The following is a 57,671-nucleotide window of genomic DNA, read 5'->3' on the forward strand; positions in this document are numbered from 1 at the left end:
CTCCCCCCGGGCACCTCCAACCCGACCGGCAACAGGGCGCTGGGCAAGCAGATGCTGGAGTCCAGGGGCTGGGCGGGCGAGTGGGGCTGCCTGGAGAAGCTCTGGATGAAGGAGAGCGGCTGGAACGAGCGCGCCATGAACACCTCCAGCGGCGCCTACGGCATCCCGCAGTCCCTCCCCGGCCACAAGATGGCCAGCGCCGGAGGCGACTGGCAGACCAACGCGGCCACCCAGATCGAGTGGGGGCTCGGCTACATCAAGGGCCGCTACGGCTCGCCCTGCGGCGCCTGGGCCCATTCCCAGGCCAAGGGCTGGTACTGAGAGACCAGGAGTCGGCAAGTCTGATCCTCTCCCGGCGCCGGGCGCCGCACCCTTGGCCGCATGGACGTGAAGGTCAGCGTGGTGGTGCCGGTGCACAACCCCGGTGATGGCGCCGACGACTGCATCCGGTCGGTGCTGGAGCAGTCGATGGCCTCCGAGGACTACGAGGTCATCTTCGCCGACGACGGCTCCGACGACGGGATCCAGCAGCGCCTCGACACCCTGGCGACGGTACGGCCGAACGTCAGGGTGCTCCACCTGGAGCGGACCGGCTCGCCGATGCGCGGCCGCAACGTCGCCCTCATGGTCGCCCGGGGCGAGTACGTCTACCTGCTGGACCAGAACGACCGCCTGGAGCGGGACGCCCTGGAGCGGATGCACCTGCGCGCCGTGGAGACCGGGGCCGACATCCTCCTCGGGCGGCTGATCAGCGACCAGCGGCCGCCCTCCACGATCTTCGACGCCGACCGCGAGCACGTTGACATCGTCAAAGACCGGCTGCTCACGCTGCTCACCCCGCACAAGCTCTTCCGCAGGGCCTTCCTCGACGCCGAGGCGCTGAACTTCCCCGACCCCGGCGGATGCCTGGCCGAGCAGTCCTTCGTGCTCCGCGCCTACCTGCGGGCCAGGAGCGTCGTCGTGATGGCCGGCCCGGTCTGCTGCCACGTCACCGAGCGGCCCGACCCGCCGGAGGACCCCTACGTCTGGGCGGCGGAACTGCGCGAGCTGCTCGACATCATCGACGACGAGGTGCCCGAGGGCCGCCGGCGCGACCGGATGTACGCCCAGTGGTTCCGCACCGCGGTGCTGCGACGGCTCGGCGGCGCCAGGTTCGCCACCTCCTCGGCGGGCCGGGCGGCCACCTTCACCACCCTGCGAGAGCTGGTCGTCCAGCGCTTCCCCCCGCGCCTCGACCTCATGCTGCCCGTCCCGCTGCGGGCCCGCGCCGCGCTGCTCCGCGCGGGCAGGCTCGACCAGCTCGTCGTCCTGGCCGGGGCCATGCGCGGCGTCCGCCTCCAGGCCGACCTCGACGAGCTCACCTGGGACGACGGCGCGCTCACCGTCGGGCTCACCGTGGAGATCATGCAGGCCGACGGCACCCCGATGCGCTTCGCCCCGTACGGGGACGACGGCCTGCTCTGGCAGCCCCCGGTGCCCCTCGACGGGCTCCGCCTGCCGCCCGAGATGGCCGACGTCAGCCAGGCCGCAGCCAGGGCGCGGTTCGAGGTCTACGTCAGGCACGAGGACACCGGGGCCGTCCACTTCCTGCCCTCGGAGTGCTCGATGATCCGCAGCCGCCACCGCGACGGCGTCAGGCTCCAGGTCACCGGCGCGGCCCGGCTGGACGTCGACTCGGCGGCCGTGGGCGGCCCGCTGCCCCCGGGACTCTGGGAGATGCACGTGCGCATGTACGGAGGGGCGCAGCAGGCACGCACCCGGGTGACCGGGTCGCCGCTGAACTGCACCGGGATGGTCGCCGACTGCTCCAGGCGGCTGATCATCCCCTGGTGGTCCGACCGGGGGGAGCTGGGGATCTGCGTGGAGCCGCGCTCGTTCCCCGAGTCGATCGTCCTGGTCTCGCCGGGGACGACGGTCATCAGGCAGCGCAAGCACGTCTTCGTCGTCGTGCCCGTGCCGTACGTGCCGCCGAGCGGGGGGCCGCCCGCGGAGCTGGTGTTCCGCCAGACCGCGGGCAGGGACCGCGAGGTCGCCGCCCCGGCGCTGGTCGAGCCCGGGGTCCCCGGGGAGCTGGCCGGGCGGCTGATCGCCAAGATCCCGATCCGGCTGGCGTACCGGGAGGGGTTTCTCGCGCCGGGCGTCTGGGCGCCGTTCCTGCGGGTGGACGGCAAGGAGACCGGGCTGCGCTTCAAGGTGGAGATGAACCGCGGCGGCCGGGTGGAGATCCACAGGTCCGCCGCCTCCAGGCCCTCCGAACCCTGGTACCCGCTGCTGAAGCGGGTCGCGCTGCGGATACCGCTGGTCAGGAACGCGGTCCGGGTGACCAGGACCGTCCAGCGGCGCTACATGCTCAACTGACGGCCGCCCGGTGCCACACGGCCCGTCGGGGGGCGGTGCGGCACCGGGCGGCGGTGTCCAGAGGTGTCAGCCGTGTGGCGCCCTGTGGCTGTGTCAGAGGTGTCAGCCGTGTGGCGCCGTGTGGCTGTGTCTCAGGCGCCCAGGTGGCACTCGTTGGGCAGGTCGCCGCTCGCGGGCCTCGGCAGGGTCGCGCTCGGCGGCGGGCTCTGCCTGCGCTCCACCCAGCCCTCCAGGGTCTCGAACGCGCTGCGGAAGCACGGCAGCAGCGGGCGCAGCTTGTCGGGGTAGGAGGCGTAGAGGCTGTCCACGTGGGTGCCGTCGGTGATCCGGTAGTAGCGGAACGGCCGGTGCTTGCCGACCATGTCCGCGTAGACGTCGCTGGAGCGGGAGATCGGCAGCAGCGTGTCCAGCGTGCCGTGGATCGTGATCAGCGGTTTGCCGATCCGGCCGGTGAGCCCGATCTTCTTCACCGCCGCGTACGGCTTGCGCGCGTCGTAGTCGTAGTCGGCGTCGCAGGCCGGGGTGCCCGAGGCGCAGAAGGGGGTGCCCGCCTCGACGTCGCCGTCGAAGGAGGGGTCGAGCTCCTCACGGTAGAGGCGCTGGGTCAGGTCCCAGTAGTACTGGTAGTGGAACGGCCACAGGAACTCCGAGCCCCGGGCGAATCCCGCGTCGTACATCGCCTGGGTGTCGCCGGCCGGGTAGGCCCGCAGCGCCGGGGGCAGGTAGTTGACGAGGTTGTCGCCCTTGACCCGCCAGAGCGTGCCCTCCCAGTCGATCCCGCCGTCGTACAGCCAGGCCCGGTTCTCCAGCTGCCAGCGGACCAGGTACCCGCCGTTGGAGATGCCCGCCGCGTAGGTCCGCTTGGGAAGCCTGCCGTAGCGCTGGGCGACGACGGCCTTGGCCGCGATCGCGACCTGCGTGACCCGGTCGTTCCACTCGGCGACCGCGTCACCGGGCCTGCGGCCGTCCTTGTAGAAGTTGACGCCGACGTTGCCCTTGTCCGTCACCGCGTAGGCGTAGCCCTTGGCCAGGGCCCAGTCGGAGACGGTGAAGTCGTTGGCGTACTGCTCCCGGTTGCCGGGGGTGCCGGTGACGACCAGCCCGCCGTTCCAGTTGTCGGGCAGCCGCAGGACGAACTGCGAGTCGTGGTTCCAGCCGTGCGTCGTGTTGGAGGTCGAGGTGTCGGGGAAGTAGCCGTCGACCTGGATGCCGGGCACGCCCTTGGGGTTGACCGCCCCCGCCGGGTGCAGGCCCGCCCAGTCGGCCGGGTCGGTGTGCCCGGAGACGGCCGTGCCCGCCGTCGTGAGGTCGTCCAGGCAGGCCTTCACCTGGTGCTCGGCACCCGGCACCGCCACCCGGTCCAGCCGGGCGCAGTGCGCCGGTGAGGTCCCCGCGCTCGCCACGGGCGCCCCGGCCAGGACCGTCAGGACGGCGAACCCGACAGCGGCGAATCCCGCGGCCGTTTTGGTACTGCGCCGTGAGGCCGCGCCGGGGACTGGACTGAGGAGCGAAGGAGCGGAGCGGATGAGTGACGAGGGAAGGAGCCGGGTAAGAGCGGCCGAACCGCGACGCGAAGCGTCGCCATTGATACTGTGCATTTCAGCTCCGCTTCAGGTGGTCGGAGAGGGCGGCGCGGAACTCGGCGGGCCGCTCGATGTGCGGGCTGTGGCCGGCGTCCAGGACGACCTCGGTGTACGGGCCGTACAGCTCCAGCGCGGCGCGGGTCTGGGTGACCATCGGCTGCGCGGGGGTGCCGGGCGAGCCGGGGACGGCCCCCAGTGCGCCCAGGTGGGCCAGGTCGAACAGCGAGGTGTCGGAGACGATCACGTCGGCCTCACCCCTGATCCACAGGACCGGCGGCTTCGGGTCGATCGTGTGCAGGTCGTCGATCCGGAAGTGCGTCGGGGCGAACGAGTTGAGCACGCCCCGCGTGCCGGGACGGACCCCCGGCCACTCCTCCGACGTCGCCGCGTCACCCGGGTAGTGGTCCTCGCCGACCTTCGTGGACAGCATCGACGCGACCAGGGCGTCCTCGTCCTCGATCACCGTGCCGGGCTTCACGTACGTGGTCCGCATCACGTTCCTCGGCGAGGCCGGGGAGCTGTCGGAGGTGTCGCCCGCCGCGAGCAGCTTCACGAAGTCGGCGTTGGCCGCCCCCGCCCCGCCGCCCGTGCCGTCGGGGTGGTTCAGCGCGCCGTCGGCGCCGTGCGTGCCGCCGAAGCCGTACGGGGAGATCGGGTTGACCAGGGTCACGCTCCGCACGGCGGAGGGCCGGTCGCGCAGCGCCTGCAGCACGACCCCGCCGCCCATGCTCCAGCCGACCAGGTGCACGCCGTCCAGCCCGAGGGCCTCGACGAGGGCGAGCACGTCGTCGGAGTAGTCGCGCAGGCCACGGGTGGCGTCGACCGGGGCGGGCTCGGTGTCGCCGAAGCCCCGCAGGTCCACGGCGAGGGGCCGGTGGCCCTGCTCCGCCAGGGCGAGCATCGTGCCCCGCCAGAAGGCGGAGCTCGACACGTTCCCGTGCACGAACAGCACGGTCTCGCCGCCCTCCGAGGCGTTTCCCGCCACCGACAGGACGTTCTGGGTGATCCGGCCGGTGGGTACCGGCCGGTTCTCGATGCGCATCAGATGTATCTCCGTACGGTTCAGCGAGGGGTCTTGACCTCGTCGTGGGTGCCGATGGTGACGAGGTCACGGCCACGGGTCTCACGCGAGACGTACACGGTGATCAGGGTGAGCACGGCGGCTCCGGCCACGTACAGCATGATGGGGAACGACGACTTGTAGGTGTCCAGCAGGGCGACCGCGATCAGCGGGGCCAGGGCGCCCGCGACGATCGAGGCGAGCTGCGAGCCGATCGAGACGCCCGAGTAGCGCATCCTCGTGGCGAACAGCTCGGAGAAGAACGCGGCCTGCGGGCCGTACATCGCGCCGTGCAGGATGAGGCCGACGGTCACCGCCAGGGTGACGGCGAGGAAGTTCTTCGTGTCGATCAGCGGGAAGAACGCGAAGGACCACAGGCCCACCCCGGCGGCGCCGAGCAGGTAGACGGGCCGGCGGCCGAGCCGGTCGGAGAGCGCCCCCCACATCGGGATCGAGACGAAGTGGATGGCCGACCCGATCAGCACCGCGTTGAGCACGAGGGGCTTGGGCAGTCCCGCCTGCTGCGTCGCGTAGACCAGCACGAACGCGGTGATCACGTAGTAGGAGACGTTCTCGGCGAAGCGGGCGCCGATCGCGATGAGGACGTCCCGCCAGTGGTACCTGAAGACCTCCACGATCGGCAGGGACGCCGAGGGCTTGGCGTTCGCGACCGCCTGCTGGAAGACCGGCGACTCGCTGATGGAGAGCCGGATCCACAGGCCGACCAGCACCAGCACGCCGGACAGCAGGAACGGCACCCGCCAGCCCCAGCTCAGGAACGCCTCGTCCGTCTGGACCGCGGCCAGCACCGCCAGCACGGCGGTGGCCAGCAGGTTGCCGCCGGGGGCGCCCGCCTGCGGCCAGGAGGCCCAGAAGCCCCGGCGCTCGGGGTCGCCGTGCTCGGAGACGATCAGCACCGCGCCGCCCCACTCGCCGCCGAGGGCGAAGCCCTGGACGAGCCGCAGCAGGGTCAGCAGCAGCGGCGCCGCCATGCCGATCGCCGCGTGGGTCGGCAGGCAGCCGATCAGGAAGGTCGCCCCGCCCATCATCAGCAGACTGACCACCAGCAGCTTCTTGCGGCCCAGCCGGTCGCCGAAGTGCCCGAAGACCAGCGCGCCCAGCGGGCGGGCCACGAAGCCCACCGCGTAGGTCAGGAACGCCAGCAGGGTGCCGGTCAGCGGCTCCGACTGGGGGAAGAACAGCTGCGGGAAGACCAGCGCGGCGGCGGAGCCGTACAGGAAGAAGTCATACCACTCGATCGTGGTGCCGACGAGGCTGGCACCCACGATCTTTCCGATGGGGGTACGGGTTTTCTCTGCCATCTCACTCACCAAGGGGAATCGCTGTTGGGGGGGATTCCGGCTACCGTACGTAGTGACCGGCGTCACTCCTATGGGTACGACCGCCATAGCCAACAGGCGCCCTATGTGGATGTGTGAGACCGCCCCGCCGCGAGGCCTTCCGGTGGCCTTCCGACGGTCGTCCGACGGCCTTCCGGTGGCCTTCCGGCGGCCGGATCAGCCGCTGAGGCGGTGCAGGCGCAGGGCGAGCTGGATCTCCAGGGCCCGCTCCGGGGCCTGCCAGTCGTCGCCGAGCAACTGGCCGATCCGGTCCAGACGCTGGGTGACCGTGTTGACGTGGATGTGCAGGGTCTCGCTCGTCCGCGACAGCGAGCCGCCCGTGCCGAAGTACGCGGTGAGCGTCTGGACCAGCGCGGTGCCCCTGCGGGCGTCGTAGTCGATCACCGGGCCGAGCGCCGAGGCGAGGAAGGCCCCGATGTCGCGCCCCTCGCCGACCAGCAGGCCGACGAAGCCCAGCTCCCTGGCCCCGGCACCCTCCCCGGCCCTCCCCAGGGCCACCAGGGCGTCGGCGCAGCGCTGCGCCTCCCGGTGCGCGGCGGCCACCTCCGCGGCGCCGCGCACGGGCCCTCCCGCGCCCGCGGTGGCCGGGTGGCCGAGCGAGGCGCTCAGCTCGGCCGCCACCCGCTTGGCCAGCGGGCCGGGCCGGTCGCCGGGAAGCAGCAGGACCACCTCGTCGCCGCGCTGCGCGGCGAGACCGTGGTGCAGCGTCGCCTGGGAGGACGCCCAGAACGCGGCCCGCTCCCGCCCGCCGCCGTGGCGGACCACGACCACCACGTGGTCGAGGTCGAGGTTCACCCCCACCCGCCGGGCGCGGTCGGCCAGGCCGTCGAGGGCGGGCCGCGAGATCAGGTCGTCGAGGAGCTCGCCCCTGACCCGGCCCTCCGCCTCGGCCACCGTACGCCTGAACAGGAGGAGCAGCGCGGTCACCAGCGCGGCCCGCTCCAGGATGCGCTGGTCGGCGTCCGACACCTGACCGCCGCCGCCGCCGCCGTTGCGCAGCACCAGCGTGCACAGCGGCTCCGCGCCCACGTCCACCGACGCGACCAGCAGGTGCCCCTGCCGCACGGTGCGCCCCAGCGCCCTCGACGACCGCGCGGCGTCCGCGATCACCTCCGCGGCCTTGCGCGTCTTCTGCCTGGCGCCGGGCTTCGAGCCCGGCCTCCGGCTCGCCGCGGGTCCCGTCGGCGGCTGGTCGGACGCCGCCTCGCCCGGCGCGTCCTCCTCCAGCACGCCCGCGTCCCCGGCGATCGGGCGCCCGGCGTCGTCGAGCACCGTCAGCGAGCCGCCGAGCACCTCAGTCACCACCGCCGCCACGTCCTCCACCCCGCCGCCGCGCAGCACCAGGCCGGTCATCCGGTCGTGCGCGAGCGCGGCGCGCTCCACGGCCTGGCTGTGCGCGTTCACCTGCCGGTTGGCCTCGCTGAGCTCCTCCAGCGCGTTCCTGGTCTCCTGCAGCAGGCGGGCGTTGTCGATCGCCACCGCCGCGTGCGCCGCCAGCGAGCCCAGCAGGACCACCTCGTCCTGGGTGAAGGGCCGCACGCTCCGGTTGGCGGCGAACAGCACCCCGATCACCCGCGCGCCCAGCTTGAGCGGTACGCCGAGGATGGCGACCAGTCCCTCTTCGAGCACCGCGTCGTCGATGTCGGTCTTGTGGCGGAAGCGCTCGTCGGCGAAGTAGTCGGCGGTGGAGTACGGGGTGGCGGTCTGGGCGACCAGGCCGCCGAGGCCCGCGCCCATGGCCAGCCGCAGCGCCCGGAACTTCGCCGACACCGAGCCGTCGGTCACCCGCATCCAGGTGTCGCCCCGCTCGGGGTCGTGCAGCGTCATGTAGGCGGCGTCGGTGCCGAGCAGCTGCCTGGCCCGGTGCACGATGGCCTCCAGGACGGCGTCCAGGTCCCGCAGCCCGGCCAGGTCGCCCGCCGTGTCGAACAGCGCCGACAGCTCCGCCTCGCGCTTCGCCCTGCGCCGCAGCAGCGCCCGCACCTTCAGCGCGGCGAGCTTGGCCTCCTCCAGCTCCGCCAGCGCCTCCGCGCCGGCCCCGCCGGTCCTCGCCGCGAGAACGGGCCCCTCGAACTCGACCGCCGAAGCCTCCCTGGCCAGCAGTTCGAGAAAGACCCGTGTGCTCATAGCGACCATTCTCCGATGCTTGCGACGCCGCTCAGGTCCGGCTCCTTCCTCCGTCGCCCATCCGCCGCGTCGGCGGCGGCGCCGCGCGTCCTCCCGGGTTCAGCGGGCTGTCCAGCCGCCGTCTATGGGGAGGGAGGTGCCGGTCATGAAGGAGCCGTGCGGGCCGCAGAGGTAGGCGACGAGTTCGGCGACCTCCTCGGGCTCGATCAGCCGCTTGACGGCGGCGGGGGCGAGCATGATCTGCTCGACCACCTCGTCCCTGCCGATGCCGTGGGTGCCGGCCTGGGCGCCGATCTGGTTCTCGACCAGGGGGGTGCGGACGTAGGCGGGGCTCACGCAGTTGGAGGTGACGCCGTGCGGGGCGCCCTCCAGGGCGATCGTCTTGGACAGCCCTTCGAGGGCGTGCTTGGCGGTGACGTACGCCGACTTGTAGGGCGAGGCGCGGAGCCCGTGGACCGAGGAGATGTTCACGATCCGGCCCCAGCCGCGTTCGTACATGCCGGGCAGGACCTCCCTGACGAGCAGGAAGGGCGCCTCGACCATCACTTTGAGGATCTTGGAGAACACCTCCGGCGGGAACTCCTCGATCGGGGCGACGTGCTGGAACCCGGCGTTGTTCACCACGATGTCCACGCCGGGCGGGATCGCCCGGACGAAGTCCGGTTCCGACAGGTCCGCGACGACGGGTGTCCCCGAGATCTCCGCGGCGACCTTCGCCGCCGCCTCGGCGTCGATGTCGACCACCAGCACGTGTGCCCCGGCCGCGGCCAGCCGGTGCGCGCAGGCGCGCCCGATCCCGCTACCCGCCCCGGTCACCACGGCTCGCCGACCCGCTAGGTCAATCATGCTGCCGAATCTAGGCAATGACCCGAATCCCGGCCCATGTCGCCCACCCCCACACTCCACCGTACGTTTATGTGGCGGGTATCCGTCCCGGGCCGGCTTCGTTCCGCCTTCGGAGGGCCTCGACGGCTGGAGGCGTGAAGGGGGTCAGCGTCCCGGAAGCCATCGCGTGAGAAGCGACCGTCTCGCGTATTTCCTCCAGTGAGCGAGGTGGACGCGGACGTTCACCGTGTCCGGATGTTCCGGACCCAGGGCCCGTTCGATCACCGGCACCAGCGCCGCGAACTGGTCCCGGGCGTCGGCCGCGTTCCCCGTCTCTCCTGCCAGGGAGGCCAGGTAGAAGCGGACGGCCAGCGTGGTCGAGTGTTCGGGGCCCAGGACCCGCTCGGTCACCGGCACCAGCGCCGCCAGCTGATCCATCCCGCCGGGAGCGTCCCCCGCCTCGCTCATCCACAGGGCGAGCCAGACGCGGGCGTTCAACGTGCTCGGGTGTTCCAGGCCCAGTACCCGCCTGAGCGTCGAAACCAGCATCGTGAACTGGTAGCGAGCTCCGGCCGCGTCTCCCGCTTCCGCCGTCCAGTGGGCGAGGCCCTCGCGAATGATCAAGGTGGTGGGGTGTTCGGGGCCCAGCGCGCGTTCGGCGAGGGGTACCAGGGGTGTGAGGTGGTCGCGGGCGCCTGCCGGGTCTCCGGCTTCACCGGTCCAGCGGGCGAGGCTGGCCGCCGTTTCGATCGTGATGAGATGTTCGGGGCCCAGTGCGCGTTCGGTGAGAGGGAGCAGGGTTGTGAACCGCTCCAGAGCGCCGGCCGGGTCTCCTGCCTCCCCTGTCCAGCGGGCGAGACCGAACCGGCCACCCAGCGTTTGCGGGTGCTCGGGGCCCAGCGCCTGTTCGATGACCGGCACCAGTGCCGCGAACTGGTCTCGGGCGTCGGCCGGGTCTCCTGCCTCTCCTGTCCAGCGGGCGAGACTGACCTGGGTGCCGACCGTGGTGGGGTGGGCGGGACCCAGGGCGGCCTTGGCCGCCGCTGCCAGCGCTGTGAAGCGGTCCAGGGCGCCGGTCGCGTCTCCTGCCTCTCCTGTCCAGCGGGCGAGGCCGAAGCGGGCACCTAAGGCGTACAGATGCTCGGGGCCCAGCGCCTGCTCGATTCGCGGAGCCAGCGTCGCGTACCTGTCTCTGGCGCCGGTCGCGTCTCCTGCCTCTCCTGTCCAGCGGGCGAGGCTGGTCCGCACGCTCAGCGTCTCCAGGTGTTCGGCGCCCAGGACTCGTTCGATCAGCGGTGCCAGCGCCGCCAACAGGTCCCGGGCGCCGGCCGCGTCTCCCGTCTCTCCCGTCCAGTAGGCGAGGTTGGCGCGGGCGTCGAGTGTGGTGGGGTGTTCGGGGCCCAGGACGCGTTCGGTCAGCGGTACCAGCACCGTGCACTGCTCCAGGGCTTCGGCCACGTCCCCCATCTCTCCCGCCAGGGTGGCGAGATCGACGCGGGCGGCCAGCGTGTCCGCGTGTTCCGGGCCCAGGGTGTCGTGCGTGACGGCGTGGCGCCGGTGCAGCAGGGTGCGGGCGGTGCGGTAGTCATCGCTGGCGTGCAGGTAGTCGACGACGGAGCTCACGGCGGGGGACTCGGGTGGCAGGACGGCGTGGGCGTGGGGCAGCAGCCGGGCGTACGCGGGCCAGGAGGAGGGGTGCCAGGGCTCCGCGGGCAGCGCGGCCTGGAGCAGGGCGGCGGCGGTGGCCCTGTCGGCGGCGTGCTCGTCCTCGGTCAGGCCGTCCACGACGACTGCCTGGACCTGATGGTGCACGCTCACTCGTCGGCCGTCCGGCGACCGGTCGGCCACGCCGTAGGAGGACAGCACCTCCAGCGCGTCGTCGAGCGCGGTCTCCCCGGCCTCCCCGGCGTCCTCCAGCCCGTTAAGCACCGTGCGGGGCAGGTCGTCGGGTGCGTAGCAGGCCAGCACCCGCAGCACGCGGATCGCCAGTGGGTCGGCGTGCTCGATCCGCGGGCGCGTCAGCGCCCAGGCGCGGGCCACCGCCCGGTCGGCGTCGGATCGCGGGCGCGATCCGGAGTCCGGGGTGTCCTCGGGGACGGTACGCAGCAGGTGCAGATAGCCGGACAGGTCCACGCCGGGCGTGCGGGCGATGTAGGCACCGGCCTGCCGGATCGCCGGGTGCGACCACTCCAGTTCCGCGGCCAGCTCCTCGGCCCGGGCACGGTCGGCATCGGTCGCGGCGCCGACCGTGGTCAGCAGGGACTTCACGGCGTCCGCGGGGGACAGAGGAGTCGGCATCCCTCAACCCTGTCGTCTGAGGGGGATACCTCACCACGATGTCGCAAATCCGTTATTTTGCTACATCGTTCACTTCAGCCCCGGAGCGCACGGCCTCCCGGCGCGGATCCGTACCCGACGGCGACGGAGGCCGCGCGGCGGTCAGATGGTGACCGGGTACATGAGCGTGAGTTCGTCGCCGGGGAGGCCGCGGATGCCCCAGTTGACCTTGGGGGACTCCATGATCACGATTTCCAGGTCCTCGGCGGGAAGGTCGAACGCCTCCCCGACCCTGGCGAACAGGGTGCGGATCAGCGAGCGCTTGGCCTCGTCCGACCGGCCGCCGAAGCAGACGATCTCCACGATGAGATACCGCTCGCTCCGCTGCGGGCAGATCATGTCCTCGGCGTCCAGCAGCAGGAACCGGTGGAACCGCTTGTCCTCGGGGAGTTTCCACACGTCCACCAGGCAGCCGTGGACGGTGTCGGAGATCTCCCGGCGCCGGTCGGCCCACACGTCCTCGCGGCCGTAGAACTTGATCTGGGTCATGCCCCAGTCTCCCAGGCCCGGGCGCGGACTACGAGGGCGGCCGGGTCATGGACAGGACGTCGAGCAGTTCGTCGAGCCGTTCCTCGGTGAGGGTGCCGTTGGAGACGTGTCCGCGCTCGATGACGACCTCGCGGATGGTCTTGCGCTCCGCCAGGGCCTGCTTCGCTATCTTCGCGGCCTCCTCGTACCCGACGTACGGGTTGAGGGGGGTGACGATCGACGGCGACGACTCCGCGTACTCGCGCATGCGGTCGACGTTGGCGGTGATGCCGTGCACGCACCGGTCGGCCAGCAGGCGGGAGGCGTTGGCGAGCAGCCGCACGGACTCCAGGACGTTGCGCGCGATGACCGGGAGCATCACGTTGAGCTCGAACGTGCCCGAGGCGCCGGAGAAGGCGATGGCCGCGTCGTTCCCGATGACCTGGGCGGCGACCATGGTCACCGCCTCGGGGACGACCGGGTTGACCTTGCCCGGCATGATCGAGGAACCGGGCTGCAGGTCGGGCAGGTTGATCTCGCCCAGTCCGGCCCGGGGGCCGGACCCCATCCAGCGCAGGTCATTGGCGATCTTGTTGAGCGAGATCGCGACCGTGCGGAGCTGGCCGGAGAGCTCCACGACGGCGTCCCGGGCACCCTGGGCCTCGAAGTGGTCGGGAGCCTCGGAGAACGGCAGTCCGGTGGCCTCGCGCAGCCTCTCGATGACCTTGGCCGCGAAGCCGGGCGGGGTGTTGACGCCGGTGCCGACCGCCGTGCCGCCCAGGGGCAGCTGGGCGAGGCGCGGCAACGCGCTCCGCACCCGCGCGATGGCGTTGTCGATCTGCGTGGCGTACCCGCCGAACTCCTGTCCCAGCGTGACCGGGGTGGCGTCCATCAGGTGCGTGCGCCCGGCCTTGACCACGCCGTCGAACTCCAGCGACTTGTCCCGCAGCGCGGTGGCCAGGTGCCGCAGCGAGGGGATCAGGTGGTACGAGACCTCGGTCGTGGCGGCGACGTGGATGGAGGTGGGGAAGACGTCGTTGGACGACTGCGAGGCGTTCACGTGGTCGTTGGGGTGGACGGGACGGCCCAGCCGCTCCTCGGCGAGAGTGGCGATCACCTCGTTGGCGTTCATGTTGGAGGAGGTGCCGGAGCCGGTCTGGAAGACGTCGACGGGGAACTCGCCGTCCCACTCGTTCTCCGCGACGTCGGTGGCGGCCTCGGCGATCGCCTGCGCCAGCTCCTTGTCGAGCACCCCCAGCTCCGCGTTGACCTCGGCGGCGAGTGCCTTGACCAGGCCGAGCGCCGCGATGTGCGGCACCTCCAGCCCTCGCCCGGAGACGGGGAAGTTCTCCACCGCCCGCTGGGTCTGCGCCCGCCACTTCGCACCCGCGGGAACCCGTACCTCACCCATCGAGTCATGCTCGATCCGATACTCGCTCATGAATCCAGTCTGCGTCCTGTCGGGGGAATCAAACCGGGGAGGGGCGTCGCGGGTACGGGGTTCCTCCTCGCGGGCCGTGCCCGGAACACGGCTCGGAGTCGTGCCCGGAACACGGCCCGGAACACGGCCCGGAACACGGCCCGGAACCGTACTCCGGGCCGTGCCCGCCGGGAGTCGTCAGAAGAAGGCGGCCACCGTCAGGATCATGATCACCACGAGGGCGATCGCCGCCACGCCCATGAGCACGAGGACGCCGATCCGGGCCTTCTGCGACGGAGGCTGCCTCGGCCCGGGGCGGCCGGGGTCGGGCTGGGCGTTCTGGGCCGCGATCGCGAACAGGTCGGTGCCCAGGCCCGGGGAGCGGTAGGCGCCGTCGGACGCCTCGGGACCCGGCGGGCGCCAGGGCTGCGAGGACACCGGCCCTTCCTGGCCGGGCGGGCCCCCGGTGCCGGGGGGCCGGCTGCCGGGACCGGGCCGGTTGTCGGGGAAGAGCCTCAGCGGCGGAGGGAGGGGCTCGGAGTCGGGGGCCGCCGCGAGCCCCGGATCGACCGGGGGGAAGCCGTGCGGCGGGGTGACGGAGAGGTCGGGCCTGGCGCTCACCGGGAACCCGTGGGGCGGCGTGGCCGTCGACTCGTTGCCCGGCCCTCCGAACGCGGCCGTCTCCTCGGCCTGCTCCTCGAAGGCACCCGGCCCGGACGCACCCGGCCCGGACGTGCCCGGCCTTCCGAAGGCGCCGCGGATCACGGAGCCTCGCGCGACGGGGGTGCCGAGACCGGGAGGGCCCTGCCGTCCCGCGACCGGCCTGCCCGGCTCCGCGAGGGGCGGCCGGTCAGGGTAGGGCGAGGTCGTCGGGCGGCCGGAGGAGGGCGCCGGGGACGGGGAGGCGGAGGGCTCGGCGGGCGCCGTCCCGCCGGGGATGCGCAGGCCGTCCTTGGGGCGGATGACCATCATGGTGCGGTCGGCGTCGAAACCGTCGGTGTCGTCTGTGTCGTCGTCCGTGTCGTCTTCAGGAGCGTCGGGCTCGTCGTGACCCTCGGGCTCCCACTCGGCGTCAGCGTCTCTAGTGTCCCCGGTGTCTCCGGCGTCCTCCACGAGGGGGATCTCGGCGGCCGGGGGAGAGGGCGCGAAGGCGGGGGCGGGGGGCACCGGAGGCGGGGGCAGGGAGTCCGCGAGGTGCGAGGGGGTGTCGGCCACCGCCCGGAGCAGCGCGCCCGCCTGGGCGGCCGTCAGCCGCGCCGTGTGGTCCTTCTCCAGCAGCTGTTCGAGGACCGGGCGGAGCGGCCCCGCCTGGGTCGGCGGGTCGACCTGCTCGCTCATCAGCGCGGCCAGGGTCTCCGCCACCGACGACCGCTCGTAGGCGGGACGGCCCTCGACCGCGAAGTACAGCGTGGCGCCGAGGGACCACAGGTCCGACTCGGGCCCGGTGTGCTCGCCACGGGCCCGCTCGGGCGCGGTGTATCCGGGGGAGCCGATCACCATGCCGGTCTTGGTGAGGCTCGTGTCGCCCTCGGCCTTGGCGATGCCGAAGTCGGTGAGGACCACCCGGCCGCTCTCGGTGATCAGCACGTTGCCGGGTTTCACGTCGCGGTGCAGGACCCCCTGGGCGTGGGCCGCGCGGAGCGCCCCCAGCAGGTCGGCCCCGATCTCGGCGACGAGGCGGGGTGGAAGGGGCCCCTCCTCCTCGATCACCTGCTCCAGGGAACGCGCCTGCACGAGCTCCATGATGATCCAGGGGCTGCCGTCCTCGACGATGGCGTCGTGGACGGTGGCCACCGAGGGGTGGCTGATGCGGGCGGCCGTACGACCCTCGCGGATCATCCGTTCCCGAAGTTCGGTGCGCTGCGCCTCGCTGAGGCCGGGCTCCTGACGGATCTCCTTGATCGCGACCTCACGGCCGAGGGAACGGTCGTGGGCTTTCCAAACGGTGCCCATCGTGCCCCGGCCGAGCGGCGCGATCAGCTCGTAACGGTCCGCGAGCACACGCGTCTGCTGTTCCGGCATGAGAAGAAGATAGCCATTCCACCTTGAGAAGCGCTTTACCCGCGCTTACGGAGTTCCCTCGGCCAGAGAAGACGCGGGAGGACCAACCTTATGAAGGGTGTCATAAAACGGACAAATGGACGATAGGTAGGCGAAATATCCGCAGGCTTCCGGTGGACGCCCTCACCGGGCCGCCGGTGCGAGCGAAGCTGGGGTGTCGGCCCCGACGCGGGCCCCGACGGCGGCGGGGGTGTCCCGGGCGAGGAGGGCCGCGGCGCCGGCGGCGGCGCGGAGCCGACCCGGTGCGTCCCGCGGTGCTGCGAGCGGCGGCTGAACGGCGGAGCCGACGCCCCGTCGGACCCGCTCGTGGAGGGCCTGCCGTCGGGCCGCCCCGGCGGCCTGGAGAAGGACTCCTCGACCATCCCCCCGGCCGCCACCCGGGCGAGCATCATCGAGGCCCGTCCCGCGTCGAGCCGCGCGTTGGGGTCGATCGTGAGCAGGCCGCGCAGCACCGGGGTCAGCGGTCCCGCCCGCTCCATGGGGATCGGCTCACCACTGGTCAGCGCGGCGAGCGCGGCCGCGGCCGTACGGCGCCCGTGCAGGCCCCGGCCCTCGACGGCGGTGTAGAGGGTCGCGCCGAGCGACCACAGGTCGCCGGCCGGGCTGGCCTTGGCCCCCAGCACGCGCTCGGGGGCGATGTATCCGGCGGAGCCCAGCACGATGCCCGCCTGGGTGATCGACACGTCGCCTTCGAGCGCGGCCAGGCCGAAGTCGGTGAGCACGGCCCGGTCGTCGGTCACCAGGACGTTGCTCGGCTTCACGTCGCGGTGCAGGATCCCCTTGGCGTGCACGGCGCGCAGCGCGCCCAGGACCTGCCGGCCGATCTCCGCCACCTGGCGCGGCGGCAGCGGCCCGTGGTCCTGGAGAAGCTGCTCCAGCGACCGGGCGCGGAGCAGCTCCATCACGATCCAGGGGCGCTCGTCCTCGGTGACGACGTCGAAGACGGTGATGACGGAGGGGTGGGCGACCATCGCGGTCGCGCGTCCCTCGCGTTCGGTCCTGGCGCACAGCTCGGCGCGAAGTTCCTCGTCGAGGACGAGAGGCAGGCGCACCTCCTTGACGGCCACTTCACGGTTGAGCAACTCGTCGTGTGCCCGCCAGACGGTGCCCATGCCGCCGCGCCCAACCGGTTCTGACAGCCGGTAGCGCGCTGCGAGAAGGTATCCGGGCGGCGCACGCATGTGGTGCAGCTTACCGATTTGCGTAATGCGACCAGTAGAGACCGGGCCGAATCTTCTTGCCAACTTGGGTCAGATTTTCGCGCTAGTAACTGTTGAGAAGCGTTGCGTGACATCCGCCCAGTTGACCAGACTCCACAGCTTCTCGACATAATCGGGCCGCACGTTGCGATACTGCAGGTAATAGGCGTGCTCCCAGGCGTCGAACACCAGCAGCGGGGTGGAGTTCGTCCCGACATTGCCGTGGTGGTCGTAGACCTGCTCGACGACCAGGCGGCGGCCCAGCGGTTCCCAGGCCAGGATGCCCCAGCCGGAGCCCTGCACCCCGGCGGTGGCGGCGCTCAGCTGCCTCTGGAAGGCCTCGAAGGAGCCGAAGTGCTCGTCGACGGCCGCGGCCAGCTCGCCGTCGGGGCGGTCGCCGCCGTCCGGGGAGAGGTTCTCCCAGAAGATCGAGTGCAGCACGTGCCCGGACAGGTTGAAGGCGAAGGTCTTCTCCAGCCCGACCAGCCCGCCGAACTCGCCCCTGTCGCGCGCCTCGGCCAGCCGCTCCAGGGTGTCGTTGGCGCCCTTGACGTACGCGGCGTGGTGCTTGGAGTGGTGCAGTTCCAGGATCTCCCCGGTGATCGCGGGCTCCAGAGCCGCGTAGTCGTAGGGCATGTCGGGCAGGACGTACTCACCCATGAGGGCTACCTCCTCGTTGATCACCTTTCGTTCGGACACTATTGCAAGCTATTCGCATCTGCATCAGTCTTGCGACCTAGGTCTCCATCTATTGCGAAGGAGTTGCAGTTGCAGCATGATGGCGAGTGTCAGTTTGGTCCAGGAGGTCTCGTGCCGCCGGTCCTCGACGACGCGGTGCCCGGCGCCGCGGCGCTGAGGTCGATCTACGCGGCGGCGTTCGCGCCGGCGCCGTGGCACGAGACCCCCGACCAGGTCGAGGCCTTCGTCGGACGCCTGCCGTCGCACACGGGCAGGCCGGGCTTCCGCTGCGTGACCGCCCGCGTCGACGGCGAGCCCGCCGGTTTCACCTACGGCTTCGACAGCTCCGACCCCTGGCCCGCCGACCGCTTCCACCGCTCCGTCGCCGACGCCCTCGGCGGCGACACGTCCGTGCTGAGGGCCCGCTTCGAGCTCCACGAGCTCGCGGTCGACCCGCGCTTCGCCGGCCGGGGGCTCGGCGCGTCCCTGTTGCGCCGCGTCACCGCGGCCGCGGGGCCCTCCTGGCTCGTCACCTCACCCGCGGCCACCGCCGCCGTACGCCTCTACGAGCGCCTCGGCTGGTCCTGCCTGTGTGAGCTCGACGCCCCCCGCGAACCGTTCCACACCTTCCGGGTCTACGTCTCCCCGCGCGAATCCTCCCAACCCTCCGGAACCTGAAGACTTCCGCTTTCCAGGCGTGGATCCCACGCGATGGGGGGCACCGGAATGATAGGCGCAACTATGATAGTTGTACCTATCATTCTCGTCGCGATGACCAGGAGAGCGGATGATCACAAAGCCGGACCGTCTCTTCGGCCGTGACGTGGAATGGGAGGAGCTCTCAGAGTTCGTCAGGTCTCCTGTCCCAGGGGCGACGCTGGGCCTGGTCTACGGCCGCAGGAGGCAGGGCAAGACGCTGATGCTCGAACTGCTGGCCAGGGAGACGGGCGGGTTCCTGTTCGCGGCCACCCAGCAGAGCGAGCGGCAGAACCTCGCGGATCTCGGTGCCGCCTACGCGGCCTATCGCGGGCTGGGCGCGCCCGTCGTCTTCGGGACCTGGCGCGACGCACTGGGCGAGTTGCTGCGTCTCGGCGAGGAGCGGGCCGTCCCCGTCATCGTCGACGAGTTCCCCTACCTGACCGCGGCGACCCCCGCCCTGCCCTCGTACCTCCAGGCGGCGCTCAGCCCGCTCGGCCACGCGAAGGAGCACACGCGGACCCGGATGATCCTCTGCGGCAGTGCTCTCACCACCATGGCCCGGCTTCTCGGCGGTGGGGCGCCCCTTCGCGGGCGAGCCTCGCTGGAGCTGGTCGTCCGGCCGTTCAGGTTCCGCGACGCCGCCGCCTTCTGGGACGCCGGCCACGACCCCGAACTCGCGTTCCGGCTGAATGCCCTGGTCGGCGGGACTCCCGCCTACCTTGAGATGTGCGGCGGATCCGGGCCGGCCGACCTTGCGAAGTTCGACAGATGGGTGGAGCGGCGCCTGCTCAACCCGGCTTCGGCCATGTTCCGCGAGGGCGCGCTCCTGCTCAGGGAGGAACCCTCGGTGGCCGATCCGACCTCCTACGCCGCGACGCTGAGCGCTCTCAGCGCCGGTAACCACCGGCGTTCGGAGATCGCCTCGGCGCTCGGCCGCCCGAGCAGCGCTCTGGCGCACCTGCTGTCGGGACTTCAGGACATCGGCCTGATCGAGCAGGTCGACGACGCCCTGCGGGAGAAGCGCGCCCTGTTCCGCGTCGCGGAACCCATCGTCCGCTTCCATCAGCTGCTCATCCAGCGGCACGAGCCCGAGCTGGTCGTACGGCGAGCGGCCCAGGTCTGGGCCGCCAACGCGGACACGGTGTCAGGGAAGATCTACGGCCCGCACTTCGAGGACCTCTCCAGGGAGTGGTGCCTCGAACACGCCGCCGCCGAGACCCTCGGGGGCGTCGCGGCGGCCGTCCGGCCCACACAGATCCCCTGCAGGGAGCATCGGCAGGGCCACGAACTGGACATCGTGGTGACCGAGACGGCTCCCTTCGCCGCCGACAGGATCACCGCGATCGGGGAGGCCGAAGGAACCACCACACCCGTCTCCCTCGCCGAACTCCAGCGCCTCGAACACCTGCGGGGGCTGCTTCCCGGTGCGAAGGTCGCCGCGCTGCCCAAGCTTCTGCTGTTCTCGCGGTCGGGGTTCACCGCCGACCTCGCGCACACCGCCGCACGGCGCTCCGACGTCGAGCTCGTCGACCTCGGGCGCCTGTACGGCGGATCTTGAAGCCGGGAGCGGTCAGCGGCGGCCGATGGTCAGGACGGGGCCGGTGGAGTCGGTGAAGAAGTCCTCGCCCTTGTCGTCGACGACGATGAAGGCGGGGAAGTCCTCGACCTCGATCTTCCAGACGGCCTCCATGCCCAGCTCGGGGTATTCGAGGACCTCCACCTTCTTGATGCAGTCCTGGGCGAGCCGGGCGGCGGGGCCGCCGATGGAGCCGAGGTAGAAGCCGCCGTGGGCCTTGCACGCGTCGGTGACCTGCTTGGAGCGGTTGCCCTTGGCGAGCATGACCTTGGAGCCCCCGGCCGCCTGGAAGCGTTCGACGTAGGAGTCCATGCGCCCGGCGGTGGTGGGACCGAAGGAGCCGGAGGCGTAGCCCTCGGGGGTCTTGGCGGGTCCGGCGTAGTAGACCGCGTGGTCCTTGAGGTACTCGGGCATCTCGCCGCCCGCGTCCAGCAGCTCGCCGATCTTGGCGTGCGCGATGTCGCGGGCGACCACCAGCGGCCCGGTCAGCGACAGGCGGGTCTTGACCGGGTATCTGGTCAGCTCGGCGAGGATCTCCGGCATCGGGCGGTTGAGGTCGATCTTGACGACGTCGTCCGAGAGGTGGTCGTCCGTGGTCTCCGGCAGGAACCGCGCCGGGTCGGTCTCCAGCTGCTCCAGGAAGACCCCCTCGGGGGTGATCTTCGCCAGGGCCTGGCGGTCGGCGCTGCAGGAGACCGCGATGGCGACGGGGCAGGAGGCGCCGTGGCGGGGCAGGCGGATGACGCGGACGTCGTGGCAGAAGTACTTGCCGCCGAACTGCGCGCCGATGCCGAGCTTCTGGGTGAGCTCGAAGACCTTGGCCTCCAGCTCGGTGTCGCGGAAGCCGTGGCCGGAGGGGGAGCCCTCGGTGGGGATGGAGTCCAGGTAGCGGGCGCTGGCGTACTTGGCGGTCTTCAGGGCGAACTCGGCGGACGTGCCGCCGACGACGATCGCCAGGTGGTACGGCGGGCAGGCGGCGGTCCCGAGCGAGCGGATCTTCTCCTCCAGGAACTGGAGCATCCGCTTCTCGTTGAGCACCGCCTTCGTCTCCTGGTACAGGAACGACTTGTTGGCGCTGCCGCCGCCCTTGGCCATGAACAGCAGCTTGTACTCGTCGGGGTGGCCGCCCGGGTCCTCGGCGTAGAGCTCGATCTGCGCGGGGAGGTTGGAGCCGGTGTTCTTCTCCTCCCACATGGTGAGGGGGGCCATCTGGGAGTAGCGCAGGTTCAGCCGGGTGTAGGCGTCGTAGACCCCCCGGGAGATGTGCTCGGCGTCGGCGCCGTCGGTGAGCACGTGGCGCCCGCGCTTGCCCATCACGATCGCGGTGCCGGTGTCCTGGCACATCGGGAGCACGCCGCCCGCCGAGATCGAGGCGTTCTTCAGCAGGTCGAGGGCGACGAAGCGGTCGTTGCCGCTCGACTCGGGGTCCTCGATGATCTTGCGGAGCTGGGCGAGGTGGGACGACCGCAGGTAGTGGGAGATGTCGTGGATCGCGTTCTCGGTGAGAAGCCGCAGCGCCTCGGGCTCGACCTCCAGGAACCTGCGGCCCGCGGCCTCGACGACCCGTACCCCCTCGGCGGTGATCAGACGGTACTCCGTCTCGTCCGGTCCCATGGGAAGCAGGTCGGTGTAGTCGAACTCGGGCATCGTCGTCGATCCTCCGTGCGGGCGTGTTTTCCCTAGAGGGTACGGCCTCGCGTTCACGCTCGATCCGCGCGGTCGCCATGGTGGTCTCGCCTCTTCGAGGCCGCGCGCAAGCGGACAGACATATGACATTAAATCGGCATATTTAAGACAAATATTAGTTGGTTATGCGGCTTTTATGGATGTATGTCCGAATCTACGGGGGAAGCTGAAAGAGCCGGGCCGAGCGTCCGGAGAAAGCTGGGGGACATCATGAACATCGGAAACACCGTCCTGGCCGGGAACATCGTCCTACTGGCGATCATGGCCGTCTTCGTGGTGGCCGGTCTCGGCGTGTCACTGATAGCCATCACGCTGACGAGCATCAAGGAATCCAACGGCCGGACCCCCGAATGGCCGGTGAGCTGGCCGGAACCCCCGCTGACCATCTCCCGGCAGCGGCTCGACGTCGCCTCGGGGAAGGCGAGCATGCCCTCGCAGCGGGTGAGCCTGCCCCTGCAGCGGGGCAGCGAGCCCGCGCGACAGGTCAACCTGCCCCAGCGGGTCGAGATCCCCCTGCAGCGGTCCGCCCCGCCCCAGCCGGTCGAGGTGCCCGCGCAGCGGGTGAGCCCGCGGTACTGAGACCGACGACGATGCCGGTGACCACGAGCGCGGCGCCGGCCAGGTCGGGCACCGAGGGCGTGCCCAGGCCGAGGACGGCACCGGTGACGATGGCGCCGACCGGGATCAGCCCGGCGAACAGCCCCGCCCTTCCCGGGCCGAGCCGGGGCAGGGCGTCGTACCAGAGGAAGAACGCCAGGGAGGTCACGACCAGCGCCTGGTAGCCCAGTCCCGCGGCCTCGGACACCGTCGGCACGCGGAACATCGCGGTGCCGTCCGTGAGCAGCCCGGCGACCACCAGCATCGGCACGGCCAGCGTCACGGAGTACGCCGAGACGCGCACCGCGCCCAGCTTCGGCAGCAGCGGGATGGCCAGCAGGGAGAAGCAGAGCTCACAACCCAGCGCGCCCAGCGACCAGAGCAGGCCGGGCAGGTCGCCGGTGCCCAGCCCGGCGGCCACCGTCGCCCCGGCGGCCACCAGTGCCGCAGCCCCGAGGAGCCGGGGCGAGGGGCGCCCGCCGAGCAGGGCCAGCGCGAGCGGAACGGTGCCGAGCACGGTCCCGACCAGGGCCGGGCCGCCGTGCCGGGTGGCCTCGATCACGCACACATTGAAGATCACCAGCCCCGTCAGGGAGAGCGTCGCCAGCAGCGCCGTCTCGCGGGGCGTGAGCCGGACGAACCGCAGCCCCATGACGCGGGCGACGGTGAGCAGGACCGCGGCCGCCAGCAGGTGGCGCAGGGTCTGGCCGCCGTAGACCGGGTAGCCCCCGATCACGCCGGCGACCGCCGCCAGGGTGCCCACCAGGAACATCGCCGTCGCGGCCTCGACCAGGCCGCGCGGCTCCGGCCGGGTGGCGGGGCGGGGAGGAGTGCTGACATCCACGTTCATGTGCGGAATGCTAGGAAGCCAATGGTGCCCCTGTCGGGTCCAATGTGACGGCGAAACAGAGGACCAATTGGCCGATCTGCACCTCGTCGTCGACCGGGCGGCCGGTGGCGTCGCCGCCCAGATCGCCCGCGAGCTCCGCGAGGCGGTACGGCGCGGGCGCCTGGCCGCGGGGGTCAGGCTGCCCGCCAGCCGCGAGCTGGCCAGGGACCTCGGGCTCTCCCGGGGCGTGGTGGTCGAGGCGTACGAGCAGCTCGTCGCCGAGGGTTTCCTGATCTCCAGGGTCGGGGCCGGGACCACCGTGGCACCGGCGGCGAGCCGTTCCGCCTCTCCCGGCACCCCCGGCACGCCCGCCCTCTTCGGCGCTCCCGGAGACCCCGGCGGCCCCTCCCGGACGCCGGAGGGCCGCGGCGGCGAGAACGGCGGCGAGAACGGCGGGGAACGAGCGCGCGAGGCGCACCTCGGGCGCCGGTCCACCGCGCCCGACCTGGGGGCGTTCCCCAGGGAGCGGTGGCTGGCCTCGATGCGCAGGACGCTCGCCGCGCTGCCCGCCGAGGCCCTTGACTACGGCGACCCCGGCGGCGTCCCGGCGCTGCGCGAGGAGCTGGCCGCCTACCTCAGGAGGGTCAGGGCGGCCGACGTGAGCCCGGACAACCTGGTGATCGTGGGCGGGGTGGCCCAGGGGGTCAGCCTCACGATCCAGGCGCTCGCGGGGAGGCTCCCCCGGGGCCGCTCGCCCCACGACCTCGGCTGGTACGTCCGGCGCGCCGCGCGGCCGGTGCCGTCCCCCGGCCGGATCCGGCTGGCGGTCGAGGACCCGGCCGGGGGACGCCAGCTCCCGCTGCTGCACGCCGCGGGCGCCGACCTGGTCGCCGTCCCGGTGGACGGCGAGGGCGTCGACGTCGAGGCCCTCGCCGCGTCCGGGGCGGACGCGGTGCTGCTCACCCCCGCGCACCAGTACCCGACGGGCGTCGTGCTCTCGCCCCGCCGCCGCGCCGAGCTGATCGGGTGGGCCGCCGCGACCGGGGCGGCGATCCTGGAGGACGACTACGACGCGGAGTTCCGCTTCGACCGCGACCCGGTGGGCTGCCTGCAGGGGCTGGCCGCCGACCGGGTGATCCTGATCGGGAGCGTCAGCAAGTCCCTGGCCCCCGGGCTCCGCCTGGGCTGGGTGGCCGCCCCGCCGGAGATCGCCGAGTCGCTGCGGCTGGCCCGAGGCGAGCTGGACCTGGGCTCACCGGTCCTGGAGCAGTACGTCCTGGCCGACTTCGTCACGACCGGCGGCTACGACCGGCACCTGAGAAGGATGCGCCGGGAGTACCGCGCCCGCCGAGACGCCTTCGCGCTGGCCCTGGGCGAGCACCTTCCCGAGATCACCGTGCGGGGCGTCTCCGCCGGGCTCCACCTGCTCGCCGAGCTGCCGTACGGCTGGGACGAGGAGGCGGTGGCGCGGACGGCCCAGGACTGCGGGCTGGCGGTCGAGCCGGTGGGCCCGATGCGGCACGCCCCGGGCCCGCCCGCCCTGGTGATGGGCTTCGCCCGCCTGCCCGCCCGCCGCGCCGACGCGACGATCCGCGCCCTCGCGGACGCCCTGCGCCGCCCTTCCGCCCCGTGAGCACGCCTCCCACCTGCGAACACGTGTCAGGTACGGTCTGAGGGATCGTCCTTATGTCCTGACAAATTCTTGACGGCCTCTGGCTCGTCGCCTAGAACTGGAGATCGACCGCTTTCTTCTCCTCCGGAGGCACGATGCGTGTTGGACTGCTGGGACTCGGCCGGATCGGGGCGTTCCACGCCGTGACCCTGGCGGCGCATCCAGGGGTCGACGAGCTGGTGGTGAGCGACGCGGACGGCGGGCGGGCGGCGGAGGTGGCCGCCAGGCTGGGTGCCCGGGTGGGAGACGCGTTCGACAGCGACGCGGTGGTGGTCGCCACCCCCACGGCGACCCACGCCGAGCTGCTGATGCGCGCCTGCGCCGAGGGGGTGCCGGCGTTCTGCGAGAAACCGGTGGCGGCCGGCGTACAGGAGACCCTCCGGGTGCTCGACGCGGTCAGGCGGAGCGGCACGGTCGTGCACATCGGCTTCCAGCGGCGCTTCGACGCCGGGTACGCCGCCGCGCGGAAGGCGCTGGCCGGAGGCGAGCTGGGCACGCTGCAGAGGGTGCACATGGTGAGTGCCGACCCCCGGCCGCCCGACCCCGGATACATCCCGCTGTCGGGGGGCATCTTCCGCGACTGCCACATCCACGACTTCGACATTTTGCGCTGGGTCACCGGCAGGGAGGCCGACACCGTCTACGCGACCGGTGCCAACCGGGGGGAGGCGTTCTTCGCCGAGGCGGGGGACGTCGACAACAGCGCCGCGCTGCTCACCATGGACGACGGCACGCTCGTCACCCTGCAGGGCTCGCGCTACAACGGCGCCGGGTACGACGTGCGGATGGAGCTGGCGGGCACCCGGCGGACACTGGTGGTCGGTCTCGATCCGCGCGTGCCGCTGACCAGCGCCGAGGGCCTGCAGCCGCCGGGCGAGCCCTGGCCCGACTTCACGGCCAGGTTCGAGCCCGCCTACGCCGCCGAGCTCGGCGCGTTTCTCGGCGCGGCGCGGGGGGAGACGGAGAGTCCCTGCACCGTCGAGGACGCCCTCGCCGCGCTCTACCTCGCCGAGGCCGCGGAGCTCTCCCGTCGCGAGGGGCGTCCGGTGCGCGTCACGGAGGTGATCGTGTGAGAAGAGGCGACCCTGTGCGAGAGGCCGCTCCTGTCGGTTCCGTCGGTGGGGGTGGTCCGGTGAGGACGGCCGGGGCGCCCATCTCCTGGGGCGTCTGCGAGGTCCCCGGCTGGGGGCGGCAGCTGGATCGCTCACGGGTGCTCGCCGAGATGAGGGAGCTGGGCCTGACGGCCACCGAGCTCGGCCCCGACGGGTTCCTGCCCCCCTCGCCGACGCGCTGCCGGTCCCTCCTCGCGGAGTACGGGCTGCGGGCGGTGGGCGGGTTCGTCCCCGTCGTCCTGCACGAGGCCGACCACGACCCGCTCCCGGTCGTCCGGGCCGCGATGCGCGCCTTCATGGACGGCGAGGTGGACGTGGTCGTGCTGGCCGCCTCCACCGGCGGCGAGAGCTACGACGCCAGGCCGGAGCTGGACGCGGCCGCCTGGAAGACCCTCATGGGCAACCTGCGCCGGATCCTCAAGAACGCCAAGGAGTTCGGCAGGACCGTCACCCTGCACCCGCACATCGGGACCGTGGTGGAGAACCGGGAGGAGGTCCAGCGGGTGCTCGACGACAGCGCGATGCCGCTCTGCCTCGACACCGGCCACCTCCTCGCGGGCGGCACCGACCCCGCCGAACTGGTCTCCCGGGCCGCGGGACGGATCGCGCACGTCCACCTCAAGGACGTGGACGCCGCCATGGCCGGGCGGGTCAGGGCGGGCGAGCTCACCTACACCCGGGCCGTGAAGGACGGCCTCTACCGGCCGCTGGGCCGGGGCGACGTGGACCTCCCCGCCATCGTCGGCGGCCTGACCGGGGCCGGGTACGACGGCTGGTACGTCCTGGAGCAGGACGTCGTGCTGGGTTCCGCCGAGGACGATTCCAACGATCCCAAGGAGAACGTCCGCGAGAGCCTGGCGTATTTGAGGAGGCTCACCGGCGACGGGACCGAGCCGCCGGGAAGCGGCGGGCCGGGGCATGAAGCGCCGGGAAGCGGCGGGCCGGGCCACGACGGCCCCGGGGACGGAGGGCCGGGGAGCGGCGAGGCGGGAGGCGGCGGGGTGTCCTTTGGCGGGCCGCCCGGCGAGGGGCGCGCATGATCGAGGTCCTGACCATGGGGCGGGCCGGGGTCGACGTCTACCCGCTGCAGGTGGGGGTGTCGCTGCGCGAGGTCGAGACCTTCGGCAAGTATCTGGGCGGCAGTCCCACCAACGTGGCCGTGGCCGCCGCCCGGCTGGGCCGCTCCAGCGCGGTGATCACCAGGACCGGCGACGACCCGTTCGGGCTCTTCGTGCACGACGCGCTGCGCGAGTACGGGGTCGACGACGGCTTCGTCACCCCGGTCGCGCACCTGCCCACCCCGGTGACGTTCTGCGAGATCCGGCCGCCGGACGACTTCCCGCTCTACTTCTACCGCTTCCCCAAGGCCCCCGACCTGGAGATCTTCCCCGAGGAGCTGGACCTGGAGGCCGTCGCGGGAGCCAGGCTCTTCTGGGCGACCGTCACCGGCCTGTCCCAGGAGCCCTCCAGGAGCGCGCACCTCGCGGCCTGGCGGGCCAGGGGACGCACGCCGCACACCGTGCTGGACCTCGACTACCGCCCGATGTTCTGGCCGGGCGCGGGCGAGGCCCGCGAGCAGGTGCGCGAGGCCCTGCGCCATGTCACGGTGGCGGTCGGGAACCTGGACGAGGCCGAGGTGGCGACCGGCCTCCGCGAGCCGCACGAGGCCGCCGAGGCGCTGCTCGACGCGGGCGCCGAACTCGCGATCGTGAAGCTGGGCGCGGAAGGGGTGCTCGGCATGACCGCGGCCGAGACGGTACGGGTGCCGCCGGTGCCGGTGGAGGTGGTCAACGGCCTCGGCGCGGGAGACGCCTTCGGCGGCGCCCTCTGCCACGGTCTCCTCGAACGCTGGCCGCTGGAGGCCACGCTGCGGTTCGCCAACGCGGCCGGGTCCATCGTCGCGGGACGGCTGGCCTGCGCCCCGGCGATGCCACGGCTCGACGAGGTGATGGAGGTGCTCGCCACCGGGCGGGACGACCGGGCCAGGTCGGGAAGGCTCGTGTTCGGCGACGAGGGTGACGGCGGGGCCACGGCGGAGGCACCCGTGCCCGACGGCCGCACCCCGGAGAGCACGGCGGGTCCGGCGGGAGCGCCTGGAGAGCCGGTGCCCGACGGGAAGACACTGGAGGCGGGCGATGAGTGAGACCAGACCCCGGTTCGACCACCGGACGCTCCTCGACACGCGGGCGCGCTTTCCCGGGCGGATCGCCGAGGCGGCGGCGGCCCGGCGGCGCGGGAAGGCGCTGGAGGAGCGCGACCGGCTTCTGATCATCGCCGCCGACCACACGGCCAGGGGCGTCGTCGGCGTGGGAGGCCGTCCCGGGGCCATGGAGAGCCGCGTCGAGCTGCTGGAACGCCTGTGCGTGGCGCTGGCCAGGCCCGGCGTGGACGGCCTGCTCGGCACCCCCGACATCGTCGAGGACCTCCTGCTGCTCGGCGCGCTGGAGGGCAAGGTCGTCATCGGGTCGATGAACCGGGGCGGCCTGCACGGGTCGGCCTTCGAGTTCGACGACCGCTTCACCGCCTACGACGTCCCCTCGATCGTCAGGGCACGCCTCGACGGGGGCAAGATGCTCTGCCGGATCGGCATGGACGACCCGTCCACCGCGCTCACCCTGGAATCGTGTGGCCGGGCCGTCACCGAACTGGCCGCGCACGACCTGGTCGCCATGGTCGAGCCGTTCTGGTCGCGCCGGGCGGGTGGCGCGCCCACCCACGACCTGTCACCCGAGGGGGTCATCCGCTCCATGCACGTCGCCCAGGCACTCGGCGCGACCTCCGCGCGTACCTGGCTGAAGATCCCGGTCGTGGACGGCATGGAACGGGTGATGCGGGCCACCACGCTGCCGACGCTGCTCCTGGGCGGCGACCCGGGCGGCGCGCCGGAGCTCACCTACGCGGCCTGGCGGGCGGCTCTGCGGCTTCCCGGCGTGCGGGGTCTGGTGGTGGGCCGCGCGTTGCTGTATCCCTCCGATGACGACGTGGCCGCGGCCGTCGACACCGCCGCGGCGATGCTGGAGGTGGCATGAACGGGATACCGGGCCGGAGCGGCATCGGCGACGACGCGCGTGGGAAGCCGGACCAGGACGGCGCGGGCGCGCACGGGAGACCGGGCAGGGACGGCGACGGCGAGGAGCGGCCATGACCTTCGTCCCCGCGGGAAGCACCGCGCGAGCGCCGTGGGCCCTGTCGATCACCCCGGAGGCGGCCGGGTGGACGTACGCCGGGCTCCGCGTGCTCTGCCTGTCCGGCGAGGGCGTGGAGTTCGACACCGGCGACGAGGAGATGCTGGTCCTGCCGCTGTCGGGCACGTGCGTGGTCGAGTGCGAGGGGGAGCGGCTCACGCTGGAGGGCAGGACCTCGGTCTTCCACGCGGTCACCGACTTCGCCTACCTGCCCGTCGGCGCGACCGCGCGCGTCACCGGCGAGGGCCGCTTCGCCCTCCCCGCCGCCCGCGCGACCAGGCGTCTGCCCGTGCGGTACGGCCCCGCGCACGCGGTCCCCGTCGAGGTGCGCGGGACGGGGTCGGCCAGCCGCCAGGTCAACAACTTCTGCGCCCCCGACGCCTTCGACTGCGACAAGCTCGTCGCGGTGGAGGTGCTGACCCCCGGCGGCAACTGGTCGTCGTACCCGCCGCACAAGCACGACACCGCCTCCGAGCACGAGGCCGTGCTGGAGGAGATCTACTACTTCGAGGGCGGCCCCGGCTACCAGCGGGTGTACGGCACCCACGAGACCCTGGCCGAGGTGTCGGGCGGCGACGTGGTGCTCGTCCCCAGCGGCTACCACGGCCCGTCGATGGCCGCCCCCGGCTACGACCTCTACTACCTGAACGTGCTGGCCGGGCCCGCGCCCGAGCGGTCGATGGCCTTCTGCGACGACCCCAGGCACGCCTGGATCCGCTCCTCGTGGGCGAAGCAGCAGATCGACCCGAGACTTCCGATGACGAAGGCGTTGTGAGGTGACGGGATGAGACTCACCGTGGCACAGGCGCTCCTGCGGTTCCTCGCGAACCAGTGGTCGGAGCGCGACGGCGTGGAACACCGGCTGGTGGCCGGGTGCCTGGGCATCTTCGGCCACGGCAACGTCGCCGGGATCGGGCAGGCCCTGGCCGAGCGGGGGGCGGGCACCGACGGCGACCTCCCGTACTACCTGGCGCGCAACGAGCAGGCCATGGTGCACACCGCCGTCGGCTACGCGCGGGCCCGCAACCGGCTGTCCACGTTCGCCTGCACCTCCTCGATCGGCCCCGGCGCCACCAACATGGTCACCGGGGCGGCGCTGGCCACGATCAACCGGATCCCGGTGCTGCTGCTGCCCGGTGACGTCTTCGCCACCCGCGCCGCCGACCCGGTCCTGCAGCAGCTGGAGGACCCCCGCTTCCCAGACGTGACCGTCAACGACGCGCTGCGCCCGGTCTCCCGGTTCTTCGACAGGATCAACCGGCCCGAGCAGCTCCTCGCGGCCCTTCCGGCCGCGATGCGGGTGCTGGCCGATCCGGCCGAGACGGGCGCGGTCACCCTGGCGCTGCCGCAGGACGTGCAGGCGGAGGCGTACGACTGGCCAAAGGAGCTGTTCGCCCGCCGGGTGTGGCACGTGGCGAGGCCCGTCCCCGAACCCGCCGCGCTGGCGCGGGCGGCGGAGCTGGTCAGGCGGTCGCGGCGACCGCTGATCGTGGCGGGGGGCGGGGTGGTCTACAGCGAGGCGTGGCAGACGCTGGCCGCGTTCGCCGCCGACCACGGCGTCCCGGTGGGGGAGACCCAGGCGGGCAAGGGGACGCTGCCGTACGACCACCCCTGCGCGGTCGGCGCGATCGGGCACACCGGCACCGCCGCCGCCAACGACCTGGCCCGCGACGCGGACCTGGTCATCGGGGTGGGCACCCGCTACAGCGACTTCACCACCGCCTCCCGCACCCTGTTCGGCGAGGCCGCGTTCCTGAACGTCAACGTCACGGCCTTCGACGCCGCCAAGCACTCCGGCGAGATGCTCGTCGCCGACGCCCGCGAGGCGTTGCGCGCCCTGGACGTCGGCGACTGGAACGCCGATCCCGGCTGGACCGCCAGGGCGACGCGCCTGACCCACGAGTGGCAGGAGCAGGTCTCCCTGCTGACGACCGGGGACGCGCTGACCCAGCCGGTGGTGCTCGGCATGGTCAACGAGGTGGCCCGGCCCTCGGACGTGGTGGTCAACGCGGCCGGGTCGATGCCCGGCGACCTGCACAAGCTGTGGCGCGCGACCGACCCGAAGTCCTACCACGTCGAGTACGGCTACTCCTGCATGGGCTACGAGATCGCCGGAGGGCTCGGGGTGAAGCTGGCCGCGCCGGAGCGCGAGGTGTTCGTGCTGGTCGGCGACGGGTCCTACCTGATGATGGCCCAGGAGATCGCCACCGCCGTGCAGGAGGGCGTCAAGCTCGTCGTGGTGCTGGTCGACAACCGGGGCTTCGCCTCCATCGGCGGCCTGTCGGAGGCGGTCGGCGCGGGGCGCCTGGGCACCGCCTACCGGATGCGCGGGGCCGGGGGCGCGCTGGACGGGGCCCTCCTCCCGGTCGACCTGGCCGCCAACGCGGCCAGTCTGGGCGCCGACGTGATCCGCGCCGACGGCCCCGAGTCCCTGCGGGTGGCGCTCACCAAGGCGAGGGAGGCCGTCGGCACCACCGTCGTGTACGTCGAGACGGTGCCGGGCCCCGGCCCCCGGACCACGGCCTGGTGGGACGTCCCGGTGGCGGAGGTGTCGGGACTGCCGGAGGCGCGACAGGCTCGCGCCGCCTACGAACAGGCCAAACGGGACCAGCGCCACTACCTGTGAGGCCTTTCCGCGGCTACGGCCGCGCCACGGGTCGTGGTGCCTCGCGGGGTCCCCGTGCGGTCACGGTTCCGGTGTCCCGGGGTCCGCGCGCGGTCACGGTCGCGGGCCGTGAGGTCCTCCGCGGCTACGGCCGCGCGGCGGGTTCCGGGTCCGGCTGGAAGCCCCTGGCGAGGAACACGATCAGGGCCACCAGGACGGCGGCGGGCACGAACGCCACCCGGATGTCCACCGTGTCGTTGAGCGTCCCGACCAAGGCGGTGCCGACGAGCAGGCCGACGTAGTTGAACATGTTGACCCGCGCGATCGCGGTCTCCGCCCCGGCGCCCAATCGCCCCGCGGCCGAGAACGACTGCGGGGCGATGACGGACAGGCCGATGCCGATCAGGCCGAACGCCACGACGGCCGCCGCGACGCCGGGTGCGACGACGACCCCCAGCGTGCCCACGGCCGCGATCACCGCGCCCGCCCGGACCACCGGCGCGGGCCCGTACCTGCGGACGGCGAGGTCGCCGGGGACCCGGGCCAGGAGCATGGTCGCCTGGTAGACGAAGTAGGCGAACGGCACCAGCCAGCCGCTCGCCGCGAACGCCTTCTCCATGTAGACGGTGCTGTAGCTGGAGACCGCCGCGTCGCCGACGTACAGGAACGCCATCGCCAGGCAGAGCGGGATGATCGGCCGCCACGGCACCTTGACCGCCGTGGGCGTGGCCGGCGCGGTGGACCTCTCCTCCTCCCGCCCGTAGAGGCGGGGAAGCGTGATCACCGAGATCAGCGCGCCGATCAGCACCGGGACGGAGAAGGACCAGCGCAGTTCCACGCCGAGCTCGCTGAAGACGGAGTTGAACCCGGCCCCCAGCAACGAGCCGACGCTCCACACGGCGTGGAAGCCGGTCAGCACGCTCATGCCGTACCGGCGCTCGACCGCGACCGCCTGCATGTTCATCGCCGCGTCCACCGCGCCGATGAATAGGCCGAAGATCGCACTGAGCGCGTAGAGGCCGATGAGCTGGTCGTTCCAGCCGGACAGGATCACCGCGGTGCAGACGCCGACCTGGGAGATCCGCAGGACCGGGGCACTGCCGTACCGGCTCGCCAGGGGGGCCGCGACCGCGCTGCCGACGCCGGCGATCACCGGTACGAGCAGCAGGACCAGGGTGAGGTCGCCGTCGCTGATCCCGAACTTGTGCTGGAGGTCGATCACATGGGTGAGCAGGGTGGCGAGGCAGAGGCCCTGGACGAAGAAGGCCGCCCAGGTCGCCACGCGCGCCTGCCGGTCACGTGGGGTCGGCATGACGACCTCCGGGGGGAACGTGAGGGGGATTCAAGTTCCCGTCAGGTTATGGGTGGGCTACCCGGGGGTCAATGGCCTGTCACCTGCCGGTTTCACCGTCGTGGCCGGGGTGGCGCGACCGGGGCGCGCGCCTGAGGCCGAAGGGGCCGGAGTCCGTCGTGCCCGGGGTCGGGATAACCGGAAATTTCCTGAATTCTGCTGATGAGGAGGGTCTGCCGTCCGGAGGTCCGGACTTCCCCCGGGGGCTCTCGTGTCGCCGCGGGCGGTTCGAATCTCCGGGGTATGTCAGGGGTTCGCGCTCCGCTGCCGGAGCCCCGGCAGGGATTATGGTCGAAGGGTGGAGAGTCCCCGTCCCCCCGCCGTCCGCCGTTACGCCCCCGAGCCACGTCCCGCCGACCTGAGGGCCGGAGACACCGACCGCGAGAGGGTGGCCGCCGTGCTGGGCGACGCGCTCGCCGACGGGCGCCTCGACCACGAGGAGCACGACGAGCGCACCGAGGCCCTGTACCGCGCCCGCACGCTGGGGGAGCTATCCGCGCTCACCGCCGACCTGCTGCCGCCCGAGGAGCAGCCGCTCCGCACCGACGTCCGCCCGGTGGCGGCGTTCTTCGGCTCCGAGGAGCGCTCGGGCCGCTGGGTCGTGCCGACCCGGTTCACGGCCACCGCGATCTGCGCCAACGTCAAGCTCGACCTGCGCGACGCGCTGCTCCAGTCCAGCCACGTGACCCTGCACGTCACCGTGATGGGCGGCACCCTCACCCTGATCGTCCCCGAGGGCGTACGGATCGAGATGCCCGTCTCGGCGTTCATGGGGGGAAGGAAGAACCAGGTCCCGGCCTCGCCGGACGGGCCGGTCATCGAGATCACCGGCGTCGTCACGCTCGGCAACATCGTGGCCAAGTCTCCCAAGCGCCCTCGCCGCTCCTGGTTCCGCCGCTGACGTCGTCTCCTCGCGTCGCGGCTCCTGGTTCCGCCGCTGACGTCGTCTCCTCGCGTCGCGGCTCCCGGGTCCGTCGCTGACGTCGTCTCCTCGCGTCGCCGCCCCCGGGTCCGTCGCTGACGCCCTTTCCCGGCTTCCCGGCGTCGTCGCTCGCCGGGCGAGGGCTCTCGTCCGAAAACCCTCGCCCGGGGCGCCGGGGCCGCTCCCCGGCCGAGGCCGGTCCGGTCCCGGTCGCGGCGCCGCGGCTCAGCTGGCGCTGTCGAAGTTGATCGCGCTGTAGGCCCGCAGCTTCCAGAGCTGGTGCTCGCTCTCGATCTTCCGTATCGTCCCCGAACGGCCGCGCATCACCAGGGAGTTGGTGATGGCCCTTCCCGCGCGGTAGCGGACGCCCTGCATCAGCTCGCCGTCGGTGATCCCGGTGGCCGCGAAGAACACGTCGTCGGACCTGACCAGGTCGTCGGTGCTCAGCGTGGCGTCGAGGTCGAGACCCGCGTCCAGCGCCCTGCGGCGCTCGGCGTCGTCCTGCGGCCAGAGCTTGCCCTGGATGACGCCGCCCAGGCACTTGAGCGCGCACGCGGCGATGATGCCCTCCGGGGTTCCGCCGATGCCGAGCATCAGGTCGACGCCCGTACCCACCCGGGCCGCCATGATCGCACCGGCCACGTCGCCGTCGGTGATGAGCCTGATCCGTGCGCCGGTCTCCCGGATCTCCCGGATGATCTTCTCGTGACGGGGGCGGTCGAGGACGACCACGGTCACGTCCGAGGGCTCGCCGCCCTTGGCGCGGGCCACCGCGGCGATGTTGTCGGCCACCGGCGCGTTGATGTCGACCGACGAGGCGGCCTCGGGGCCGGTGACCAGCTTGTCCATGTAGAAAACGGCCGACGGGTCGTACATCGAGCCGCGCTCGCTGACCGCGATCACCGAGATGCCGTTGGGCATGCCGAGCGCGGTGAGCCGGGTGCCGTCGATCGGGTCCACGGCCACGTCGCACGCCGCGCCGCTGCCGTCGCCCACGTGCTCGCCGTTGTAGAGCATCGGCGCGTTGTCCTTCTCGCCCTCGCCGATCACCACCACGCCGCTCATGGACACCGTGTTGATCAGCTGGCGCATGGCGTTGACCGCGGCGCCGTCGGCACCGTTCTTGTCACCTCGCCCGACCCAGCGGGCGCCGGCCATGGCGGCGGCCTCGGTGACCCGGACCAGTTCCAGAGCGAGGTTGCGATCGGGTGCGTGCTCTCCCGCGGCGAGGGCGTCGGGAACGGACGTCTCATCGGACATGGTGGGAAACCCCTCTCGTGGTCAATACAACGATCGTAGTTGGCACCCCTCTGACCGGTCGGCGGAGGATAATGTGCCCACCATGAGCAGCGACACGGAACGACTGGTGAAAGGCGTGGGTGCGCGGACCTCCGAGCGAGGTGCCGCCACGCGCGTCGCGCTCCTGTCCGCCGCGAGGGAGATCTTCGTCACGAGTGGTTTCGCCGAGACCGGGGTCACCGACGTGGTGGCCCGCGCGGGGGCGAGTGTCGGAAGCCTTTACCACCACTTCTCCGGCAAGGCCGACCTCTACCTCACCCTTTTCGAGGAGTTCCAGACCCGCCAGACCCAGCGGACCAAGCAGGCGGTCCAGGAGTCCAGGGCCGACGGTGAGAACGACCCGATGAGGCTGTTCATCGCCGGGGCCCGCGCCTACCTGGAGGGTTGCCTGGCCGAACGGGAGATCTCCGCGCTGTTCCTGCGCGGGGACGGGCCGCCGGGGTTCGAGCTCATCATGCGCGACCGGCTCCGGCAGTGGGCCAAGCGCAACGCGGCCCTGTTCGAGGGCGACGAGGGGGCGCTGGTCGTGGTCCTCACCGGCGCGCTCGCCGCCGCGGTCTCCGAGGTCGCCCTGTCCGACGACGAGGACGCCTCCCGCGCCCTGGCCGAGGACGTGCTGACGATCATCGCCCAGTTCCACCGCCCCTGACGCCGGACCGCCCTCCCGAACGGATAGTGTCGACAGTCGTGCAAAAGTTCACTCAGGGCTTCTACGGCTATGTGTTCGCGATGGCGGTCTGTCTGGGCGCCGTCGGCCTGTTCCTGCTGGTCACGCCGCAGAGCAGGACCGAGCACATCCCCAGGGTCGACTACTCGATCGCCCTGGCCGACCTGCGTCGCACGGCGCCCTTCCAGGTGTGGGCCCCCGAGCCCGTCGCCGCCGGATGGGTCCCGAACAGCTCCCGGAACACGAACGCCAACGGCGTCACGACCTGGAGGCTCGGTTTCGCCACGGCCAAACGCTTCCACGCGATGCTCGCCCAGAGCAACGAGAAGCCCGCCGCCGGGTTCGCCAACCGGCTCTCCAACACCTCCACGGTCACCGGAACCGTCCAGATCGACGGCGTGACCTGGGAGCAGCGCCTCCGCGAGGACAAGGACCAGCGTTCCCTCGTACGGTTCCTGCCGGACGTCACGATCGTCGTCACCGGCACCGCCCCGTGGGACGAGCTGTCGGCCCTGGCCGGGTCCCTCAAGCAGCAGCCGAAGGTCACCTCCTGAGGGCCGTTCCCCCGAAGGAAGGGGATCACGCCTGCCCCGGGTCCGCGCGCCGGTCCCTCCCGTCGCGGGTCCCGGCCGTCGGGCGCGCCGCCGGACCCGTGGGGTGACAGGGGAAAAAGAGGGCGACCCGACCGGTGGTTACGCTGATCGAGTGTCCGATCCTTGCGGGAGCCGAGCGGAAGTGCGTCCGTGATGTCCCTCATCCCCGACACGCGCGGCCGGAGCGCGAGCCCGGTCATGGCGGTCCAGGCCCCGCCACACGCGGGCGGGGGCCGGTGATGGGCGTGACCGAGGAGCGGCTGGAGCGGTTCGAGGCCAACCGCGTACGCCTGTTCGGGGTGGCCTACCGGCTGCTCGGGGAGGCCTCCGAGGCCGAGGACGTGTTGCAGGACGCCTACCTGCGCTGGGAGCGCAGTGACACGGCGGTCTCGCCGGAGGCGTGGCTGACCAGGGTGGTCACCAACCTGTGCCTCGACCGGCTCACCTCGGCGCGGGCGCGGCGGGAGCGCTATGTCGGGACGTGGCTGCCCGAGCCGGTCGTCACCGGCGGCGGCGCGCTCGGCCCGCTGGAGACGGTGGAGCAGCGGGAGTCGCTGTCGCTGGGGATGCTGGTGCTGCTGGAGCGGCTCACCCCGCCGGAGCGTGCGGTCTTCGTGCTGCGCGAGGCGTTCGGTCACAGTCACCGCGAGGTCGCGGAGATCCTGCGGGTCGGCGAGCCGCACGTGCGGCAGCTGTACCGCCGGGCGCGGCGGCATGTCGCCGAGGCGCGCAAGCGGTTCACCGCCCCGCCCGAGCAGCGCCGGAGACTCCTGGAGCGGTTCCTGGAGGCCACGCTGGCCGGCGACGTGCCGGCGCTGGAGCGGATGCTGGCCGAGGACGTCGTCGCCTGGGCCGACGGTGGCGGTAAGGCGCGAGCGGTGCGGCATCCGCTGGTCGGCCGGGAGCAGGTCCTGCGTTACCTGCGCGTCCTCGCCGAGTACGCGCAGCGCATCCGCCTCGTACCGGAGATGGTGAACGGGGAGCTCGCCCTCATGGTGTACCTGGACGGCCGGTTGTCCGGAGTCACCGCCCTCGAACTCGACGGTGACCGCGTCGTCACCATCCGCACCATCGCCAACCCGGACAAGCTCATCTTCATCGCGAAGCAAAAAATGTAATCGTTTATCAGGTCGAAGTGTCACGGATCGCCGCCGCATCCCGTTCATCCAGCGTCGAACGACGGATGGAGAACGCTCATGACGACGACACCGAACATCGCGGTCCTGGGCGCCGGATACACCGGCGTCACGACCGCCAAGCTGCTCGCCGGGCGCACCGGCGCGAACGTCACGATCGTCAACGACCGTGACCGGTTCGTGGAGCGGATGCGCAACCACCAGCTCGCCTCCGGCCGAAAGGTGCGCCACCTGTCACTGCGCGGACTGTTCGAGGGCACCGGCGTCCGGCTGATCGTCGACCGGGTCACGCGCGTCGACACGGAGGGCAGGCGGGTGGAACTGGCCGGCGGCGCGGAGCCGATCGGCTACGACCTGCTGGTGTACGCGCTGGGCAGCCGCGCCGACCTCGACACCGTCCCCGGGGTGGCCGAGCACGCCTACACCGTCGCCGGCGGGGAGCAGGCCGAGCGGCTGCGCGACCGGATGCGGACCGCCGGCACGGTCGCCGTGGTCGGCGCCGGGCCGACCGGTCTGGAGACGGCCACCGCGCTGGCCGAGACCTACCCCGACCGCACGGTGCGGCTGGTCACCGGCGGAGCGTTGGGCCAGGAGCTGTCCGAGCGGGGCCGTGACTACCTGCACCGCGCCTTGGGCCGCCTCGGCGTCCAGGTGTGGGAGCACGCCAGGGTCGCCAAGGTCGGCGCGGACGGCGTGCTGCTGGAGGGGGGCGAGCACGTCACCGCCGACACGGTGGTGTGGACCACCGGCTTCACGGTCCCGGAGCTGGCGCGCGAGGCCGGGCTGGCCGTGGACGACCGCGGCCGCATGCTCGTGGACGGGACCCTGCGCTCGCGGTCGCACCCGGAGGTCTACGGCATCGGGGACGCCGCGGCCGCGCACACCCAGGACGGGCAGGTGCTGCGCATGGGCTGCGGCCCCGGGGGGCTGGCCGCCGCGTGCGCCTTCCACGCGATCACCGCCCGGATGGCCGGGCGCAGCCCGAAGCCGCTGCGCGTCAAGGCCGACGCCCTGTGCGTCAGTCTCGGCGAGTGGGACGGCATCCTCCAGCCCACCGGCCTCGACGGCAGCCCGCACGGAAAGGTGCGCACGGGTCGCCCGGTGGCGATGCTCAAGAAGTCCGTGCTCCGCGTCACCGGCTGGTACAGCCTTCGCCACCCCGCCCTGGCCGTGATCGGCGCCAGGCAGGGGTGACGTCCCCGCCCGGATCCGCCGGCCGGTGGATCCGGGCGGGACACGATCTCCGCGGCCCCGCCCGCCGTCGGCTCGGAAAGCTCGGAAAGCTCGCGCAGTTCGGGCAGTTCGCGCAGTTCGGGCAGCTCGGGCAGGTCAGAAGGGGGCGTCTCCGGCCGGGTCGGGTTGCCGTCGCTGCGCCATGGCCGCCGCGAGCTTCACCCTGGCCCCCTGGAGCCACTCCTCGCAGATCGCGGCCAGCCTCTCGCCGCGCTCCCAGAGCTCGATCGACTGTTCCAGGGTGAGCCCGCCCGCCTCAAGACTGCGGACCACCTCGGTCAGCTCCTCGCGCGCCTGCTCGTACGACGGTGTCTTCTCATCGGCCACGCACCCCACCTTAGGTCGTGTCCCGGGGATCTTCGGCCCGCGACGTCCGACCGGCGTGGTTTCGACGCGGTCTCGCCGGTGACGTCCCCCGGTCCGCCGTGCCGCCCGCCCGCGGGTGATCCACAGGGTGCCTCCCCGGCCGCTCAGGCACGGCGTACGGCTGGGAGAATGCCCGGATGAACGTTCGCGACGCGACCACCGAGGACATCCCCGAGCTGGTGCGTCTCCGTGAGGTCCTGGCCGACCGGATGGCGCAGGACGGCACCTATCCGGTCGAGGAGGAGTGGCAGAAGGCCTACGCGGAGAGCCTCGGGGAGCGGCTGGGCAGCCCCGACACGGCCGTCTACGTCGTGGACGCCCCCGGCTCGGGGCTGGCGGCCTGCGGGATCGGCCTCATCTTCGACCGCTTCCCCGGCCCCACCCTCCCCGACGGCCGCTACGGCTACGTCCAGGGCATGGCCACCGACCCCCGCCACCGGCGCCGGGGGCACGGCCGGGCCATCATGGGAGCCCTCCTGGAGTGGTACCGCGACAGCGGGATCCGCCGGGTCGACCTGCACGCGACCTCCGACGCAGAGTCCCTCTACCGGCAGCTCGGCTTCGTCGACGACGGCTACCCCTCGCTCACGTGGCGCCCTCGCTCCTGACCGTCACCCGGTCGTCGGGGAAGCGCACCGTCAGCTCCTCACCGGGGGAGACCTCGCTCGCGAGACGTACGACATCGCCCGAGGGGCGCTGCACGATCGCGTAGCCTCGCTCCAGCGTGGCGGCCGGAGACAGCGAGACCAGCCGGGCGCGCAGGTGCTCCAGCGAATCCTGGGCGCGGTCCAGGGAGGCGGTGAGGGATCGCCTCGCCCGGTCCCTGAGCTGCTCGGCCTGCTCGGCCCTGCGCTCGACCTCGCGCACCGGGTCGGCGAGCGAGGGACGGGAGCGGGCCGCCGCCAGCCAGGCCGTCTCGCGGTCGAGCCAGCCGCCCGCCACCCTGCGGCCCCGGTCGCGGAGCTGGCGGATCAGCGTCATCTGCTCGCCGACGTCAGGCACGACCTTCTTCGCCGCGTCCGTCGGCGTGGACGCGCGCACGTCGGCGACCAGGTCGAGCAGCGGGTTGTCCTGCTCGTGGCCGATCGCGCTGACCACGGGCGTGCGGCACGCCGCGACCGCCCGCACGAGGGCCTCGTCGGAGAAGGGCAGCAGGTCCTCCATCGACCCGCCGCCCCGCGCGACCACGATGACGTCGACCTCGCCGTCCGCGTCGAACTTCCGCAGCGCCTCGGTGACCTCGCCGACCGCGTACGGCCCCTGCACGGCCACCGGCTCGACCTTGAACCGCACGGCGGGCCAGCGGCGCCGCGAGTTCTCCAGCACGTCGCGCTCGGCGGCCGAGTCGCGACCGCAGATCAGCCCGACCGTGCCCGGCAGGAACGGCAGCCGCCGCTTCCTGTCGACACCGAAGAGCCCCTCGGACGCGAGCAGCTGGCGCAGCCGTTCCAGCCGCGCCAGCAGCTCACCGACCCCCACCGGCCGCAACTCCAGCGCGGTGAACGCGAAGGAGCCCTTGTTGACCCAGAAATCGGGCTTCAGATGGGCCACGATCCTGGCGCCGTCGACCGGCCGGGGGAGGGTCGCCTCGTACACGCCGCGCGGGCAGGTGACCCGGGCCGACACGTTGGCCACCGGGTCACGCAAGGTCAGGAACACCGTGCCGCCGCGGGCGGTCAGCTCGGTGATCTGCCCCTCGACCCAGACGGTGCCGAGCTTGCCTATCCAGCCGCCGACCATCTGCAACACCGTGCGAACCGGGAGGGGCTGCTCAGGGGTGGTCTTCGAGCTCATGGCCGGGAGCCTACGCGCCGGGCGTGACTATTCGGCGGTCTCCAGCTTGGCCAGGCGGTTCTCGTACATCCGCACGACGGCCTCGCGGTCGGTGGTCGCCCGCTCGTAGGTGATCAGCTCCAGGATCTGCCCGGCCGTCCTGCCGCGCATCCGCGCCCGCAGGGACGCGACCGTCAGCTCGGCGTAACCGGGGAGCGGCTCGGCGAGGGTGCTGGTCGCCTCCGAGGAGGGGGCGGTCGTCCCGAGGGACCCCGCCACGTCGGCCGACTCGGGCGCCGAGGCCCTGGTCGCCGTCACCTCGACCACCGCGGCGTCCGAGGTCTCGGGCTTCGCGGTCTCGACCCTCGTCACCTCGACCTTCACCGCCGAGGGGGTCTCCAGCACGGCCTCCGCCGGGGCGTTCGCCGTGCTGTTCTCCGTGGCGCTCGTCAGGGCGCCGTTCTCCGCGCTCCCGGTCGCGGTCTCCACGGGGGCGGCGGCCTTGGTGGTCTTGCGGGTCCTGGTGGCCCTGGCCTTCGGAGCGGCCTGGGCGGCCTCGGACGCGGCGGTCCCGGACTCCGCGGCCTCGGTGACCGGGGCCGTGGAACCCGCGGCCTTGGCCCGGGTGGCCCTGGGCTTCGCGGCCTTGGGGCTCACGGTCCCGGACTCCGCGGCCTCGGTGGCCGGGGTCGTGGAACCCGCGGCCTTGGCCCGGGTGGCCCTGGGCTTCCTGGCGGGGGCCTCGGTGACCGCGCCGGCCTCGGCGGCCTGGGGCTCGGCGGCCTCGGGCTTCGCGGCGGGAGCCTTGGCCCTGGTGGCCCTGGTCCGCTTGGCGGGGGCCTTGACCTCGGCGACCTCGGCGACCTCGGCGGCGGGCGCCTCGGGGGCGGTGGCCTTCGTGGTCTCCGCGTTCTCGGCGGTCCCCTCGGCCTCGGTGGTGGCGCTCCCGGCGACCTCGGGCTTCGCGGCCTCGGTGGCCGGGGCCTCCACGATCTCGGCTTCGGCGGCTTCGGCGGCGGCCGGGGCCTCCGTGGTCTTCGCCTCCGGGGTGGCGGCGGCCCGGGTCTCCGCCTTCGAGGCGGCCGGGGTCTCCGCGTCGGCGGGAGCCTTCACGGCCTTCGCCTTCGCGGGGGCGTCCACGTCGGCGGGGGTCTCCGTGGCCGGGGTCTCCGTGGTGGCCGCCGCGGTGGTGGCGGTCTCCGTGGCGGCCGCCTCGGCGGGCTTCGCCGGGGCGGTCCCGGACTCCGGAGTCGCGGCGGCGGTCTCGGCGGGCTTCGCCGGGGCGTCGACGGTCTCGGCCTTGGCCTCGGGAGACTTGGCCTCGGGGGCGGAGGGCGCCGCGGTGTCGGGCTTGGCGGGGCTGAAGATGACAGGGTCGGGAGTGGTCCTGGCACCGTTGCTCTCGGCCGCGGGCTTGCTCGCGGCCTTGCCCGCGGCCTTGTCCGAGCGCGGCGCGAAGATGACGGGCTCGCGGCGGGTGGGCTTCTCCGCCTGGTCCGTGGCCTTCTCGCCGGTCTTCGAGGACTTGTCGCCGACCGTCCCGAAGGGCTCTTCGGCCTCGGCCTGGCCGGAGGTGCCCTTGAACCTGTTCCGGACGCGGTCGCCGAGAAGCAGGGCCTGGCCCACCCCGCTCAGCGCGCTCTGCAGCATGTTCAGCGGCAGGTCTTTTGCTTTTTGTGTGACATTGCGGATCATGTCGGGGACTGACATATCGTCTCCCTGGGAGGTCTGTATCGAGAAGGCTAGTGTGGCAAGACGTGTGCCGCATGAGCTCGTGGGACGTATGGGCTGTCTCGCGGACGTGTCCACGTAGCATAAGAGCATGACTTCAGACACCCCCGCGACCCGACGCGTACTAGTGGCGAAGCCCCGTGGTTACTGTGCCGGGGTCGATCGCGCGGTCCAGGCCGTGGAGAAGGCGCTGGAGCAGTACGGCGCCCCGATCTACGTCCGTAAGCAGATCGTCCACAACACCCACGTGGTCAAGACGCTGGAGCGGCGCGGGGCGATCTTCGTCGAGGAGACCGAGGAGGTGCCCGAGGGTGCCATCGTCGTCTTCTCCGCCCACGGGGTGTCCCCGGCCGTCCATCGGGAGGCCGCCCTGCGCGGCCTCAAGACGATCGACGCCACCTGCCCCCTGGTGACCAAGGTGCACAACGAGGCCAAGCGTTTCGCCTCCCAGGACTACGACATCCTCCTGATCGGCCACGAGGGCCACGAGGAGGTCGAGGGCACCGCGGGCGAGGCGCCCGACCACGTCCAGCTCGTCGACGGCCTGCACTCGGTCGACACCGTGCGGGTCAAGGACCCCGAGCGGCTGGTCTGGCTGTCGCAGACCACGCTGTCGGTGGACGAGACGACCGAGACGGTCACCCGGCTCAAGGAGCGCTTCCCCAACCTGATCGACCCCCCGAGCGACGACATCTGCTACGCCACCCAGAACCGCCAGGTCGCGGTCAAGGAGATCGCGGCCGAGGCCCAGCTGGTCATCGTCGTCGGTTCGGAGAACTCCTCCAACTCCAAGCGGCTGGTCGAGGTCGCCCTCGACCACGGGGCCGACGCCTCCTACCTGGTCGACGACGCCTCGCTCATCGACGACGCCTGGTTCGACGGCGTCACCACGGTCGGCGTGACGAGCGGCGCCTCGGTGCCCGAGGAGCTCGTCGCCGAGGTCCTGGCCCGCCTGGCGCGGAACGGCTTCGGGGACGTCGAGGAGGTCGAGTCCGTCCACGAGAGCGTGCGCTTCGCGCTCCCGCACGAGCTGCGCAAGGACCTGCGCGCCACGGTCTGACCACGCCGGCGCCGCTCCGACCGGCCGTCTCCCCGGGAAACCCCGGGGAGACCCCGGGAAGACCTCGGGGAGACCTCCGGGGAACCGCCTCACCCGGAGGCCCCTGTCACGGGTGAGGCCCGCGCCCGGCCGCTACTGGCCCTCGCGCGGGGTGCCGTACACCTTGGGCTCGAAGTATCCCTCGGGCTCGGGGGCGAAGGCGGTGCCGCCGTCGCCGCCGCTCCTGGGGCGCGGGACCGAGGCCTTGGTCGCCCTGAGCTCCTCGCGCAGCTCGCGGACGCAGCGGGTCAGGCCGCGGCGCCAGGCGATGACCAGCACCAGGAACGAGCCGCCGAACAGCCACGGGGCCCCCTGCGACAGCGCCGTGTACATCCCCAGGCCGAAGGCCTGGACGGGGGTGGCCGCGAACAGGGAGCGGACCGCCTCGATGAGCGCGGTGGTCACGAAGAAGACCAGGGGCGGGGACACCACCAGCGACAGCAGGTCCCGGCGGTTCACGAGCGACGCGGCGGCCACGCAACCGGCCACGAACGCCGCCCCGGTCAGCGCCGCCACCCCCAGCAGCGCCTGCAGCACGCTTCCCACCAGCGTGGACGCCAGTACGAAGGCCAGCGCGCCCCGGACGGTCAGCCGGATGCCCGCGGCCCGGTCAAGCTCACTCATGCGATCACCCCGCAGGCCGGCTGCACGCCGCCTCGCTCGTTCACCACTCGCCCCCTTGACCTTGGGCCCTCGCGGATCCCCGCGTCGTCGGCCCCGCTGCCTCCAGTGTCCGGCCGCGAGAGCCTTCAGGGAACACTTTCTAGGGCAGGTCGTTGGTCAACCTACCGTTCAGGCGGGACACGAGAGGCGGGCTTGGCTCCTCTCGCGCGAGCAGTTCCGGCGAGGTCAGGGCGCGCGGCAGGTCCTCGACCGCCTGCGGTGTGTCCAGGTCGGCCTCGACCAGCCCCAGATCGTTCAGCTTGCGGGCGCTCACCAGCACCCGAGTCTCCAGCGAGCCGACCGTCCTGTTGTACGACTCCACGGCCCGGCTCAGCGAGCGTCCCAGGGCGTCGACGTTGCGTCCCATGCTGCTCAGCCGCTCGTACAGCTCTTTGCCGACCTCGAAGATCGCCCGCGCGTTCTCGCCGAGCGCGGCCTGCTGCCAGGCGTACTGCGCGGTGCGGAGCATGGTGATCAGCGTGGTGGGGGTGGCGATGTGGACCCGGCGCCGCATGGCGTACTCCAGCAGGGCGGGGTCGCGTTCCAGCGCCGGGGCGAGGAACGCCTCGCCGGGGATGAACAGGACCATGAACTCCGGCGCCGGGCTGAACGCCTGCCAGTAGGGCTTGGAGGCCAGCCGGTCGACGTGGTCGCGCACGTGCCGGGCGTGGGCGTCGAGCCGGACCGACTGGTGGTCGGGATCGGCCGACTCGGCGGCCTCGAGGTAGGCGGACAGCGAGACCTTGGAGTCGACCACGATGTTCTTGCCGCCCGCCAGCCGCACGATCATGTCGGGCCGCAGCACGCCGTCCGGCGTGGTGACGCTCACCTGCTCGTCGAAGTCGCAGTAGCGCTGCATGCCGGCGATCTCGGCGACCCTGCGCAGCTGGAGCTCCCCCCACCGGCCCCTGGCCTCGGGACGCTGCAGGGCCCGTACCAGCGAGCTCGTCTGGGCGCGGAGCTGCTCGTTGCTCTCGCGTACGACGTCGATGTGCTTGGCCAGCTCGGCGTGGGCGGCCCGCTGGCCCGTCTGGGTGTCGCGCAGCTGCGTCTCGACGCGGGCCAGGGTGTCCTTCAGCGGCTCGATCAGGTGCTCGACGGCCTGCTTGCGCTGCTCCAGCTCGCCGGACGCCTCGGCCCGGTTGGCGGCGAGCCTCGTCTCCGCCAGCTCCAGGAACCGCAGGTTGTTGACGTCGAGGGCCCGGCTGGACAGGGCCTGGAACCGTTCGGAGAGCTGTCCCTCGATGTAGGCGACCTTCTCCTCGGCGATCTTCGCCCGGGCCTCGGCGTCGGCCAGGCGCGCGGTGACGTCGGCGGCTCCCGAGGCGGCGCGCGCCCGGCCCAGCAGGAACCCGATCGCGAGTCCCGCGGCGAGGCCCACCGCGAGCTGGAAGGAGAGAGCCATGACATCCACCCCGGCATGATTCCAGGCCCGGCCACTCCTGGCGCGCCGACACGCTCCCGGACCGGGACCGGCTCCGTGCGGGTTCCGCGCCGGTTCCGTGTCGGCCCCGTGCCGGCTCTGTGCCGGCTCTGTGCCGGCTCTGTATCGCTCGATACCGGTTCCGTGCGGGCGCCTCACAGCCCGTGACTCCTACCTGTGACCCGGCCGTGGCGGGTAGCAGTGGGTCATTCCGCGTAAACTCGGCTCACGTGAGCCTGAGCATCGGCATCGTCGGATTGCCCAACGTCGGCAAGTCAACGCTTTTCAACGCGCTGACGAAGACCGCCAACGCCCTGGCGGCGAACTATCCGTTCGCCACCATCGAGCCCAACGTGGGCATCGTCGGCGTTCCCGACCCGCGTCTTGAGAAGCTGGCCGAGATCTTCGGATCCGCCAAGATCCTGCCGGCGAAGGTCGAGTTCGTCGACATCGCCGGTCTGGTCCGAGGCGCCTCGGAGGGGCAGGGGCGGGGCAACCAGTTCCTCGCCAACATCCGTGACACCGACGCGATCTGCCAGGTCATCCGGGTCTTCAACGACCCCGACGTGACCCACGTCGACGGCGGCGTCGCCCCCGGGCGCGACATCGAGACGATCAACACCGAGCTGATCCTGGCCGACCTGCAGACGCTGGAGAAGGCGATCCCCCGCCTGCAGAAGGAGTCCAGGACCAACAAGGACCGCAAGGCCGCGCTCGAGGCGGCGGAGGCGGCGTTCAAGCTCCTCGACGGCGGCACCACCCTGTACGCCGGGGCCAAGGGCGCGGGCATCGACCCGAAGGAGCTGCGCGAGCTGCACCTGCTGACGGCCAAGCCGTTCCTGTACGTCTTCAACCTCGACGCCGACGAGCTGGTGGACGAGAAGCTCCGGGCCCAGCTGTCGGAGCTCGTCGCGCCGGCCGAGGCCGTCTTCCTCGACGCGAAGATCGAGTCCGAGCTCGTCGAGCTCGACGACGTCGAGGCGCTGGAGCTCCTGCAGTCCGTCGGCCAGGAGGAGTCGGGCCTGACCCAGCTGGCCAGGGTGGGCTTCGAGACCCTGGGGCTGCAGACCTACCTGACCGCCGGTCCCAAGGAGACCAGGGCCTGGACGATCCGCAAGGGCGCCACCGCCCCCGAGGCCGCCGGGGTCATCCACACCGACTTCCAGCGCGGCTTCATCAAGGCCGAGATCGTCTCCTACGACGAGCTCGTGGAGGCCGGCTCCATCGCCTCCGCCCGCCAGGCGGGCAAGGCCCGCATCGAGGGCAAGGACTACGTCATGCGCGACGGCGACGTGGTGGAGTTCCGCTTCAACGTCTGACCGGTCGCGTGTCACGCGAGGGAGGTTTCCCGGCCCGCCGCGAGGAGCGGGCGGGAGTCCTCCTCCCGAGGCTCTCCCGAGGCACGCGCACGACGCCGTGTGTGCCCCCTTCCCGCCCTTCGCCCGCCCCGTGCTCGTCCCGCACGTCGCGTACGGCTCCCGGGGCACGCGCACGACGCCCCGCTTCTCGCCGGTGACCGGCTTCCGAGGGGTACTCCCGGACAAGATCGGGAGGCGTGCCCGCCGCGTCGGAGGATTCGCCCCTGACCGGGCCTGCCGAGCAATGGCAGTTTGGGGGGTGTGACCCTGGGTGACGTATTTATTGTTAAATGCGCAGGTCGCGACAGTCCGGGGGCCGTCCAGTTAGCAATGGGTGGCGTTTGAGTAATCAGCCCGCGCGCTGGCCAGGGGTAATGCGCTTTTCGCGGGTCATCGGCGGCATCGGCGGCCTCGTCGGCGATCCAGACCCGGTTTGCTCAGTCATCGCGATGCCTGCAGCATAGGCGTGGCTTTCCTGGAAGAATCGGCCGGGCGGCTAGAGTAAGTGCGTCACCATGGCCAACGGGATCGGCGGCGAATATGACCCCTGCCGGCCGAGGATTGACGCGAGCGGAGGCATGATGGCTCGAAGGTCGACCGTCCAGCGAGATCCCCGGATCGCTGGCGACCCTGAGCTGTCGGCATACCCGGACTTTCCCGACGATCCCGACCTTGATCGCGCTCAGGCGCGCGGTCGGGGCGCGTCGCGCGGACGCTGGTCCGGCGGAGGCGGTCGCTGGCTGGTGTGGACCGGCCGCGCCGTGCTCTGGGCGCTGATCGTCGTCATCGTGGTCAACGGGGTCCGCGCGCCCTTCGAGCGCTTCACCCAGCAGAACGCCCCCTCCGGCGCGGTGGCCGTGCCCGACAACGGATTCCCCACGGTCCAGGCCTCCGCCTTCGCGGCCCAGTTCGCCGAGGTCTACCTGAACTTCGACGGCGCCCGCCTCGCGGAGCGGGAGTCGAGACTCGCCCCCTACCTGCCCGAGGGCGCCGAGGCGCAGTTCGGCTGGGACGGTTTCGGCAGGATGAGCGCTGGAGCGGTGCAACCGTACGGGATCGAGGTCGTCGACGCCGACAACGCCGTCGTCACCGTCGCCTACCAGTCGGAGAACCGCCGCCAGCTCCTGTCGGTGCCCGTCTACCGCGACCGTCTCGCGCAGAGGTTCGTCGTCGCCGGGCGTCCGGGCATCCTGCCCGCGCCGAGGGCGGCCGCCCTGCCGCCCAAGGCCGCCCCCGAGCGCGACCGCGCCGCGGAGCAGGAGCTGCGCACCACGCTGGAAGACTTCTTCAAGGCGTACGCGGGTGACACCACCTCGCTGCAGCAGTACGCCGACGCGGGGGTCACCCTGCAGGGGTTCGGGGGCGCGTTCACCTTCCTGCAGCTCAAGGACCTCATCGTGCCCGCCGGCGGGGGAGGGGCCCGCGAGGTGACCGCGACGGTCACGTGGGGCGTGCCGTCGAAGGCGGCCCCGTCCGTCGAGCCCGAGCCCGCCGACCCCGGCCAAACAGGAGGCAAGCTGGAACAGTCCTACTTGCTCACCATGGTCAAGCAGGGCGACAAGTGGTTCGTCAAGGACATCCGCGGCGCATACCGATCTGTGGCGGGGTAGCGCATGATCGAATGGTGCCGGTCCACGGTGAGCAGACCCCCCCTGATCGATGAGCCGCCGGTCCGGGTTCCCGCGCTTACGCGCCGCGGGCCCGTCGCCGCCCGGCGGGCACGATCGTGAGTACGGAGGACAAGAAGTGATTCTCAAGACCATGCTGCTGAGCGCCATAGAGCTCGCTCAGCCCACAGCTCCTCCGGCGGGCGTCAACACCGAGGGCCTCGCCGACTTCCTCCGCAGCTTCTTCGCGCCACTCTTCCTGGTCATCGTCTCGGTGGTGGCCCTCTTCTTCCTCTTCACCCGTGAGATCACCAGGTTCGTCCAGTTCATCATCCTGGCGATCGCCATCGGAGTGATCTTCTACGTGCCGAACATCATCGAGGTGACTGCCAAGGCGATCGCGGGCGCACTGGGCATCTCGGGGGGTTGAGACCGGGTCCGAACGGTCAAACAAGGAGAGGCGGAGAGGAGGATCACGTGGATCTGCCCACGTACACCAATATCTGGAGGATCGAGAAGCGGCTCTACAAGCTGTACGACCTACGGCTGCCGATGCCGCTCCCGATCGTCTGGATCGGTGGGTTCGTGGGAGTGCTGGCCCCGTGGTCGCTGCTGCTCTACCTCCTCGGCCTGCCCTTCGCCGCCCCCTGGCACGTCCTCTACCTGGTGCCGCCCGGTGTCGTCACCTGGCTCTCCACCCGGCCGGTGATCGAGAGCAAGAGGCTCACCGAGCTGCTCCAGTCACAGGCTCGCTACGTGGGGGAGCCGCGCACCTGGTGCCGGATGGCGCCCCTGTCCGAGCCCGCCGAGGTCACCCTGAACGGCCGGATCTGGCGAGCCGCGCCGCAACGCGCGGACGTGCGGGTCAAGGCGTCGCGCAAGGCCAGGCACGCCCAGTCCAAGCGCGCCGCCGCCCGCTCGCGCGAGGTGCGTCCCGCCGTGGCCGCCGCCGCGGCGGCGGCCGCCACCGCTCCGGTGGCCCGCGAGCGCGTCGCCTGGTCCGAGGTCCACGCCCCGCGCCAGGGCACCGCCCCGGCCCTCGGCCAGACCTCGGCCGTCGAGGCGTCCCGGGCCGTGGAGGCCCCCAGGGGCGTCGAGACGCCCCGGGTCATCGTCCCCGCCGTTTTCCCGGTGCCCTCCGTGTCTTCCGTGTCTTCCGCGCCCTCTGTGTCTTCTGTGCCTCGCGCGTCCCTGCCCGTGGTGCCGTCCCTCTCCGAGCCCGCCGCGACCCCGGCCTCCGATCCCGCGTCGGTCCCCGGTCCCGCCGGGCCCGTGGCCGCCTCCGCTTCCCCGTCCGCCGGGGACGCCAGGGACGCCGGAAGCGCCGGAAGCGCCGGATCCTTGCCCGGTACGCCGGCCGCGGGCCCGGTCTCGCGGCCGCCCGCCGACCGCCCCGCCGGACGGTCCGGCGGGCGGGCGGAGCGTGCCCCGGCGGCCGGGCCCGCGGCCCCGGGACGTTCGGGCGACTCGCGGGACGAGGCTCCGGCGGCGGCTCCGGCCGCCCCCATCGACACCGAGGCGCTGAGGCGCCTGCGCAGGCTCGCGGCCTCCGCCGAGGCCCAGCGCGCCGCCGTCACCCCGGCCGTTGCGAACACGCCCACCGTGCCCACCGTGCCCACCGTGCCCACCGCGCCCGCCTCGCCTCCCGCGTCGGCCGCACCTCCCGCGCCTCCCGTGCTTCCCGAGGTGATCGGGCCCGCCGCGCCCGCTGTGTCCTCAGCGCCCGCTGTGTCCTCAGTGCCCGTCGCCCCCACCCCGGAGCCCCCCGTACGGCAGCGGCCCGAGGCCCCGGCCGTGCCGCAGCCCTCGGTTCCCGAGCCGCCCCGGGTGGAGAGGCCCGCCGCGGCCCGTGCGGTGCCCGCCGAGCGGCCGGCCGTCGTGCCCGACCCCGCCCGCAAGCCGGCCGTCCCGGCCGTCCCGTCCTTCGTGCCGAAGTTCGTCGGACCGGCGCCGACCGGGCGCCGCGCCGCGGAGGCGGCCGAGCTCCCGCAGGACAGGCCGGACGAGGAGAGCGCGCGGCGCCAGCACCGCAAGGGGCAGCCCGCGCCGATCGGCAGGCCGTCCGGCACGTCGCAGGCGTGGCCGCCGGAGAGAGACCCGGGCGCGCAGGCAGGGCCCGGAAGCCCGGCGGGCACCGGCGTCCAGCCGGGTGCGCAGGGAAGCGGCATGTCGATCCGCGCGGTCCCGTCGGGATCGGCCACGGCGGATCCGGTCACACCCGCGGTGCCGGTGACCGGTTCCTCGCGCGGCGAGGCGGAGACCAGGGTCCGCCGGGTGGAGTCGGTGGTCGGCCGTGACTCCTCGGGCGGCTGGCGGCGGCTGGCCCAGGTGGTGATAGGACCCGGCGGCGGCGGCCGTACGGACGGCTCGGAGATCGACGAGGCGCGGGCCAGGGCGGTGTTCAGCGGCAGCCGGCGGGTGGTGGTCCTGGGATGCACCGGCGGCGCCGGCCAGACCACGACCGCGCTCATGCTCGGCCACACCCTCGCCCGCTACCGTGAGGACCGGATCCTCGCGGTCGACGCCAGCACCGGCTCCCACGCCCTGTCCAGCCGGGTCCAGGGCGAGTCGCCCGAGACCCTGAGCTCGCTGCTCTCCGGGCTCGACAACGTCCAGGGATACCTCGGCATGCGCGCCTACACCAGCCGCTGCGCCTCGGGGCTGGAGGTCCTCGCCGGAGACAGCGACGCCGGGGCCGAGCAGCGCCTGTCCGACCGCACGCTCTTCTCCGACCGGCGGCTCGGACAGGCGATGGACATGCTCGACCGGCACTACAAGACGATCGTCGTGGACCCCGCCGCGGCCCTGGCCGCGCGGGTCCTCCCCTACGCCGATCAGCTCGTCCTCGTCGTCCCGGCCAGCGAGGACGGGCCGGACGCGGTGGCCATGACCTACGAGTGGCTCGACGGGCACGGCTGCGCCGACCTGCGCCACCGGGCGGTCATGGTCGTCAACGGGGTGAGCCGCCGCAGCATGGCCGACGTGGAGCAGGCGGAGGCGGTCGCGCGGGGCAGGTGCCGGGCGATCGTCCGGGTCCCCTGGGAGGACGCGCTGGCCCCCGGCAGGGCCGATCGGGTGGAACCCTCCCACCTGAGGGCACCCGGCCGCCGGGCGTACCTCGCCCTGGCCGGTGTCGTCGTGGCGGGCTTCGGAACGGTTCAGGCGGGTCGACCCAGCGAGGAGGAACTAGCCCAGTGATCCCCCGGGCGCGAGGAGATGTGGTGAACGGGCGAGACGAGGTGCAGGTGGTGAGCGGGCAGGCCGGAGTCCGGGCGAGCGGGCCGGACCGGGCGCGGGTGAACGGGTCGTACGAGGTGTGGGCGAACGGGCCGGGCCGGACGCGGGTGAGCGGGCCGGATCAGGTCGACGCGGTCTGCTTCGGGAGGACGCGCGCGGGCGAGGCGCGGGTGAGCGGGTGCGGCGGGATCCGGGTCGGCGAGGGGTCCGGAGACCGCGGGCGCCGCGGGGCCGCGCGAGCGGTGGGGGAGGGGCTGTGAGCCGCGCCTCCCGGACCCGCAGCCGCCTGGCCGTCCGATACTTCGACGACCGGATCCTGCTGACCGACTCGTCGGTCTGGGCCTATTTCAGGCTCCCCACCGTGAGCTACGAGTTCATCACTCCCGAGGAGCGGGAGGCGCTGGCCACCAACATCACGATCGCGCTTGCCGCCATCCGCATGCCCGACGCCGAGGTGCACCTGCGCGTGGCGCACCGCACCTACCCCGCGGCCGAGTGGGCGATGGCGCTGAACGCGACCTCCGACGAGGGGCCGGGCTGGCGCGACTACCTGGAGGACATGTACCGCCACGTCTGGGCCAAGGACTTCTGGACCAAGGAGGTCTACCTCGGCGTACGGCTCGGAACGCGCGGGCGGCAGCTGGGCACCGGGGTCCTCTCACAGCTCTTCGGCTTCTACCAGCGCAGCGAGAAGGCACTGGGCATCGAGGACGACCACGTCCCCAAGGCGGAGATCGCCAAGTGGTCCGAGCAGGCGGAACGGCTGGGCAGGGCGCTGTCGGCCAGCGCCCTGTACGCCAGGCACGCCACCTCCGTCGAGCTCGCCTGGCTCTTCCAGCACGCCACGACCGGATCGCTCGGCGACCCCCCGGCCTCGGCCAGCCCCAAGCGCAGGTGGGGGCAGGGCGAGATCGAGTCCCTCGTCGAGGGACAGATCCACAACGGCAGGGCGCTGCTGCGCATCGAGCAGCCGCAGGGCGACTCCTACGTGGCGCACATGTCCTTCGCCCGCTTCCCCGACCTCATGCCCTTCCCCGACGGCGAGCCCTGGATGCACTTCGCCGACCAGCTGCCCTTCCCCGTGGAGATCAGTTCGAGGATGCGGCTGATCCCGCCGGTCAAGGCGAGCAAGGACGTGGCGCGCAAGCTCGCCCACGCCCGCGACATGGACATCCACATCCGGGAGGCGGGCGCGGAGGCGCCGCTGGCCCTGGCCGAGCAGATCGACGCGGCCCGGATGCTGGAGCACGGCATCACCAAGGAGCGCCTGCCGTTCGTGTACGGCTGGCACCGCCTCATCGTGTCGGCCCCGACCGAGGAGATCTGCGTGCAGCGGGTCGAGGCGGTCGTGGAGCACTACCGCGACATGGGCATCGACATCGTCAACTCCACCGGCGACCAGTTCTCGCTGTTCTGCGAGACGCTGCCGGGAGAGCGGGTCCGGGTCAACGCCTACGCGCAGCGGCAGCCGCTGCGCACCATCGCGGGCGGCATGGCCACCGCCACCGTCGACCTGGGCGACCGGGTCGACGAGAGCGCCTCGGGCTGGATGGGCCCGTACGTCGGGGAGACCCTGGGCCGGGCCCGCAGCATCGTGCACTTCGACCCGCTGGTGGCGGCGACGCGCAACCGGCCGACGGCCATCGCCATCACCGGCGAGCCCGGCGGCGGCAAGACCACGCTGGCGCTGCTGATGATCTACCAGATGGCGCTGCGCGGGGTGACGGTCGCGGTCATCGACCCCAAGGGCGACGCCGACTCGCTGGTGCAGCTGCTGCGCAAGCGGGGCAGGAAGGCGCGGATCATCCCGCTGGGGTCGGCGGCCCCCGGCCTGCTCGACCCGTTCTCGTTCGGCGACGACCTGGCGGCCAAGAAGACGATGGCCACCGAGACCCTGCGCCTGCTGCTGCCCCGCATGTCGGAGGAGCGCGAGTCGGCGATGATCCAGGCGGTCGCGGCGGTGTCCAACGCCGAGGACCCGTCGCTGGGCAAGGTCGTCGACTTCCTGGAGCGGACCGAGGACGCCGCCTCCAAGAACCTGGGCGCGGTGCTCCGCTCCATGTCGGACATGCATCTGGCCAGGCTCTGCTTCGACCCCTCGGGCGGCGACCAGATCGACACCGAGGGCTGGACGACGGTCTTCACCCTGGGCGGCCTGACGCTGCCCGACGCCTCCACCGGCCGCGACGACTACTCGTACGAGCAGAGGCTGTCGGTGGCGCTGCTCTACCTCGTCGCGCAGTTCGCGCGAGGTCTGATGAACGGCCTGGACCGGCGGACGCCCAAGGCGATCTTCCTGGACGAGGCGTGGGCGATCACCTCCACCCCCGAGGGAGCCAAGCTGGTGCCCGAGGTCAGCCGGATGGGCCGTTCCCGCAACACGGCGCTGGTCCTGGTCTCGCAGAACGCCGGAGACCTGCTGAGCGAGCAGGTGACCAACTGCCTGTCGTCGGTCTTCGCGTTCCGCTCCACGGAACGCGTCGAGGTGGAGCACGTGATGGCGCTGCTCGGGGTCGAACCGTCGGAGGAGCACAAGGCGGTGCTGCGCTCGCTCGGCAACGGCGAATGCGTCTTCCGGGATCTGGACGGTCGCGCGGGCCGTATCGGGGTGGACCTGATCTCGGACGAGCTGCTGCGCTGGCTGGACACGAATCCGACCCACGACAAACCCGACGAGAAAGTGCATGATCTTCCTGGGGGCGACAGAGTCGGTAGGCCGGGGGCTGCGGCGCTGGAGGTGCGGTCATGAAAGGCTCCCGCAAGGGGCGTGAGGGCTCTCGTGAGAGACGGTCCCCCAAGGGGCCGAAGGGTCTTCGCGGGCTGCGAGGGTTGGGCGGGCTTCGCGAGGCGCGAGGTTCCCGCGAGAGGGCCTCCCGCAGGGGACGGCTCGGCAGGCGGGTCGCCATCGGGCTGGTGGCGCTGGCCGCCTTCCTCGCGCTGCCGCTGGTGTTCCCCGACGACACGTCCACGGCCGTCGCCGCGGCTCCCTGCGACATGTCGCCCGACCTGTCCCCGGACATGGTCGCCGGAGGCGTCGACGGCCTGATCCAGCCGCCGCTCCCCGACGCCGCCCAGCCGGGCGCCCCGGCGGCGCAGCCCCCGGCGGTCCAGGGCAACTACGCGACGTACGGCATGAGCGGCCAGTTCTGGCACACCCACCTGCTCGGCTGCGACGACATTGCGGCGGTGATGGGCAACGCGATGGCCAACACGGTCTTCCTGTGGGCCAAGGCGCTGGACCGGCTGACCATCACGACCTACCAGGCGGCGGCCACCGAGGGCCCGCTGGAATCGATCAAGAACGTCGTCGACGACATGGTGGTCCGCCTGGCCGACGCCATGTACTGGCCGTACCTGCGGCCGCTGGTGATCCTCGGCGCCATCTGGCTGGCCTGGTACGGGCTGATCCGCAAACGCGCCACCACCACCGCCGAGGGCGTCATCTGGATGGTCCTCGCGGTCACGGTGGCGGTCTGGTTCTTCAGCCGCCCCGGCGACCTCACCGGGCTGGGCAAGGTCGTCACCGACAAGACCGGCGAGGTGGTCAACTCCGCCTTCTCCGGGCTGCCCGGCGCGGGCGGGACGTCCTGCCTGCCGGCCAAGGGCGACACCAACCCGCAGGTCCAGAGCGGTGGGTACGGCCAGAGCGGCGTGCCCGGCGTCGAGCAGAACTCCGACGCGCTCTGGTCCACCCTGGTCTGCAAGCCGTGGCTGATGGGCCAGTTCGGCACGGCCGACGCCGACGCCCCCATCATCAAGGTGTTCGGCGCGAAGCTGCTGGAGATCCAGACGATCGACGCGGCCGAGATGAAGGCCGAGCAGATGCCGGAGGCGAACTCCCACCAGGCGAGGTACGAGACGGAGATCGCCGACAAGCTGCAGACCACGCCCGTCTTCCCCCTGTTCCAGGGCAAGGACTGGACGAGCCGCCTGGGGGTCGCGATCGGCGCCCTCATGGCCGCGGTGGTCGCCGGGTTGCTGATCTTCCTGGTGGCGGTCTCGCTGCTGGTCCTCAAGGTCGGGTTCCTGCTGCTGCTGATCCTCGCGCCGGTCTTCCTGCTGATCGGCGTCCATCCGGGCTCCGGGCGGATCATCGCCATGCGCTGGGTGGAGATGCTGATAGGCACCCTGCTCAGACAGGCCGTGCTCGCCCTCGTGCTCGGCGTGCTCGTGTACGGCTACGCCCTGATCATCTCCACGGCGATGCCGTGGGGCATGCAGGTCATGTTCATGGCGATCCTGACGATCGCGGTGTTCTTCTACCGGCGGCCGTTCCAGCACCTGTTCTCCTCCATGGACGGGCACACGCTCACCACCCGGATGCTCGGCGACGCGGCGACCGCGCCGACCCTGCAGCGGGCCGCGTCCGTGCTGCCGCCGGTCGCGGCGGCGAGGGCGGGCCGGTGGGGCATGCGCAAGGCCGAGCCGATGCTGCAGGCGGCCGCGATGGCCGGCGGGGTCTCCGTCGGCGCGGCGGCGGCCGCGGTCGCCCAGGGCAAGGTCCGCGGCGAGGACGGCGGTGCCACGCCCGGCACGCCGTCGGGCACGCGGGTCCCGGTCGGCGCGCAACCGGCGCCGCTCGACACCGACTCCCAGGCGGCCGGGCGGCGCAGGGGCACCGGCAGGCCGGTCACCGCGGCCCGCCCCGGCGCGGCGCCGCCGCTCAACCTCTCCGGGGCCGGTACGGGAGGCGGCGCTCCCCCCACCAGGTCCGGAGGCTCCTCCGGGCGCGGGTCTGGCGGCTCGGGAGGTTCGGGCTCCGGGGGTTCGGGAGGTTCGGGCGGCTGGTTCGGCGGCCGTTCCGGTGGCTGGGCCCCGCAGGGGGGTTCGGGCGGCGGCTCCTCGGCGCCCTCGGCGGGCAGGTCGTCCGGCGCCCCGGCGGTCAGGCCCTCGGCGCCCTCGTCGGGCAGGTCCTCGGGTTCCTCCGGTTCTTCCGGCTCCTCCGGTGGTGGCCGTCCGGGCACGAGCATCTTCGGCGGGGGTGGCTCCTCTCGGGGCTCCTCGCGGGGTGGCTCCGGCTCGGGGTCGCGTAACGGCGGCGGCTCCTCGCGGGGTTCCTCGGGCTCCGGCGGTTCGGGAGGTTCCGGCGGGAGCATCTTCGGCGGGGGTGGCTCCTCCCGGGGTTCCGGCGGTTCGCGGAACCGCGACTCCGGGGGCAGGTCGTCCGAGGCGCCCCCGCTCTGGATCACCAGGCGGGCGGAGCGCGGCGGGGAGGCCGGTGAGCCGCCGCCGTTCTGGCTGCGCCCGTCCAATCGCGACAAGGACTGACAATGATCGAGGGAGGCAGCCGGCGGGGGACCGTCTTCGCGGTGCTGGTCGTGATACTCGCCGCCGTCGGCGTCTACCTGACCATGTGGCCCGACACCGGCACGGGGCCGGAGACCCGGGCGGAACCGGCGGGCGTCACCCGTACCGTGGCGTCAGGGCGGGAACCGGCCGCGGAGCCGGCGCGTCCGGCGGCGACGGCCAGCAACGCGCCCTTCGACGTCTACTCCTACCTGCCGATGACCAAGCAGGAACTGGCCGCGGCCGCCGACTACGCGCAGCGGTTCACCGCCGAGTACGGCACCTTCAGCTACGACGAGGACCCGGCGGTCTACGGCGACCGCCTCAAGGGATACGTCACGGCGGAGTTCTCGGGGGCGCTGCTGCGGACCGTCACCTCGCCGGGCACCGTCGAGACGAACAGGGCCGACGAGGTCGTCTCCGTCGGGTCGGCGCGGGTGAAGGAGATCCGGCAGATCGACAGCGCCTCGGTGGTCTTCGTGGTCGTCG

At 72.4% G+C, this 57,671-nt stretch carries 47 protein-coding genes (2 of these 47 cut by a window edge); 27 read left to right on the forward strand and 20 right to left on the reverse strand.

Going from position 1 to position 57,671, the window contains the following annotated elements:
* Window positions 1-321, forward strand: the end of a protein-coding gene (locus AC5L38_RS18990; protein ID WP_495244128.1) for an aggregation-promoting factor C-terminal-like domain-containing protein. Its footprint begins 423 nt before the window's first position; 321 of the gene's 744 nt are visible here — the last part of the coding sequence; its start codon lies beyond the left edge, outside the window; it ends in the stop codon at window positions 319-321.
* Window positions 322-381: 60 nt separating this feature from the next.
* Complete coding sequence (locus tag AC5L38_RS18995; RefSeq protein ID WP_495244129.1) at window positions 382-2,358, forward strand: glycosyltransferase family 2 protein; 1,977 nt, start codon at window positions 382-384, stop codon at window positions 2,356-2,358.
* 131 nt (window positions 2,359-2,489) lie between these two features.
* Here AC5L38_RS18995 and AC5L38_RS19000 read toward each other — a convergent pair whose 3' ends face one another.
* From AC5L38_RS19000 to AC5L38_RS19050, 11 genes are all read right to left on the reverse strand, one after another.
* The gene (locus AC5L38_RS19000) at window positions 2,490-3,761 is read right to left on the reverse strand and encodes a tannase/feruloyl esterase family alpha/beta hydrolase (RefSeq protein ID WP_495244130.1); all 1,272 of its coding nucleotides are present in this window, start codon (window positions 3,759-3,761) and stop codon (window positions 2,490-2,492) included.
* A 196-nt stretch (window positions 3,762-3,957) separates the two neighbouring features.
* On the reverse strand, window positions 3,958-4,983 hold the full coding sequence (locus tag AC5L38_RS19005; RefSeq protein ID WP_495244131.1) for an alpha/beta fold hydrolase: 1,026 nt from the start codon (window positions 4,981-4,983) through the stop codon (window positions 3,958-3,960).
* 20 nt (window positions 4,984-5,003) lie between these two features.
* Window positions 5,004-6,323, reverse strand: a complete 1,320-nt coding sequence (locus AC5L38_RS19010) for an MFS transporter (protein WP_495244132.1) — start codon at window positions 6,321-6,323, stop codon at window positions 5,004-5,006.
* Between the two features lie 195 nt (window positions 6,324-6,518).
* On the reverse strand, window positions 6,519-8,489 hold the full coding sequence (locus tag AC5L38_RS19015) for a helix-turn-helix domain-containing protein (protein ID WP_495244133.1): 1,971 nt from the start codon (window positions 8,487-8,489) through the stop codon (window positions 6,519-6,521).
* 99 nt (window positions 8,490-8,588) lie between these two features.
* Complete coding sequence (locus AC5L38_RS19020; protein WP_495244134.1) at window positions 8,589-9,335, reverse strand: 3-hydroxybutyrate dehydrogenase; 747 nt, start codon at window positions 9,333-9,335, stop codon at window positions 8,589-8,591.
* A 144-nt stretch (window positions 9,336-9,479) separates the two neighbouring features.
* Window positions 9,480-11,612 (reverse strand): tetratricopeptide repeat protein, encoded by a 2,133-nt coding sequence (locus AC5L38_RS19025; RefSeq protein ID WP_495244135.1) that lies wholly within the window; start codon window positions 11,610-11,612, stop codon window positions 9,480-9,482.
* A gap of 141 nt (window positions 11,613-11,753) precedes the next feature.
* The gene (locus tag AC5L38_RS19030; protein ID WP_495244136.1) at window positions 11,754-12,140 is read right to left on the reverse strand and encodes a tautomerase family protein; all 387 of its coding nucleotides are present in this window, start codon (window positions 12,138-12,140) and stop codon (window positions 11,754-11,756) included.
* A 28-nt stretch (window positions 12,141-12,168) separates the two neighbouring features.
* A complete protein-coding gene (locus tag AC5L38_RS19035) occupies window positions 12,169-13,560 on the reverse strand; it encodes a class II fumarate hydratase (protein WP_495244137.1) in 1,392 nt (463 codons plus the stop codon).
* Window positions 13,561-13,737: 177 nt separating this feature from the next.
* Window positions 13,738-15,561 (reverse strand): serine/threonine-protein kinase, encoded by a 1,824-nt coding sequence (locus AC5L38_RS19040; RefSeq protein WP_495244138.1) that lies wholly within the window; start codon window positions 15,559-15,561, stop codon window positions 13,738-13,740.
* Between the two features lie 35 nt (window positions 15,562-15,596).
* Complete coding sequence (locus tag AC5L38_RS19045; protein WP_495244139.1) at window positions 15,597-16,781, reverse strand: serine/threonine-protein kinase; 1,185 nt, start codon at window positions 16,779-16,781, stop codon at window positions 15,597-15,599.
* A gap of 69 nt (window positions 16,782-16,850) precedes the next feature.
* Window positions 16,851-17,459 carry a superoxide dismutase gene (locus AC5L38_RS19050; RefSeq protein WP_495244140.1) on the reverse strand — a complete coding sequence of 203 codons (609 nt, stop codon included), beginning with the start codon at window positions 17,457-17,459 and terminating at the stop codon, window positions 16,851-16,853.
* Between the two features lie 150 nt (window positions 17,460-17,609).
* Between AC5L38_RS19050 and AC5L38_RS19055 the strand changes: the two genes are divergently transcribed.
* Both AC5L38_RS19055 and AC5L38_RS19060 read left to right on the forward strand, forming a co-directional pair.
* Window positions 17,610-18,155 (forward strand): GNAT family N-acetyltransferase, encoded by a 546-nt coding sequence (locus tag AC5L38_RS19055; RefSeq protein WP_495244141.1) that lies wholly within the window; start codon window positions 17,610-17,612, stop codon window positions 18,153-18,155.
* A gap of 109 nt (window positions 18,156-18,264) precedes the next feature.
* Complete coding sequence (locus tag AC5L38_RS19060; protein WP_495244142.1) at window positions 18,265-19,734, forward strand: AAA family ATPase; 1,470 nt, start codon at window positions 18,265-18,267, stop codon at window positions 19,732-19,734.
* Window positions 19,735-19,746: 12 nt separating this feature from the next.
* On the opposite strand, the gene AC5L38_RS19065 is transcribed toward AC5L38_RS19060, so the two are convergent.
* The gene (locus AC5L38_RS19065) at window positions 19,747-21,399 is read right to left on the reverse strand and encodes a fumarate hydratase (RefSeq protein ID WP_495244143.1); all 1,653 of its coding nucleotides are present in this window, start codon (window positions 21,397-21,399) and stop codon (window positions 19,747-19,749) included.
* A gap of 249 nt (window positions 21,400-21,648) precedes the next feature.
* On the opposite strand from AC5L38_RS19065, the gene AC5L38_RS19070 reads away from it, so the two are divergent.
* Window positions 21,649-22,017, forward strand: coding sequence for a hypothetical protein (locus AC5L38_RS19070; RefSeq protein ID WP_495244144.1), 369 nt, complete (start codon window positions 21,649-21,651; stop codon window positions 22,015-22,017).
* Here the strand turns inward: AC5L38_RS19070 and AC5L38_RS19075 are convergent.
* Window positions 21,923-22,885, reverse strand: coding sequence for a DMT family transporter (locus tag AC5L38_RS19075; RefSeq protein WP_495244145.1), 963 nt, complete (start codon window positions 22,883-22,885; stop codon window positions 21,923-21,925). The two genes, AC5L38_RS19070 and AC5L38_RS19075, sit on opposite strands and share 95 nt — an antisense overlap.
* Window positions 22,886-22,952: 67 nt before the next feature.
* Here AC5L38_RS19075 and pdxR point away from each other — a divergent pair, with 67 nt between their 5' ends.
* The 7 genes from pdxR to iolD all read left to right on the forward strand — a co-directional run bounded on the left by pdxR (window position 22,953) and on the right by iolD (window position 31,459).
* On the forward strand, window positions 22,953-24,497 hold the full coding sequence (gene pdxR / locus AC5L38_RS19080; RefSeq protein WP_495244146.1) for a MocR-like pyridoxine biosynthesis transcription factor PdxR: 1,545 nt from the start codon (window positions 22,953-22,955) through the stop codon (window positions 24,495-24,497).
* 134 nt (window positions 24,498-24,631) lie between these two features.
* Window positions 24,632-25,609, forward strand: a complete 978-nt coding sequence (locus AC5L38_RS19085) for a Gfo/Idh/MocA family protein (protein WP_495244147.1) — start codon at window positions 24,632-24,634, stop codon at window positions 25,607-25,609.
* A 59-nt stretch (window positions 25,610-25,668) separates the two neighbouring features.
* Entirely contained in the window at window positions 25,669-26,688 is a 1,020-nt protein-coding gene (locus AC5L38_RS19090) for a TIM barrel protein (RefSeq protein WP_495244148.1), read from the forward strand.
* Window positions 26,685-27,791, forward strand: coding sequence for a 5-dehydro-2-deoxygluconokinase (gene iolC, locus AC5L38_RS19095; RefSeq protein WP_495244149.1), 1,107 nt, complete (start codon window positions 26,685-26,687; stop codon window positions 27,789-27,791). The genes AC5L38_RS19090 and iolC overlap by 4 nt, the downstream gene beginning before the upstream one ends.
* Window positions 27,784-28,677 (forward strand): Cgl0159 family (beta/alpha)8-fold protein, encoded by an 894-nt coding sequence (locus AC5L38_RS19100; protein ID WP_495244150.1) that lies wholly within the window; start codon window positions 27,784-27,786, stop codon window positions 28,675-28,677. The genes iolC and AC5L38_RS19100 overlap by 8 nt, the downstream gene beginning before the upstream one ends.
* Before the next feature lie 112 nt (window positions 28,678-28,789).
* Window positions 28,790-29,608: a 5-deoxy-glucuronate isomerase gene (gene iolB, locus AC5L38_RS19105; protein WP_495244151.1), complete on the forward strand. Its 819-nt coding sequence runs from the start codon at window positions 28,790-28,792 to the stop codon at window positions 29,606-29,608.
* 9 nt (window positions 29,609-29,617) lie between these two features.
* A complete protein-coding gene (gene iolD / locus AC5L38_RS19110) occupies window positions 29,618-31,459 on the forward strand; it encodes a 3D-(3,5/4)-trihydroxycyclohexane-1,2-dione acylhydrolase (decyclizing) (RefSeq protein WP_495244152.1) in 1,842 nt (613 codons plus the stop codon).
* 124 nt (window positions 31,460-31,583) lie between these two features.
* Here the strand turns inward: iolD and AC5L38_RS19115 are convergent, their stop codons facing one another.
* The gene (locus AC5L38_RS19115; RefSeq protein WP_495244153.1) at window positions 31,584-32,750 is read right to left on the reverse strand and encodes an MFS transporter; all 1,167 of its coding nucleotides are present in this window, start codon (window positions 32,748-32,750) and stop codon (window positions 31,584-31,586) included.
* A 337-nt stretch (window positions 32,751-33,087) separates the two neighbouring features.
* On the opposite strand from AC5L38_RS19115, the gene AC5L38_RS19120 reads away from it, so the two are divergent.
* Window positions 33,088-33,690, forward strand: coding sequence for a DUF1707 SHOCT-like domain-containing protein (locus AC5L38_RS19120; RefSeq protein WP_495244154.1), 603 nt, complete (start codon window positions 33,088-33,090; stop codon window positions 33,688-33,690).
* Window positions 33,691-33,936: 246 nt separating this feature from the next.
* Here the strand turns inward: AC5L38_RS19120 and glpX are convergent, their stop codons facing one another.
* A complete protein-coding gene (gene glpX / locus AC5L38_RS19125; protein WP_495244155.1) occupies window positions 33,937-34,971 on the reverse strand; it encodes a class II fructose-bisphosphatase in 1,035 nt (344 codons plus the stop codon).
* 82 nt (window positions 34,972-35,053) lie between these two features.
* Between glpX and AC5L38_RS19130 the strand changes: the two genes are divergently transcribed.
* From AC5L38_RS19130 to AC5L38_RS19145, 4 genes are all read left to right on the forward strand, one after another.
* Window positions 35,054-35,659 (forward strand): TetR/AcrR family transcriptional regulator, encoded by a 606-nt coding sequence (locus tag AC5L38_RS19130; protein WP_495244156.1) that lies wholly within the window; start codon window positions 35,054-35,056, stop codon window positions 35,657-35,659.
* Between the two features lie 38 nt (window positions 35,660-35,697).
* Window positions 35,698-36,231: a DUF4245 domain-containing protein gene (locus tag AC5L38_RS19135; protein ID WP_495244157.1), complete on the forward strand. Its 534-nt coding sequence runs from the start codon at window positions 35,698-35,700 to the stop codon at window positions 36,229-36,231.
* 278 nt (window positions 36,232-36,509) lie between these two features.
* Window positions 36,510-37,388, forward strand: a complete 879-nt coding sequence (locus AC5L38_RS19140) for an RNA polymerase sigma-70 factor (protein ID WP_495244158.1) — start codon at window positions 36,510-36,512, stop codon at window positions 37,386-37,388.
* A gap of 78 nt (window positions 37,389-37,466) precedes the next feature.
* Window positions 37,467-38,600: an NAD(P)/FAD-dependent oxidoreductase gene (locus tag AC5L38_RS19145; protein WP_495244159.1), complete on the forward strand. Its 1,134-nt coding sequence runs from the start codon at window positions 37,467-37,469 to the stop codon at window positions 38,598-38,600.
* Between the two features lie 135 nt (window positions 38,601-38,735).
* Here the strand turns inward: AC5L38_RS19145 and AC5L38_RS19150 are convergent, their stop codons facing one another.
* Window positions 38,736-38,966, reverse strand: a complete 231-nt coding sequence (locus AC5L38_RS19150; RefSeq protein WP_389909890.1) for an exodeoxyribonuclease VII small subunit — start codon at window positions 38,964-38,966, stop codon at window positions 38,736-38,738.
* A gap of 176 nt (window positions 38,967-39,142) precedes the next feature.
* Between AC5L38_RS19150 and AC5L38_RS19155 the strand changes: the two genes are divergently transcribed.
* On the forward strand, window positions 39,143-39,613 hold the full coding sequence (locus AC5L38_RS19155; RefSeq protein ID WP_495244160.1) for a GNAT family N-acetyltransferase: 471 nt from the start codon (window positions 39,143-39,145) through the stop codon (window positions 39,611-39,613).
* Here AC5L38_RS19155 and xseA read toward each other — a convergent pair.
* Both xseA and AC5L38_RS19165 read right to left on the reverse strand, forming a co-directional pair.
* Window positions 39,591-40,799, reverse strand: coding sequence for an exodeoxyribonuclease VII large subunit (gene xseA / locus AC5L38_RS19160; RefSeq protein ID WP_495244161.1), 1,209 nt, complete (start codon window positions 40,797-40,799; stop codon window positions 39,591-39,593). The genes AC5L38_RS19155 and xseA overlap by 23 nt on opposite strands.
* 27 nt (window positions 40,800-40,826) lie before the next feature.
* On the reverse strand, window positions 40,827-42,488 hold the full coding sequence (locus tag AC5L38_RS19165) for a hypothetical protein (protein ID WP_495244162.1): 1,662 nt from the start codon (window positions 42,486-42,488) through the stop codon (window positions 40,827-40,829).
* 112 nt (window positions 42,489-42,600) lie between these two features.
* Between AC5L38_RS19165 and AC5L38_RS19170 the strand changes: the two genes are divergently transcribed.
* Window positions 42,601-43,569, forward strand: a complete 969-nt coding sequence (locus AC5L38_RS19170; protein ID WP_495244163.1) for a 4-hydroxy-3-methylbut-2-enyl diphosphate reductase — start codon at window positions 42,601-42,603, stop codon at window positions 43,567-43,569.
* A 132-nt stretch (window positions 43,570-43,701) separates the two neighbouring features.
* Here the strand turns inward: AC5L38_RS19170 and AC5L38_RS19175 are convergent, their stop codons facing one another.
* Both AC5L38_RS19175 and AC5L38_RS19180 read right to left on the reverse strand, forming a co-directional pair.
* Window positions 43,702-44,232 (reverse strand): DUF6542 domain-containing protein, encoded by a 531-nt coding sequence (locus tag AC5L38_RS19175; protein ID WP_495244164.1) that lies wholly within the window; start codon window positions 44,230-44,232, stop codon window positions 43,702-43,704.
* 139 nt (window positions 44,233-44,371) lie between these two features.
* Window positions 44,372-45,676 (reverse strand): DNA recombination protein RmuC, encoded by a 1,305-nt coding sequence (locus AC5L38_RS19180; protein WP_495244295.1) that lies wholly within the window; start codon window positions 45,674-45,676, stop codon window positions 44,372-44,374.
* 248 nt (window positions 45,677-45,924) lie between these two features.
* On the opposite strand from AC5L38_RS19180, the gene ychF reads away from it, so the two are divergent.
* From ychF to AC5L38_RS19220, 8 genes are all read left to right on the forward strand, one after another.
* Window positions 45,925-47,013, forward strand: coding sequence for a redox-regulated ATPase YchF (ychF, locus tag AC5L38_RS19185; protein ID WP_495244165.1), 1,089 nt, complete (start codon window positions 45,925-45,927; stop codon window positions 47,011-47,013).
* A 782-nt stretch (window positions 47,014-47,795) separates the two neighbouring features.
* Window positions 47,796-48,662, forward strand: coding sequence for a conjugal transfer protein (locus tag AC5L38_RS19190; RefSeq protein ID WP_495244166.1), 867 nt, complete (start codon window positions 47,796-47,798; stop codon window positions 48,660-48,662).
* 151 nt (window positions 48,663-48,813) lie between these two features.
* Complete coding sequence (locus tag AC5L38_RS19195; RefSeq protein ID WP_329093688.1) at window positions 48,814-49,089, forward strand: hypothetical protein; 276 nt, start codon at window positions 48,814-48,816, stop codon at window positions 49,087-49,089.
* Window positions 49,090-49,136: 47 nt separating this feature from the next.
* Window positions 49,137-51,857, forward strand: a complete 2,721-nt coding sequence (locus AC5L38_RS19200; protein WP_495244167.1) for a TcpE family conjugal transfer membrane protein — start codon at window positions 49,137-49,139, stop codon at window positions 51,855-51,857.
* Between the two features lie 23 nt (window positions 51,858-51,880).
* Entirely contained in the window at window positions 51,881-52,156 is a 276-nt protein-coding gene (locus tag AC5L38_RS19205) for a hypothetical protein (RefSeq protein ID WP_495244168.1), read from the forward strand.
* The gene (locus AC5L38_RS19210; protein WP_495244169.1) at window positions 52,153-54,645 is read left to right on the forward strand and encodes an ATP-binding protein; all 2,493 of its coding nucleotides are present in this window, start codon (window positions 52,153-52,155) and stop codon (window positions 54,643-54,645) included. Before AC5L38_RS19205 ends, AC5L38_RS19210 begins: the two co-directional genes overlap by 4 nt.
* Window positions 54,642-57,164 carry a type IV secretion system protein gene (locus AC5L38_RS19215; protein WP_495244170.1) on the forward strand — a complete coding sequence of 841 codons (2,523 nt, stop codon included), beginning with the start codon at window positions 54,642-54,644 and terminating at the stop codon, window positions 57,162-57,164. The genes AC5L38_RS19210 and AC5L38_RS19215 overlap by 4 nt, the downstream gene beginning before the upstream one ends.
* A 2-nt stretch (window positions 57,165-57,166) precedes the next feature.
* A protein-coding gene (locus AC5L38_RS19220; RefSeq protein WP_495244171.1) for a hypothetical protein crosses the window boundary here: on the forward strand, window positions 57,167-57,671 show its 5' portion. Its footprint extends 164 nt past the window's final position; the window shows 505 of its 669 coding nt (coding positions 1-505); it begins with the start codon at window positions 57,167-57,169; its stop codon lies beyond the right edge, outside the window.

Source organism: Streptosporangium nanhuense (assembly GCF_059358815.1).

Bases quoted from the DNA above. Each gene is read 5' to 3' on its own strand.
- AC5L38_RS19145 (WP_495244159.1), top strand. From the start codon at position 37,467: ATGACGACGACACCGAACATCGCGGTCCTGGGCGCCGGATACACCGGC.
- AC5L38_RS19015 (WP_495244133.1), bottom strand. From the start codon at position 8,489: ATGAGCACACGGGTCTTTCTCGAACTGCTGGCCAGGGAGGCTTCGGCG.
- AC5L38_RS19140 (WP_495244158.1), top strand. From the start codon at position 36,510: ATGGGCGTGACCGAGGAGCGGCTGGAGCGGTTCGAGGCCAACCGCGTA.
- AC5L38_RS19155 (WP_495244160.1), top strand. From the start codon at position 39,143: ATGAACGTTCGCGACGCGACCACCGAGGACATCCCCGAGCTGGTGCGT.
- AC5L38_RS19050 (WP_495244140.1), bottom strand. From the start codon at position 17,459: ATGGGTGAGTACGTCCTGCCCGACATGCCCTACGACTACGCGGCTCTG.
- glpX (WP_495244155.1), bottom strand. From the start codon at position 34,971: ATGTCCGATGAGACGTCCGTTCCCGACGCCCTCGCCGCGGGAGAGCAC.
- AC5L38_RS19175 (WP_495244164.1), bottom strand. From the start codon at position 44,232: ATGAGTGAGCTTGACCGGGCCGCGGGCATCCGGCTGACCGTCCGGGGC.
- AC5L38_RS19075 (WP_495244145.1), bottom strand. From the start codon at position 22,885: ATGAACGTGGATGTCAGCACTCCTCCCCGCCCCGCCACCCGGCCGGAG.
- AC5L38_RS19170 (WP_495244163.1), top strand. From the start codon at position 42,601: ATGACTTCAGACACCCCCGCGACCCGACGCGTACTAGTGGCGAAGCCC.
- xseA (WP_495244161.1), bottom strand. From the start codon at position 40,799: ATGAGCTCGAAGACCACCCCTGAGCAGCCCCTCCCGGTTCGCACGGTG.
- AC5L38_RS19020 (WP_495244134.1), bottom strand. From the start codon at position 9,335: ATGATTGACCTAGCGGGTCGGCGAGCCGTGGTGACCGGGGCGGGTAGC.
- AC5L38_RS19165 (WP_495244162.1), bottom strand. From the start codon at position 42,488: ATGTCAGTCCCCGACATGATCCGCAATGTCACACAAAAAGCAAAAGAC.
- AC5L38_RS18995 (WP_495244129.1), top strand. From the start codon at position 382: ATGGACGTGAAGGTCAGCGTGGTGGTGCCGGTGCACAACCCCGGTGAT.
- AC5L38_RS19115 (WP_495244153.1), bottom strand. From the start codon at position 32,750: ATGCCGACCCCACGTGACCGGCAGGCGCGCGTGGCGACCTGGGCGGCC.
- AC5L38_RS19085 (WP_495244147.1), top strand. From the start codon at position 24,632: ATGCGTGTTGGACTGCTGGGACTCGGCCGGATCGGGGCGTTCCACGCC.
- AC5L38_RS19070 (WP_495244144.1), top strand. From the start codon at position 21,649: ATGAACATCGGAAACACCGTCCTGGCCGGGAACATCGTCCTACTGGCG.
- AC5L38_RS19130 (WP_495244156.1), top strand. From the start codon at position 35,054: ATGAGCAGCGACACGGAACGACTGGTGAAAGGCGTGGGTGCGCGGACC.
- AC5L38_RS19195 (WP_329093688.1), top strand. From the start codon at position 48,814: ATGCTGCTGAGCGCCATAGAGCTCGCTCAGCCCACAGCTCCTCCGGCG.
- AC5L38_RS19065 (WP_495244143.1), bottom strand. From the start codon at position 21,399: ATGCCCGAGTTCGACTACACCGACCTGCTTCCCATGGGACCGGACGAG.
- iolD (WP_495244152.1), top strand. From the start codon at position 29,618: ATGAGACTCACCGTGGCACAGGCGCTCCTGCGGTTCCTCGCGAACCAG.
- AC5L38_RS19045 (WP_495244139.1), bottom strand. From the start codon at position 16,781: ATGCGTGCGCCGCCCGGATACCTTCTCGCAGCGCGCTACCGGCTGTCA.
- AC5L38_RS19030 (WP_495244136.1), bottom strand. From the start codon at position 12,140: ATGACCCAGATCAAGTTCTACGGCCGCGAGGACGTGTGGGCCGACCGG.
- AC5L38_RS19060 (WP_495244142.1), top strand. From the start codon at position 18,265: ATGATCACAAAGCCGGACCGTCTCTTCGGCCGTGACGTGGAATGGGAG.
- iolC (WP_495244149.1), top strand. From the start codon at position 26,685: ATGATCGAGGTCCTGACCATGGGGCGGGCCGGGGTCGACGTCTACCCG.
- AC5L38_RS19180 (WP_495244295.1), bottom strand. From the start codon at position 45,676: ATGGCTCTCTCCTTCCAGCTCGCGGTGGGCCTCGCCGCGGGACTCGCG.
- AC5L38_RS19100 (WP_495244150.1), top strand. From the start codon at position 27,784: ATGAGTGAGACCAGACCCCGGTTCGACCACCGGACGCTCCTCGACACG.
- AC5L38_RS19010 (WP_495244132.1), bottom strand. From the start codon at position 6,323: ATGGCAGAGAAAACCCGTACCCCCATCGGAAAGATCGTGGGTGCCAGC.
- AC5L38_RS19040 (WP_495244138.1), bottom strand. From the start codon at position 15,561: ATGCCGGAACAGCAGACGCGTGTGCTCGCGGACCGTTACGAGCTGATC.
- AC5L38_RS19215 (WP_495244170.1), top strand. From the start codon at position 54,642: ATGAAAGGCTCCCGCAAGGGGCGTGAGGGCTCTCGTGAGAGACGGTCC.
- AC5L38_RS19035 (WP_495244137.1), bottom strand. From the start codon at position 13,560: ATGAGCGAGTATCGGATCGAGCATGACTCGATGGGTGAGGTACGGGTT.
- AC5L38_RS19005 (WP_495244131.1), bottom strand. From the start codon at position 4,983: ATGCGCATCGAGAACCGGCCGGTACCCACCGGCCGGATCACCCAGAAC.
- AC5L38_RS19025 (WP_495244135.1), bottom strand. From the start codon at position 11,612: ATGCCGACTCCTCTGTCCCCCGCGGACGCCGTGAAGTCCCTGCTGACC.
- iolB (WP_495244151.1), top strand. From the start codon at position 28,790: ATGACCTTCGTCCCCGCGGGAAGCACCGCGCGAGCGCCGTGGGCCCTG.